Source organism: Rhizobium sp. Rhizsp82, from assembly GCF_047325115.1.
In the GTDB taxonomy this organism is placed as follows: Bacteria; Pseudomonadota; Alphaproteobacteria; order Rhizobiales; family Rhizobiaceae; genus Rhizobium.
The window spans coordinates 853685-910202 of record NZ_CP168569.1 but is presented as its reverse complement, the minus strand read 5'-3'; the positions used below and the strand labels follow the sequence as shown (position 1 = coordinate 910202).

54 protein-coding genes and 4 pseudogenes (2 of these 58 cut by a window edge) are annotated in these 56518 nt (G+C 58.3%); 39 read left to right on the top strand and 19 right to left on the bottom strand.

What is annotated here, in order from left to right:
- The 3 genes and pseudogenes from ACEN84_RS04610 to ACEN84_RS04600 all read left to right on the top strand — a co-directional run.
- Nucleotides 1-133 (top strand): annotated as a pseudogene (locus tag ACEN84_RS04610) (type II toxin-antitoxin system Phd/YefM family antitoxin); it begins 134 nt to the left of the window's first position.
- A 1097-nt stretch (nucleotides 134-1230) separates the two neighbouring features.
- Entirely contained in the window at nucleotides 1231-1668 is a 438-nt protein-coding gene (locus ACEN84_RS04605; protein WP_413708767.1) for a DUF805 domain-containing protein, read from the top strand.
- A 92-nt stretch (nucleotides 1669-1760) separates the two neighbouring features.
- Complete coding sequence (locus tag ACEN84_RS04600; protein WP_413708766.1) at nucleotides 1761-2303, top strand: RNA 2'-phosphotransferase; 543 nt, start codon at nucleotides 1761-1763, stop codon at nucleotides 2301-2303.
- Between the two features lie 704 nt (nucleotides 2304-3007).
- On the opposite strand, the gene ACEN84_RS04595 is transcribed toward ACEN84_RS04600, so the two are convergent.
- Nucleotides 3008-3256, bottom strand: a complete 249-nt coding sequence (locus tag ACEN84_RS04595) for a DUF6894 family protein (RefSeq protein WP_413708765.1) — start codon at nucleotides 3254-3256, stop codon at nucleotides 3008-3010.
- A gap of 920 nt (nucleotides 3257-4176) precedes the next feature.
- Here ACEN84_RS04595 and ACEN84_RS04590 point away from each other — a divergent pair.
- The 13 genes and pseudogenes from ACEN84_RS04590 (at nucleotide 4177) to ACEN84_RS04530 (ending at nucleotide 17749) form a co-directional block, all read left to right on the top strand.
- Nucleotides 4177-4407, top strand: coding sequence for a hypothetical protein (locus ACEN84_RS04590; protein WP_413708764.1), 231 nt, complete (start codon nucleotides 4177-4179; stop codon nucleotides 4405-4407).
- 146 nt (nucleotides 4408-4553) lie between these two features.
- Nucleotides 4554-8168 (top strand): FecR domain-containing protein, encoded by a 3615-nt coding sequence (locus tag ACEN84_RS04585; protein ID WP_413708763.1) that lies wholly within the window; start codon nucleotides 4554-4556, stop codon nucleotides 8166-8168.
- Nucleotides 8169-8503: 335 nt separating this feature from the next.
- The gene (locus ACEN84_RS04580) at nucleotides 8504-9091 is read left to right on the top strand and encodes a DUF6088 family protein (RefSeq protein WP_413708762.1); all 588 of its coding nucleotides are present in this window, start codon (nucleotides 8504-8506) and stop codon (nucleotides 9089-9091) included.
- Nucleotides 9081-9310 (top strand): annotated as a pseudogene (locus ACEN84_RS04575) (transcriptional regulator). The gene ACEN84_RS04580 and the pseudogene ACEN84_RS04575 overlap by 11 nt, the downstream one beginning before the upstream one ends.
- Before the next feature lie 409 nt (nucleotides 9311-9719).
- On the top strand, nucleotides 9720-10004 hold the full coding sequence (locus ACEN84_RS04570; protein WP_162708784.1) for a helix-turn-helix domain-containing protein: 285 nt from the start codon (nucleotides 9720-9722) through the stop codon (nucleotides 10002-10004).
- A pseudogene (locus ACEN84_RS04565) lies at nucleotides 9994-11313 on the top strand (type II toxin-antitoxin system HipA family toxin). The gene ACEN84_RS04570 and the pseudogene ACEN84_RS04565 overlap by 11 nt, the downstream one beginning before the upstream one ends.
- 142 nt (nucleotides 11314-11455) lie before the next feature.
- Nucleotides 11456-11884 (top strand): hypothetical protein, encoded by a 429-nt coding sequence (locus ACEN84_RS04560; RefSeq protein ID WP_413708761.1) that lies wholly within the window; start codon nucleotides 11456-11458, stop codon nucleotides 11882-11884.
- Nucleotides 11881-12192 carry a hypothetical protein gene (locus ACEN84_RS04555; RefSeq protein WP_413708760.1) on the top strand — a complete coding sequence of 104 codons (312 nt, stop codon included), beginning with the start codon at nucleotides 11881-11883 and terminating at the stop codon, nucleotides 12190-12192. The genes ACEN84_RS04560 and ACEN84_RS04555 overlap by 4 nt, the downstream gene beginning before the upstream one ends.
- Nucleotides 12193-12577: 385 nt before the next feature.
- Nucleotides 12578-14065 carry an alpha-amylase gene (gene amyA, locus ACEN84_RS04550; RefSeq protein ID WP_413708759.1) on the top strand — a complete coding sequence of 496 codons (1488 nt, stop codon included), beginning with the start codon at nucleotides 12578-12580 and terminating at the stop codon, nucleotides 14063-14065.
- Nucleotides 14066-14339: 274 nt separating this feature from the next.
- Nucleotides 14340-14492 (top strand): hypothetical protein, encoded by a 153-nt coding sequence (locus ACEN84_RS04545; protein WP_413708758.1) that lies wholly within the window; start codon nucleotides 14340-14342, stop codon nucleotides 14490-14492.
- Nucleotides 14493-14942: 450 nt separating this feature from the next.
- The gene (locus ACEN84_RS04540; RefSeq protein ID WP_413708757.1) at nucleotides 14943-15386 is read left to right on the top strand and encodes a DUF2231 domain-containing protein; all 444 of its coding nucleotides are present in this window, start codon (nucleotides 14943-14945) and stop codon (nucleotides 15384-15386) included.
- Between the two features lies 1 nt (nucleotide 15387).
- Nucleotides 15388-16728 carry a PQQ-dependent sugar dehydrogenase gene (locus ACEN84_RS04535; RefSeq protein WP_413708756.1) on the top strand — a complete coding sequence of 447 codons (1341 nt, stop codon included), beginning with the start codon at nucleotides 15388-15390 and terminating at the stop codon, nucleotides 16726-16728.
- Between the two features lie 889 nt (nucleotides 16729-17617).
- Nucleotides 17618-17749 (top strand): hypothetical protein, encoded by a 132-nt coding sequence (locus ACEN84_RS04530; protein ID WP_413708755.1) that lies wholly within the window; start codon nucleotides 17618-17620, stop codon nucleotides 17747-17749.
- Between the two features lie 236 nt (nucleotides 17750-17985).
- Here the strand turns inward: ACEN84_RS04530 and ACEN84_RS04525 are convergent, their stop codons facing one another.
- The gene (locus tag ACEN84_RS04525; protein ID WP_413708754.1) at nucleotides 17986-18120 is read right to left on the bottom strand and encodes a hypothetical protein; all 135 of its coding nucleotides are present in this window, start codon (nucleotides 18118-18120) and stop codon (nucleotides 17986-17988) included.
- A 790-nt stretch (nucleotides 18121-18910) separates the two neighbouring features.
- Here ACEN84_RS04525 and ACEN84_RS04520 point away from each other — a divergent pair.
- Genes ACEN84_RS04520 through ACEN84_RS04510 form a run of 3 tightly spaced genes read left to right on the top strand, consistent with a single transcriptional unit; the run spans nucleotide 18911 to nucleotide 21591 of the window.
- Complete coding sequence (locus ACEN84_RS04520) at nucleotides 18911-19912, top strand: SIS domain-containing protein (protein ID WP_413708753.1); 1002 nt, start codon at nucleotides 18911-18913, stop codon at nucleotides 19910-19912.
- Between the two features lie 30 nt (nucleotides 19913-19942).
- Nucleotides 19943-20641 carry a GntR family transcriptional regulator gene (locus tag ACEN84_RS04515; protein ID WP_413708752.1) on the top strand — a complete coding sequence of 233 codons (699 nt, stop codon included), beginning with the start codon at nucleotides 19943-19945 and terminating at the stop codon, nucleotides 20639-20641.
- A gap of 11 nt (nucleotides 20642-20652) precedes the next feature.
- On the top strand, nucleotides 20653-21591 hold the full coding sequence (locus ACEN84_RS04510) for an ornithine cyclodeaminase (RefSeq protein ID WP_413708751.1): 939 nt from the start codon (nucleotides 20653-20655) through the stop codon (nucleotides 21589-21591).
- 5 nt (nucleotides 21592-21596) lie between these two features.
- Here ACEN84_RS04510 and ACEN84_RS04505 read toward each other — a convergent pair whose 3' ends face one another.
- The 3 genes from ACEN84_RS04505 to ACEN84_RS04495 all read right to left on the bottom strand — a co-directional run bounded on the left by ACEN84_RS04505 (nucleotide 21597) and on the right by ACEN84_RS04495 (nucleotide 24219).
- Complete coding sequence (locus ACEN84_RS04505) at nucleotides 21597-22385, bottom strand: amino acid ABC transporter ATP-binding protein (RefSeq protein ID WP_413708750.1); 789 nt, start codon at nucleotides 22383-22385, stop codon at nucleotides 21597-21599.
- The gene (locus ACEN84_RS04500; RefSeq protein WP_413708749.1) at nucleotides 22385-23305 is read right to left on the bottom strand and encodes an amino acid ABC transporter permease; all 921 of its coding nucleotides are present in this window, start codon (nucleotides 23303-23305) and stop codon (nucleotides 22385-22387) included. The genes ACEN84_RS04505 and ACEN84_RS04500 overlap by 1 nt, the downstream gene beginning before the upstream one ends.
- Nucleotides 23306-23373: 68 nt before the next feature.
- Nucleotides 23374-24219: a transporter substrate-binding domain-containing protein gene (locus tag ACEN84_RS04495; protein ID WP_413708748.1), complete on the bottom strand. Its 846-nt coding sequence runs from the start codon at nucleotides 24217-24219 to the stop codon at nucleotides 23374-23376.
- 259 nt (nucleotides 24220-24478) lie between these two features.
- Between ACEN84_RS04495 and ACEN84_RS04490 the strand changes: the two genes are divergently transcribed.
- Nucleotides 24479-25564 carry a LacI family DNA-binding transcriptional regulator gene (locus ACEN84_RS04490; RefSeq protein ID WP_413708747.1) on the top strand — a complete coding sequence of 362 codons (1086 nt, stop codon included), beginning with the start codon at nucleotides 24479-24481 and terminating at the stop codon, nucleotides 25562-25564.
- Nucleotides 25565-25694: 130 nt separating this feature from the next.
- The gene (locus ACEN84_RS04485; RefSeq protein WP_413708746.1) at nucleotides 25695-26567 is read left to right on the top strand and encodes a PfkB family carbohydrate kinase; all 873 of its coding nucleotides are present in this window, start codon (nucleotides 25695-25697) and stop codon (nucleotides 26565-26567) included.
- A gap of 467 nt (nucleotides 26568-27034) precedes the next feature.
- Here the strand turns inward: ACEN84_RS04485 and ACEN84_RS04480 are convergent, their stop codons facing one another.
- The 5 genes from ACEN84_RS04480 to ACEN84_RS04460 form a co-directional block, all read right to left on the bottom strand.
- The gene (locus tag ACEN84_RS04480) at nucleotides 27035-27718 is read right to left on the bottom strand and encodes a CDP-diacylglycerol diphosphatase (RefSeq protein WP_413708745.1); all 684 of its coding nucleotides are present in this window, start codon (nucleotides 27716-27718) and stop codon (nucleotides 27035-27037) included.
- Between the two features lie 955 nt (nucleotides 27719-28673).
- Entirely contained in the window at nucleotides 28674-28961 is a 288-nt protein-coding gene (locus ACEN84_RS04475) for a hypothetical protein (RefSeq protein ID WP_413708744.1), read from the bottom strand.
- Between the two features lie 8 nt (nucleotides 28962-28969).
- A complete protein-coding gene (locus tag ACEN84_RS04470; protein WP_413708743.1) occupies nucleotides 28970-29125 on the bottom strand; it encodes a hypothetical protein in 156 nt (51 codons plus the stop codon).
- Nucleotides 29126-29254: 129 nt separating this feature from the next.
- Nucleotides 29255-29590, bottom strand: coding sequence for a hypothetical protein (locus tag ACEN84_RS04465; RefSeq protein WP_413708742.1), 336 nt, complete (start codon nucleotides 29588-29590; stop codon nucleotides 29255-29257).
- Nucleotides 29591-30882: 1292 nt separating this feature from the next.
- Complete coding sequence (locus tag ACEN84_RS04460; RefSeq protein ID WP_413708741.1) at nucleotides 30883-31053, bottom strand: hypothetical protein; 171 nt, start codon at nucleotides 31051-31053, stop codon at nucleotides 30883-30885.
- A 12-nt stretch (nucleotides 31054-31065) separates the two neighbouring features.
- On the opposite strand from ACEN84_RS04460, the gene ACEN84_RS04455 reads away from it, so the two are divergent.
- Together ACEN84_RS04455 and ACEN84_RS04450 are read left to right on the top strand one after the other, a co-directional pair.
- Nucleotides 31066-31377 carry a hypothetical protein gene (locus ACEN84_RS04455; RefSeq protein WP_413708740.1) on the top strand — a complete coding sequence of 104 codons (312 nt, stop codon included), beginning with the start codon at nucleotides 31066-31068 and terminating at the stop codon, nucleotides 31375-31377.
- Nucleotides 31378-31548: 171 nt separating this feature from the next.
- Nucleotides 31549-32004 carry a hypothetical protein gene (locus ACEN84_RS04450; protein WP_413708739.1) on the top strand — a complete coding sequence of 152 codons (456 nt, stop codon included), beginning with the start codon at nucleotides 31549-31551 and terminating at the stop codon, nucleotides 32002-32004.
- Nucleotides 32005-32681: 677 nt separating this feature from the next.
- Here the strand turns inward: ACEN84_RS04450 and ACEN84_RS04445 are convergent.
- Complete coding sequence (locus ACEN84_RS04445) at nucleotides 32682-33065, bottom strand: hypothetical protein (protein WP_413708738.1); 384 nt, start codon at nucleotides 33063-33065, stop codon at nucleotides 32682-32684.
- Nucleotides 33066-33512: 447 nt separating this feature from the next.
- Nucleotides 33513-33839, bottom strand: a complete 327-nt coding sequence (locus ACEN84_RS04440; RefSeq protein ID WP_413708737.1) for an ArsR/SmtB family transcription factor — start codon at nucleotides 33837-33839, stop codon at nucleotides 33513-33515.
- A gap of 349 nt (nucleotides 33840-34188) precedes the next feature.
- On the opposite strand from ACEN84_RS04440, the gene ACEN84_RS04435 reads away from it, so the two are divergent.
- Entirely contained in the window at nucleotides 34189-34335 is a 147-nt protein-coding gene (locus tag ACEN84_RS04435; RefSeq protein WP_413708736.1) for a hypothetical protein, read from the top strand.
- Nucleotides 34336-34393: 58 nt separating this feature from the next.
- On the top strand, nucleotides 34394-34741 hold the full coding sequence (locus tag ACEN84_RS04430; RefSeq protein WP_413708735.1) for a VanZ family protein: 348 nt from the start codon (nucleotides 34394-34396) through the stop codon (nucleotides 34739-34741).
- Here the strand turns inward: ACEN84_RS04430 and ACEN84_RS04425 are convergent.
- A complete protein-coding gene (locus ACEN84_RS04425) occupies nucleotides 34738-35184 on the bottom strand; it encodes a hypothetical protein (protein WP_413708734.1) in 447 nt (148 codons plus the stop codon). The genes ACEN84_RS04430 and ACEN84_RS04425 overlap by 4 nt on opposite strands.
- Before the next feature lie 41 nt (nucleotides 35185-35225).
- Here ACEN84_RS04425 and ACEN84_RS04420 point away from each other — a divergent pair, with 41 nt between their 5' ends.
- The 3 genes from ACEN84_RS04420 to ACEN84_RS04410 are packed head-to-tail and all read left to right on the top strand — an operon-like array spanning nucleotide 35226 to nucleotide 38628.
- On the top strand, nucleotides 35226-36800 hold the full coding sequence (locus ACEN84_RS04420) for a recombinase family protein (protein ID WP_413708733.1): 1575 nt from the start codon (nucleotides 35226-35228) through the stop codon (nucleotides 36798-36800).
- Nucleotides 36797-37684, top strand: a complete 888-nt coding sequence (locus ACEN84_RS04415) for a plasmid partitioning protein RepB C-terminal domain-containing protein (protein WP_112720086.1) — start codon at nucleotides 36797-36799, stop codon at nucleotides 37682-37684. The genes ACEN84_RS04420 and ACEN84_RS04415 overlap by 4 nt, the downstream gene beginning before the upstream one ends.
- On the top strand, nucleotides 37681-38628 hold the full coding sequence (locus ACEN84_RS04410; RefSeq protein WP_413708732.1) for a plasmid partitioning protein RepB C-terminal domain-containing protein: 948 nt from the start codon (nucleotides 37681-37683) through the stop codon (nucleotides 38626-38628). The genes ACEN84_RS04415 and ACEN84_RS04410 overlap by 4 nt, the downstream gene beginning before the upstream one ends.
- Here the strand turns inward: ACEN84_RS04410 and ACEN84_RS04405 are convergent.
- Nucleotides 38606-38905: a hypothetical protein gene (locus ACEN84_RS04405; protein WP_112720088.1), complete on the bottom strand. Its 300-nt coding sequence runs from the start codon at nucleotides 38903-38905 to the stop codon at nucleotides 38606-38608. The two genes, ACEN84_RS04410 and ACEN84_RS04405, sit on opposite strands and share 23 nt — an antisense overlap.
- Before the next feature lie 234 nt (nucleotides 38906-39139).
- On the opposite strand from ACEN84_RS04405, the gene ACEN84_RS04400 reads away from it, so the two are divergent.
- The 6 genes and pseudogenes from ACEN84_RS04400 (at nucleotide 39140) to serA (ending at nucleotide 45893) form a co-directional block, all read left to right on the top strand.
- On the top strand, nucleotides 39140-39877 hold the full coding sequence (locus ACEN84_RS04400) for a GGDEF domain-containing protein (RefSeq protein ID WP_413708731.1): 738 nt from the start codon (nucleotides 39140-39142) through the stop codon (nucleotides 39875-39877).
- 460 nt (nucleotides 39878-40337) lie between these two features.
- Nucleotides 40338-42062 carry a flagellin gene (locus tag ACEN84_RS04395; protein WP_413708730.1) on the top strand — a complete coding sequence of 575 codons (1725 nt, stop codon included), beginning with the start codon at nucleotides 40338-40340 and terminating at the stop codon, nucleotides 42060-42062.
- Nucleotides 42063-42179: 117 nt separating this feature from the next.
- Nucleotides 42180-42383 (top strand): annotated as a pseudogene (locus tag ACEN84_RS04390) (NAD(P)H-dependent oxidoreductase); the annotation flags it as partial.
- A 223-nt stretch (nucleotides 42384-42606) separates the two neighbouring features.
- Complete coding sequence (locus ACEN84_RS04385) at nucleotides 42607-43005, top strand: helix-turn-helix domain-containing protein (protein WP_413708729.1); 399 nt, start codon at nucleotides 42607-42609, stop codon at nucleotides 43003-43005.
- Entirely contained in the window at nucleotides 43002-44312 is a 1311-nt protein-coding gene (locus tag ACEN84_RS04380) for a type II toxin-antitoxin system HipA family toxin (RefSeq protein WP_112720093.1), read from the top strand. Before ACEN84_RS04385 ends, ACEN84_RS04380 begins: the two co-directional genes overlap by 4 nt.
- Nucleotides 44313-44654: 342 nt before the next feature.
- Nucleotides 44655-45893: a phosphoglycerate dehydrogenase gene (gene serA, locus ACEN84_RS04375; protein WP_413708728.1), complete on the top strand. Its 1239-nt coding sequence runs from the start codon at nucleotides 44655-44657 to the stop codon at nucleotides 45891-45893.
- Between the two features lie 303 nt (nucleotides 45894-46196).
- Here the strand turns inward: serA and ACEN84_RS04370 are convergent, their stop codons facing one another.
- From ACEN84_RS04370 to ACEN84_RS04355, 4 genes are read right to left on the bottom strand one after another with little or no spacing between them, the layout of a single operon-like run.
- Complete coding sequence (locus ACEN84_RS04370) at nucleotides 46197-47456, bottom strand: ABC transporter substrate-binding protein (RefSeq protein ID WP_413708727.1); 1260 nt, start codon at nucleotides 47454-47456, stop codon at nucleotides 46197-46199.
- Nucleotides 47453-48505 (bottom strand): aldo/keto reductase, encoded by a 1053-nt coding sequence (locus ACEN84_RS04365; RefSeq protein WP_413708726.1) that lies wholly within the window; start codon nucleotides 48503-48505, stop codon nucleotides 47453-47455. The genes ACEN84_RS04370 and ACEN84_RS04365 overlap by 4 nt, the downstream gene beginning before the upstream one ends.
- 10 nt (nucleotides 48506-48515) lie before the next feature.
- Nucleotides 48516-48866 carry a TIGR04076 family protein gene (locus ACEN84_RS04360; protein WP_130279634.1) on the bottom strand — a complete coding sequence of 117 codons (351 nt, stop codon included), beginning with the start codon at nucleotides 48864-48866 and terminating at the stop codon, nucleotides 48516-48518.
- Nucleotides 48859-49629: a GntR family transcriptional regulator gene (locus tag ACEN84_RS04355; protein WP_130279871.1), complete on the bottom strand. Its 771-nt coding sequence runs from the start codon at nucleotides 49627-49629 to the stop codon at nucleotides 48859-48861. Before ACEN84_RS04355 ends, ACEN84_RS04360 begins: the two co-directional genes overlap by 8 nt.
- 133 nt (nucleotides 49630-49762) lie before the next feature.
- Here ACEN84_RS04355 and ACEN84_RS04350 point away from each other — a divergent pair, with 133 nt between their 5' ends.
- Genes ACEN84_RS04350 through ACEN84_RS04330 form a run of 5 tightly spaced genes read left to right on the top strand, consistent with a single transcriptional unit; the run spans nucleotide 49763 to nucleotide 54614 of the window.
- Nucleotides 49763-50539, top strand: coding sequence for an ABC transporter ATP-binding protein (locus tag ACEN84_RS04350; RefSeq protein WP_246777687.1), 777 nt, complete (start codon nucleotides 49763-49765; stop codon nucleotides 50537-50539).
- A complete protein-coding gene (locus tag ACEN84_RS04345; protein WP_130279636.1) occupies nucleotides 50536-51276 on the top strand; it encodes an ABC transporter ATP-binding protein in 741 nt (246 codons plus the stop codon). Before ACEN84_RS04350 ends, ACEN84_RS04345 begins: the two co-directional genes overlap by 4 nt.
- Nucleotides 51273-52184, top strand: a complete 912-nt coding sequence (locus ACEN84_RS04340; RefSeq protein WP_130279637.1) for a branched-chain amino acid ABC transporter permease — start codon at nucleotides 51273-51275, stop codon at nucleotides 52182-52184. The genes ACEN84_RS04345 and ACEN84_RS04340 overlap by 4 nt, the downstream gene beginning before the upstream one ends.
- Nucleotides 52181-53149, top strand: coding sequence for a branched-chain amino acid ABC transporter permease (locus ACEN84_RS04335; RefSeq protein ID WP_130279638.1), 969 nt, complete (start codon nucleotides 52181-52183; stop codon nucleotides 53147-53149). Before ACEN84_RS04340 ends, ACEN84_RS04335 begins: the two co-directional genes overlap by 4 nt.
- 4 nt (nucleotides 53150-53153) lie before the next feature.
- Nucleotides 53154-54614, top strand: a complete 1461-nt coding sequence (locus tag ACEN84_RS04330) for an aldo/keto reductase (RefSeq protein ID WP_130279639.1) — start codon at nucleotides 53154-53156, stop codon at nucleotides 54612-54614.
- A gap of 286 nt (nucleotides 54615-54900) precedes the next feature.
- On the opposite strand, the gene ACEN84_RS04325 is transcribed toward ACEN84_RS04330, so the two are convergent.
- On the bottom strand, nucleotides 54901-56518 hold the 3' portion of the coding sequence (locus ACEN84_RS04325) for a putative bifunctional diguanylate cyclase/phosphodiesterase (RefSeq protein WP_413708725.1). It continues 557 nt past the right edge of the window; the window shows 1618 of its 2175 coding nt (coding positions 558-2175); the start codon falls outside the window, past its right edge; the stop codon is at nucleotides 54901-54903.

The window sequence follows — 56518 nt, the reverse complement described above, 5'->3', positions numbered from 1 at the left end:
TTCTGCAGAAGAATGGCAGAGGAAGATCACGCGCAGGGGATCGCTTGCCGAATTTCTGTTGGCATCGCCTCTGCGCAGCGCCGACCTGGATAGCGAGAGACAAAAAGACAGGCCGCGTGACTTGCGCCTTTAAGGCTTTCCTCGATACCAACGTTCCATCGGAAGTTACAAAACCGCGTCCCGATCGCCGAGTCCTGAGTTGGCTTCACGGGCTGAATGCGCTCATATCGCAAATCCCCCTTTTGCGCACGTTGCCAAGCGCCGGGCAATAAAACGGCACCTGTGTCAAAGACACGGGTCATATCGGCATCGGCACCGAAAAGCTTGATGCCGCCGGCGTGTAAATCGGAACGTTCGATGGCTTTTCAAGCGGAGAACGGGGACGCCGAGCACGGTCGCGAGCGTCGCGCCCGGGCAGTCGCGAAACCGTCATCGTGCACGGTCGGGCGGGTGCGGCAGCCACCCCTCTTCGCCACCGCCCATGACCGCCTTTCTTCGTTCTACACCCGGATACAGGGCGGTGGGGAAGGCAATCCAAAGGGATATTCTCCTTGAGTGGTAGGTTTACCGCATTGTCCTGATTGACCGACAAAAAAATGTCAGAGACAGTCGCTAAGCAAAAACTCTTCCGAGGCTAGCGATGGCGTCATTTGCATTGAGAACGCTGGGTATTGGTATCGCCTGTATCGTCTTAGGCGAGCCGGCCCTTTCGCAGCCCCGTACCCTGGAGTTCAGAGGCTTATTCATCGGAGGGCAAACCTCACCAGATCGAGTGATGCGTACGGTTGGAATTTTATGTCGCGAACAATTTGGAGAAACTTTCGTCTGTCGGGGTACGCTGTCAATCAACACAATCCCGGTGGACACTGAGTTTGTCGTGAGGCAGAGCGTTTTACAACGCATTGACATGAGGTTCTCATCTCAAGAGTTTGACAAGGTCTATAGCGCCCTCAAAGAGGGATATGGCAGTCCCGATAATGAAAGGTTGCTGCCTTTCGATAACGGCTCTGCAGCCCAGCCCAGGCAACAACAGGCCGTTTGGATGGGTCCAAATGGAACGCAGATGTACGCGGTTCGGTTCAGCTCCGATGCCTACCACTCTGCTATCAGTTACACGACAGTAAGCGAGCGCGCGTCGTTGCGAGCGATGGGCTTAGCCAGGGGGTCAGACCTCTGAAGAGTGGGGCAGCGCCGTTCCGCGTAAAGTATTTCGAGAACTCAGAGGGATCGATGGCGGATTACTTAGATGTGTGGGCGAGGAGTTTTCAGCTAGCTGGAACTCTTGACCGGAAGGGTTACTGGACCGCGTTCCTCGGTCATCTGCTGGCAGTAGCGTTTTTCAACGCACTAGATATCCTGTTTGGACTCTTTCCGGTCAGCCCGCATCTACTGCTTGGTTGGCTGGGCTTAATCTATCTGATCGCTCAAGTACCGGCGTCGGTGACGTCGACTGTCAGGCGTTTGCGTGATGCAGAATTCAGCGGCTGGTGGGTTCTGCTGTCTTTAGTTCCTTACTTGGGAACGCCGATAGTGATGGTCCTGTGTTGCTTCAAATCTTCTGCTGCATCGGGGAGTTCCGATAGGCAACGCTCCGTGGTGGTTCCGCAGTATGCAACGCTAAAGCGCGGTAGACTGGATTTGTCGAACACCTCAAAAGGCGACCAGTAGCCACGATTACCCCACCGCCCCATCATCTTGTCGCCGCTAACATAGTATTCAATTGCCAGAGAGTTGGCCGACTGAAGGGCCGGAGATCGTGAATGTCGAAAGAAATAAGCAAATTTCTTAGCCTGGTGCTCAGGCACGATCCTGGCAAAGCCGGAATTTCGCTCGATAGCAACGGCTGGACCTCCATCGCCACGCTCGTCGCCGGTGTGCAAAAAGCTGGCTTCCCTGAGTTTGATCGAGCGACGCTTGATGCTGTTGTAGAAAACAACGAAAAGAAGCGGTTCACCATATCGGAAGACGGGAACATGATCCGGGCCGCTCAGGGCCACTCGGCAGAGGTCGACCTTGCACTTCAACCGTCTACACCTCCCGACATCCTCTATCATGGAACGGCGTTCGCAAAACTTGCCTCGATCCGTGAACACGGGCTCGTGCCCGGAAAACGGCAGCAAGTCCACTTATCAAATGACTACGAAACTGCCGTGAAAGTTGGGTCGCGGCATGGCCGACCGATTGTTCTGGTAGTAGACGCCCCCCGAATGGCCGCAGAGGGTATTGTGTTTTTCCAGGCCGACAACGGGGTGTGGCTTACCGACGCCGTTCCGGCCGACTACTTGAGCACCGATCAAGCTTGAAATCGTCCTCATCCTGCCTTTCGGCCAGCGCTATTCCGATTGCCCCCACCGCTCCATCATCTTCTGCGGTGAGCCTTGTGGGCAAGCCAACCAGAGAGCAAAGCCACGACGGCGCAGCAAGGAAGCGCCCATGCCGCTCCCGACATAATTGCCACTGCATCACTGCATTGCACCGCTCCGGGACAGCCCCGGCTGCCATAATCGCCCCATGCTGCTAGACCTGCGGCTGCCGCTAAGAGCGATGCCATGATGGCAACGAAGGATACACCCACCGCAATGGTGAAAGCGCCGACCCTAGCGATCTCGTTAGCGTTAACTGACCGCCGCATCATCGACTTCTGTAATAGTGGTAAGCCGCCATGCCAATGCCGATCACACAGCAAAACGATCCGAGATGTCTTGCGGGATTTGTGGAAGGGGATGGCGTTTCGAACAGCTGCTTTATCCGCTGCCCTTCTTCGTCGTCTACGGCCATGAGGACTCTCGCCTCCAATCAGATCGTCGTTGGCTCTGCTAGGTGACAGTCTAGCATGATTGCGAAAGACGCTACACCAACCGCCCCATCATCTTCTGTGCGCAGTTTATCTTTCCGTTGACACATTATTTCGCGTTCGCAAACCGTTCCCTTTGCTGCGCGAAATCCTAATATACGACAACTTGCAAGAACAAATGTGAGACCAATTAACCGGTAAGACTGTGCCTCCCTAGGGCTTTTTATTGAGTAGCCTTTCAACTAGCGGATCGACGGTAATCACAGCGATCTCGTGGAGGTCTGCTGTGCTAATCCTGATGCCGCGTACCGCCCATTCGCTACGACGAACCAGCGCTTCAGCTGCTAATTCCTGAAGCGCAAGGTGCCCCTCGACTTTTGCGTCATCAAGGCAGTCGAAATCCTGACCTTCATCGTCGATCACGGTCACGTCCGCATAAAGTACATGGAAAAAGTAGCGCATTGTCTGCCTCCGACAGACTTGGAAAAGCGCGATTGCGGAACAAGTTCCTGAAAAGGCACCTCTATCCTTGCTGCGGATCAAAGAGTTTGCCCAGGATTTCGCTCACCACCGCAGCCGCTGCTAGGTTAGGAAGCGGTTCGTGCCTGAGCAGCGCGTGGAGGAAGTCTATCGGGTCGGCGAAGCCGAAAGCCTCCTGCATCTGATCGACACTCGCATTCTTCTTCCGGAGAATGGCGAAAGCGGTTGCCCTCCCTGAGACGGACAGACGAGGCTCGTCGCCGCTGTCTTTTCCAAAAGAGGTGGACCGGCCCTTTCGTCGCCAGGCGAGATCCGATCGAGCTGGTGGCGAACAGCATCACTGACCAGTTTGACAATGCCCTTCTCGCCGACACGCATGCGATATCGTCAGGATCGAGGTTTAGATTTGTTCTCGGGACTTTGGGCGGCGGTCTACCCATGCCCCGCAAGCTGCCGGAATTCGGCTTGCCCGAAAGTTGCACCTGATAAACTGCGCAAAGCGCCGTATCATCGATTGTTGCCGACCGCACGTGGATATCCGCAGCCGACATCATCGTGCCGATGATCTCGGGCTCACTCGGTCTCTGATGCTGGAATCTCTGGACGATAGCCACGGCGCATCAGATCGTTACCCAGGGCGCTCGGTCGACATATCCTCAATTTCAGGCGAAAGCGGCATATCTTCCTGTCCGGCCGTTCGGCATTCACAAGGTGTCACCTAGCGTCGGCAACAACCTGACGTTCGGGACTATCGGCAAAGTTCGATGGAAACGTGGCCACAGGGTGCCGCTGCGATGCTCGGCTTTGATCATTGCTGCAATGCAGCCATAGGCGGAATTAGATAGGTGCAGTCGGGGACCGTTGATCCTGCCACATCCTATCTTGGCGGCGACCGTCTTTCGTTGGCGTTCACAATAGCGAACATCGCTGCGGCGGTCTTCGCGGGGCCACGCAACGATGCAGGCGGCATTCAGGCGCAGCTTGTTGCGATCACTGCGGCTGTGGGCGTCGCGATGGATATAACTCTGGTCGCCAAGCGCTTCATCGCAGCCACGGTCACTGTGCTTCCCGAGGCAACGGCGTTGCGATTGTACGGTGTCGAACAGAGTTCAACGCTGGTAACGACGGTCTAGCCACCAGTTTGTTGCCCAGGAAACACATTCAGGAATTATGACCTGATCAGATATAACCGCATCTTACACAGTTTAGTCTGGACCTATAACGAAGGCTCTTCTTGCGGGGGCAAGTTTCAATGTCCAGGACTATTCCAAGAACGGCAATGACTGCCGTCGCGTTGCTTCTGACGGCCAGTTCTCAGGCCTTTGCCGATCCGACACCGAGAACGCCAACCATATCCGGTCAGGTAATCCAGACAAGGACCGGTGAAGATATCGCACTGGTGGAAGCGCCCTCTCCCCGTAACGTCGAGGTCCTCCAGAATGTCAAGGCTGGCGATGTCATCCGCACCAATGCATTGGGCCAGGTGGCTCTCCTGTTCGCAGACCGGACGCAAATCCGGTTGTCGCGAAATTCCGTTCTCGTCGTCAAAGAGGTGCGCGCTGACGGAGGCGTAACGCTCGACCTTAACAGCGGCGAAATGTACGGGCGCGCAGCGCGCGGAGGTTCCGGCGTAACCATCAACACACCTTCCGCCGGCGCAGCCATTCGAGGAACCGACTGGACCCTGTCGGTCTCGGCAACCAAGACCACCCTCTCTGTCATCGAAGGCCTGGTCGACCTTGCCAATGCTCAGGGTAAGGTCACCGTTGCTGAGGGCGAGTCGGCGGCCGCGACACTCGGGTCTGCCCCGTCGAAGATCATCGCAGTCGGCAGAAACATCCGCGAGCAGATGCTGTTTAACATCCGGCTGAGGTCTGCATTCGATCAATCCATCACATCAACTGCAGAGGTCCGACGCCTTGCAGAGGCAGATCGCCGACTGAACACACTTCCCCGCTCGCGGTGGCAGAGCACTGACTATGCATTAGCGGCAGAGGTGGCGTTCGCCCGAACCGGAAGAGAAGCTGCCAAGCAGGCCATCGCTGAGGCCCGCATGAGGAGGCTTTCGCGTGAGGACGATGCGCGCGTCTCCCTGATCGAGGGAAAGATCGCCGCTCACGATCATCGCTACAAAGAGGCAGCCGCACTCTTCGATCGAGCAAGGGCCGGTTTGAAGGGAGATGCACGTGTCGAGGCCAAGTACCAGGCCTATTTTGCCAGGTCCCTGGCAACGCCGACACGCTCCTTCACACCTCCTTCGCGTTCAGGTTCGCGGGCGTCGGTTTTCGGTGAGGATATGCTCACCGCCGTCCTGCAGTCGCCTCAAAAAGCGGTCGACGTTCTCAAGCGAAACGAAGATAGGTTTGGAGGCGACGTCCGTTATCAGGCGGCAATCGCAAACCGCGCCCTGCTTGCATCCGACTTCGACACCATGGCCGCAGCCATCGCCAAGGGTGAGCAAATCGATCCGAACGATGCAGCTCTGCTTGACGCCCGGGCCTCCTACCGCAGCTATGTAAAAGGCGACGTCAAAGGGGCTTTGGTCGACGCCCGTCGGGCCGCCGAACTGGAGCCGGCCGTCTCTGAATACTGGAACAACCTCGCTCTCCTGGAAAGTGCACGCGGTGCGGTCAGGGAGGCCGAAGCGGCCTACAAGCGGGCCATCGCCGCCGACCCGATGGCTCCTGAACCGCTTGCCAACTATGCCGGTCTGCTTCTTTCAAGCGGCCGGAACAAGAAAGCCAAAATCGTCATCGACCAGGCGATCGCGGCGGACCCTGCATTCGAAATCGCGCTCTTCCAGCGCGGCCGCTACAAGCTGCAAAGCGGCGACACCGCTGGAGCGACGGAGGATATGCTCAAGGCGACGACCGCCAATCCTACCTATGCCGACGGACTGCTCCGCTTGGGAGCAACCTACGCAGCAAACGGTGATCGCGATCCGGCGAGCCAGTCGTTCGAGCTGGCCGACAAGCTCGATCCACTCGATCCGGAACCCGCGCAGTTTCGCGCACTGCTCTCGGTCGATCTCTATCAGATGGACGACGCCATACGGTTTGCGCAGGAGTCCGTTCGGCGAACGGAGGCGCGCGGCGGTGACTACGCGTCGGTCGAATCCAGCGGCGATTTCGGCTCGACACTCGGTGGCGTCTATCGCTTTGCATCGCTTGACGCCTGGGGCCGGTACTGGGGCGACCGGACCTTCGACCCTTTCCAGGGAGCCAGCTATTTCGACCAAGCCCTTTCGGGAAGCGTCAGGCCGTACTTTACCGCTCCCGGAGCAGTCGCGCTCGGCGAACCGAACTCCGGCGACGATGCGGCCTATTCCGCGTACGTCCAGGGCCTCCTGCTCGACCCGCAAGCGATTGCCAGTCCGCGCATGCATGCCTCGTTCTTCCGCGTGCCTTTCCAGGAAGTCGAGGTTGGAACCGGCATCACGGCGACCAGCTCAGATGTGGGCGTCAATGGTACCGCCAGCTATCAACGCCTTGGTTACGATCCCCTGCCCTACGCGTTTACCACAAGCACGACCTATTCCTATCTTGATCCGTCTTACGCAGACCAGGACGCCCAGAACCTGAACTCGACGATGGACTTCGGAATTCAGGTGACTCCTGATGACCGTTTTGTGGGACATCTGAACTTTGTGCATGCCGAAGGCGGGATTTCCTTTCCCGGCGTCGATATCCACGGCTTCGAAATCACACGTGGAGATCGGCTCGATGCCGACGGCGTGAATAGCTTCCTCGGGTGGAGCCACACCTTCGCCTTCCACAACATCCTCAATTTCGGGGTCTTCGGCTCCTATATCGATCGCCATGGCCTGGACGCTCTGTTCGACGTTCCAGCTCCCGGGATTGGCCGGGATATCGAGACACAGGAGGATCAGTACACTCTGAAGGGTGGCGTTTCCCACACGTTTGAGCCGACCGATGACTTTGTCGTCAGATGGGGCGCGGAGACCGGACATGTAGAAACCCAGACGTCGGGAGCAATCATTGACTACCTGTTGGCCGCGCCTCGCGTCTTTATTCGCACACCAGTGACGCTGCCGACGGTCCGCGGTGACACCTCCCGCGCTTGGCTGGGAACGACGATCGACATCACCAAGGACCTGCGCTTCGAAACCACCTTGTTTGGAGAGACCTCCGAGACCAACGGTTTCGAAGAGGACACGTTTGCGCCCCGAGTTGGCCTTGCTTGGGCACCAACCGAAGGTCAGTATCTCAGAGCGGCTTTCCTGCGCGAGACACCGTTTAACAACCTCAACACGCTTGCGCCCATCGATATCGTCGGCCTTCGATCAGACGCTGTGCCTGATGGTACGCGCCTGGTCGACACGTCGATCCTGCGTTGGGACAGCGAGTGGTCGGATCGCCTTTTCACATCCGTCGAATATCAACATCAGGATATCAAAGACCTCGCGTTGTCCGTTCCGGTATATACGTTCAGCACAATCATTCCGAACGCGACGTTCGATCGCCTTTCGGTCACGGGAAACTACTGGATCGGCAATGGCCTGAGCGCATTTGCCAGTTATAGCCACGTCTGGTCAAAGGGCGATTCGCCACAAACGGAAGACCAGGTGCCCACGGTGCCTGAGAATGTCGCTCGCGTTGGACTGAACTATGTCAGCCCGCAACGCATCCGGTTCACGGTCGCCGAAACCTACCTCGGTCAGCGGCCATCATTTCCCGATCCGGCCGATCCGTTCAACTACAGTAAGATGGACGGGGTCTTCCTGACCGACCTTGCAGCGAGCTGGGAATCGGAGGATCGTCACCTGTCTGCGACGGTTGCGGTTTCCAATCTCTTCGATGCTGACGCCGACGTCGCTCCGCTCGTACCGGGCTCCCCGCGCACAATCTCCGCATCCATAAGGGGACGGTTTTGAGGCCAGCAGTTGCCGCTGCCTTGCGCCTCTCGCTTAGCTAAAGAGCCTGTCACAGTCCTCGACCGACCAATGGCGAGCGATCTCGGGCAGCTCCCGCATGCCAAGCTGTACAAAGCCTTGACACGGGCACGTGTCGCTGTCGTGCACGATCTTCCATAGGGAAAATCAGTTCCGGGTTTTCGCTATTCGAGTAGTAGAGATCATCGAGAAATTTGGCTGTATAATTCAATTACTCCAGTACTCTTAGCCGCTGATCCGTCACCGCAATTGCAGGAAATTTGAAAAAAATTGCATTCACGACCATATGTCGCTATGGTTAGTGCAGGAGCTAACTCATGACGAAGTTACAGGAATTGAAAAGGCATCTGCGGTCCGGCAAGGTCTACCGCCGGGAGGATCTCGCCCAATGGTCGTCGTCGGTCGATCGGCATCTTCAGCAGCTGCTGGCAGAGGGATACCTGACCAAGCTGTCGACCGGCGTCTATCACCGGCCGAAGCAGACCGCGTTCGGCAAAGCCCCCGCCGAGGATGACGCGCTCGTTGAGGCTTTCCTTAGGGATGACCGTTACCTCGTCACCTCGCCCAATGCATATAACAGTCTGGGTGTCGGAGCCACGCAGCTCTATAATAAGACCGTCGTCTATAACCATAAGCGCCATGGCAACTTCATGCTGGGCGGCCGAGAGTTCGAGTTCCGCAGAAAGCCAGCCTTCCCCAAAACCCTGACCAGAGAATTCCTACTGGTCGACCTGGTCAACAATCTCGACCAGCTGGCCGAGGACCGCGATCAGGTGCTGGCCCGAGTGAAGGAACGTGCCCTGCAAGGCAATCGCTCCGCCATCACTCGTGCTGCCAAGGAATACGGCATGGTGCGCACGCGGAAATTCTTCAGTACCCTCGCCGCAGATCCAAATGCCAGCTGATTTCCTCCATAGGCACAATCGGGTCCTTCACATACCACTTTCCACGTCCGGCAGGTTTCGGGCCGAATACATTCGCGCTCTGATACGGCGCGCTTAAAGAGCCGTGAAGAAGCCTGGGAAAACCTGCAGAAGCAGCTTGGTCCGGCCATGCGTGCCGATGACAGCGAATTTCTGGCCGTGACGGCAGAGGATGTGATCCGCCGTAACACGCAGCGCTGATCATGGTGACCTATCGCTTTTATCCCCGCGCAGACGCGGCCCAGGATAAGATCTGGCGCGACACTTTTGATAAATGAGGTGAGGCGCAGGCCATCACCTACATCACGGGCCTTCACGAGTATTTGAGACTGCTCTGCAGAATGCGCAGGCTTCGGCGACGGCTGCCTCAAGCGCTATACCCGACCGCGGATAGCCTGACCGCCCCCGGCACCCAATATTGTTCAAAATCCTGTTCACGAGATAGCCTTATGTCCAATCAAATGAACAATCCTTGACTGTCCACCGAGCTCATGGCACGATGTACAAAATTCTGGACGCGAGGAAGCCTCATGTCCACTCAAATGAACAAGCAGGTATAGCCGTGCCCCGTCAGAGAAGCTACTCCAGAGTCACGCACCAAGCGCTCGCCATGCTCGGCAAGCTGATCCGCGTCGGCCGGGCCGGGCGCGGCCTGACCGCGCAGGAACTGGCCGACCGCGCCGGCATCAGCCGCACGACCCTATCCAGCATCGAAAAAGGCGCTCCCGGCCCCGAGATCGGCATCGTCTTCGAGGTCGCTTCAATCGTCGGCGTGCGCTTGTTCGACTATGACGAGCGCACGCTTCAGATGCACAATGCCCGCCTTGACGAAAAACTGACCTTGCTGCCCAAGAGCGTCCGCCACGCCGTAAAGGAGGTCGATGATGACTTCTAAGGCGGACGCTACCGAAGCCTTTGTCTGGATGTGGCTTCCCAGGGCGACGGAACCAGTAGTCGCCGGCCGCCTCGACCAGGATGGCGAGCGCCTGCTCTTTACCTACGGCGCCAGCTACCGCCGCCGTAAGAGCGCCATTCCCATCTACGAGCCTGAACTGCCCCTTCAGGAGGGCGTCATTGCGCCCGTCAACGGCCTGTCGATGGCGAGCTGCATTCGCGACGGCTCGCCGGACGCGTGGGGCCGCCGCGTCATCATCAACAGGCTGACGAGTAAGAAACCTGATGTTGCCGGCGTACCCGAGATAAGCGAGCTGAACTTCCTGCTCCAGTCAGGCTCCGACCGGATTGGCGCCCTCGATGTCCAGGCGTCGGCCACGGAGTATGTCCCCCGCCTTGCCGCACAGGCATCGCTTGACGAGCTCATGGAGGGAGCCGCCCTTATCGAAAAAGGCGTCCCCCTCACCCCGGCGCTCGACCAAGCCCTCAATCACGGCACGTCGATCGGCGGCGCGCGTCCCAAGGCGCTCATCGACGACGGAACAAGGAAATTCATCGCTAAATTCTCAGCCGCCAACGACCTACAGCGTTGTGAAGGCCGAGTTCATCGCGATGAAGCTGGCAGCCGACTGCGGGCTCAACGCCGCCCCCGTGTCGATGACCCGCGCGGCCAATAAGGACGTGCTGCTGATCGAACGCTTTGACCGCACCCACACAAAGGACGGCTGGACGCGCCGCGCCATGGTCTCGGCCCTGACCATACTCGGTCTCGATGAGATGATGGCCCGCTACGCTTCCTACGAAGACTTGGCCGCACTCATCCGCCACCGCTTCAGTAACTCCAAAGACACGCTCAAGGAACTCTACGGGCGGATTTGCTTCAACGTGCTGTGCGGCAATACCGACGACCACGCCCGCAACCACGCCGCCTTCTGGGACGGCAAGATGCTCACGCTCACGCCGGCCATGACATCTGCCCGCAAGGCCGCACCGGCAGTGAAGCCACCCAAGCCATGCTCATCAAGAGCGAGGGCCGTGCCAGCACGCTCGCCACTCTGCTCGCTGCCGCGCCCGACTATCACCTGAAAGAGGCCCAAGCCGCCGCGCTCATCGAACAACAGATCATAACCATCGCCAAGCTCTGGCACGAGATCTGCGATGAAGCAGACCTCAGCCCCGTCGACCGCAAGCTGTTCGCCGGACGCCAGTTTCTCAACAGCTACGCCCTTGAAGGACTCGCCAACCACAAGGCGCTGCAGGATGCCTTCCGCACCGCCCACAACACGCTGCTCACAAGCGCAGGCGCCTGACGATGACAGCGCCAAAGCAACTCAAAACACGCACCCGGCCGGGAGCATTCCCCCGCTTCCTCGGCCATGCCTCATGGGCTGCCGAGCAGACCGCCTCCGGCATCACCTTCCTTGGCAGCCGCCGTCAGGCGCCGTTTTCATCATGGGCAGGCCCGGCGCAAATCACCGCATATTGGGGTTCACCACGATAGAGGTACCGCTGGCCGGCGGCCGAAGCGCAAGATGGCGGGCGTCACGCCGCACGATGCCGCCGGCTTTATTTCTGCGGGCCAAAGAAGCCTTCCGCACCCACTTCCTCAGGCAATTCGAAGCGGCACAAAGCGAACTCACCGCGCTGTCCGAAGTGATAGCGCGCCTTGGCCAGCCCCGCCGCTACCCCGCCGCCTGCCTTCTCTCACCCTTCCTCTCGCGAGCCCCAGCCATCATCAACGCTTTGCTAGCCACCATCCCTGACGGCGTCCTTTCAGAAGAGCAGCAACAGCTCATCGCCGTCCGCGCGTTCCAAGACATCCCGACGACGTACTCCGCGCTGCCATCGAGCGCTTCATCGATTCAGACCTCGCCGGCATGAAAGGCTTCTTCGACAAGATCGAGAAGAACCCGCTGACGCCGGAGCAGCGCCTTGCCGTCGTGACCGATGAGGAGGCAACACTCGTCCTTGCCGGCGCCGGCTCATGCAAGACATCGTCGCCAACGCCTTTCCGCGCGCCGATCAACTGTCAGGCCATCTATAATGCTTCTCGTGGGCTGTGCCTGAGCGCAGCCGGTCCTGCCTTGCTTGCGCTACGCCATGAGTTCGATCGAACGGGCGATCTTTCCGTAGTAATACCCAAGCGATACGGGCAAGCTAGTTTGCAAGCGCCACTACGCTGCAAATAGTCACAGTGTGAATGCGACCCTGCCGTGACAGCTCTGCTATATCCTCCTTATCACCGTCGTTCGGAACCAATCGCCAGGGTGGGCGTTCTTTCGGCGCATTCAGCGGGGGCCATTTGATGAGTAGTCATTTCCAAACAAAATCAATTGTGACAGATCGAGATCGGCGGATTTTCCGAGTACTCGACTTCGCTGCTCGACACGGACTGGACGAAAAGCAAGAGCGCGATCTTCTCGCATTGTTTGGACAATTTGCGACACTGCATGAACTGCTGACCAACTGCCGTCTTCCCCATCGAATCCGATAGCCCCTCTGGCACGCCGATCCTATTTTGTTCATCGCGCCTGTCATGCTCCACGAACAAAGCGCTCTTACCTCGGAAACAACATGAGCAAACGTACGCTGTTTCAATTTTTCCACTGGTACTCGCCAGGCGAAGGCATTCTTTGGAATGAGGTAGCCGAGAAAGCTGGCGAACTTTCGGCGTTGGGGATTACCGACGTCTGGTTGCCGCCAGCTTACAAAGGCGCCTCCGGCGCAAAATCGGTCGGATACGACACCTACGATCTCTTCGACCTCGGCGAATTCGACCAGAAGGGAAGCGTCGCGACAAAATACGGCGACAGAAATGCACTCGAGAAAGCTTGCAAAGCCCTAAATGACCACGGCCTGCGTCCGATCCATGACGTTGTGCTGAACCACAAGATGGGAGCGGACGAGAAGGAGCGCGTCGTCGTCCGACGCGTGAATTCCGACGACCGGACACAGATCGAAGAAGACGATATCGAGGCCCTCGCTCATACCCGGTTCACGTTTCCGGGACGATCCGGCAAGTACTCCGAGTTTATATGGGACAAGCAGTGTTTTAGCGGCGTCGACGTCATCGAAGAACCCGATGAGACCGGAGTATTCCGGCTTTTGAACGAGTATGGCGAGGGCCAATGGAACGTTGAAGTCGATGACGAGATGGGCAATTTCGACTACCTGATGGGCGCTGATGTCGAATTCCGCAACAGGGCTGTATACGAGGAGCTGAAATACTGGGGCCGTTGGTTCTCCGAACAGGTTCCTGTATCGGGGTTCCGGTTGGATGCCGCGAAACATATCCCGGCATGGTTCTTCAAAGACTGGGTCGGCCATATGCGCGATACCCTCGGATCAGACTTGTTCGTGGTTGCCGAATACTGGCACCCCGAAATGGCGACGCTTGCAAACTATCTTGACCTCGTTGACAGCCAGCTGATGCTTTTTGACGTCGCGCTTCACCACCGCTTCCATGAGGCCTCCAAAGCGGGCGCAGAGTTCGACATGCGAACGATCTTCGACGGTTCACTCGTTTCCTCCATTCCCGAGCACGCGGTGACACTGGTCGACAATCACGACACACAGCCTCTCCAGTCGCTCGAAGCGGCGGTTGAACCGTGGTTCAAGCCCCTGGCCTATGCCTTGATCCTCCTGCGCGAACAAGGCACGCCCTGCGTCTTCTATCCCGACTTATACGGTGCCAATTACAGCGATGCGGGAGACGACGGCAGCCACCAGGAGGTGCAAATGCCCCTGATCGGCTGCTTGCCGAGACTAATTGAGGCCCGAAGACGGTTTGCCAACGGCGTTCAGATCGATCGCTTCGAAAGCCCCAACGTTATCGGTTTCGTCCGCCAGGGAACTGATACCGATCCCGGTTGCGTGGTGACCATGTCTAACGGTGACGCCGGAAATCTGTTTCTTGAGCTTGGTCCGGACCAGGCAAATACGGCGTTCGTCGACTTTCTCGGTCATCACGATGCTGAAGTGACTACGGATCAACACGGTCGCGGCGATTTCCCCACAAACGGTGGAAGCGTTAGTGTCTGGGTGTGCCGGAACGTTCTTTAGGACACAAGATCAGCGCTGCCTCTTGCAAACGTCTGTTTACACGCACTCCAGAAGGTGGCGGATGCGACGGAATCATCCGCCACTGAGGGGCGACGGTGGAGCCGGCGAGGCGTGTGCCCGTTCGGCGTTAAGCTCCTCTATGAGAAAAAAGGGTCACCGACGAGCTCTTCCGCACATTCTTTGTCCTGTCGCCAGCTCTTCCCGCCCGGCGCCCGAGCTGCTCCGGCAGTCACTCAGCAATCTCGTTGACACCTGCGCCCGCGAATTCGTCGGCATGACAACCATACCCGTCACTCCCGACGATCTCATCGCAACGAGGGAACGCCTGATCGCTGACGTCGGCGCCCGCCTCGTCGCGACTGCCCAAAGGTTCCTGACGACGTTACGTGACGGCGATCCGGACATTGAAGCCATCGGCTTGCGGTAGGCGGCAGACCGTCCCGCTATGCGCTGGAAGCTGCTGAACCTGAAGAAGCTCGGTTCCGAACCTTGACACGCACAAGGCGCACAGGGAAGAGCTCGATAAGCTCCTTACCCTGAAGAAGAAGGAGAAACAGATGCCGACAATGGAGCCTTCGACAAAGGAGTGGCGCAGGGCAGAGGCGGCGACCTTATTCGCTTCGACGGGGTACTCGGCGGCGGAAACGGTGCTGGCGCGCCCGCGCGCGGTATCGCAAGGTTTTAATAGCGCCTTGCCATTGTTGGAAAGCCGTTCAGCGACAAGCGGATCGCCACCGCGCTGCAGTCGGCAGAAGACTGGCGGCGCCGGCATCCGGCCCGGGCGCCTGCGCTCTCGTCTCAATCGCGTGAACGCCGGAACAAACTGGATTCCGCAAGGTTTATCCGCAGCGGGCAAGGCCCCGCTCGGGTGAGGACCATGACATATTCAACTTCAGGCATTCCAATTCGGCGCTACAGGGCGTCGCTGCGCGCCATCCCACTGCATTTCGCCGCCGCGTGTTTCACCGGCGCTTTGATCACAGACATCGCCTATTCGCAGACAGCGGAGATGACTTGGGCGAATTTCTCGGCCTGGCTGCTGACGGCCGGTTTGCTGCTTGGCGGGCTGGCTCTGCTTGCGGGCCTTGTCGATCTCGCACGCGGCCGGTTCCGCTTTGCGGGTGGGGCGGCGTTGCTTTACGTGCTCGGCAACATTGCCGTATTCGTCGTCTCGCTCTTCAACGCCTTCATCCATAGCCGCGACGCCTGGACCTCCGTAGTCCCGACAGGTCTGGCGCTGTCGGTAGTCGCCTTCGTGCTGATGATCCTCGTCGCCGTCTGTGGATCGATCACAGAACGGCGCATAGCGGGAGGATATTGAGATGACCATACACTCTGTTGCGCGCCACGCGATTCCCGCTGCGGTCCTGCTTGCCTCCACCGCTGTGCTGCTTGCCGGATGCAGCGGCGACGAGCCTGATCCGGGCAGCGTAATTGGCCCCAATCCGAAGTTGCCGGAGCAATCGCAATATCTCATCCCGCCGATGCATGTGGCAAAGGTCGTCGGCTGGAAGGATGGCGAGACGCCGAAGGTCGCAAGCGGGCTGAAGATCCAGGCGCTCGCTTCAGGCCTCAAGCATCCCCGCTCGGTCTATACGCTTCCGAACGGCGATATCCTAGCCGTCGAATCCGTCGCACCGCCGGAGGCATCCGCCAAGCGCCCCAAAGACCTCATTATGGGCTTCGTCCAGTCATTCGCGACGGGCGGAAGCGGTGGTGGAAACGAGGCGAGCAACCGCATCACGCTCCTGAGGGACGCCGATGGCGACGGTGTCGCTGAGGTGCATGACGTTTTCCTCGATCACCTCAACTCGCCTTTCGGCGTCGTCCTTGTCGGCAACGATCTCTACGTCGCCAACACGGATGCGATCGTGCGCTATCCCTATGTGCCCGGCGAAACCAAGATCACCGATCCCGGCATAGTTCTGACCGAACTGCCCGGCGGGCCGATCGACCATCACTGGACGAAGAGCCTGACGGCCAACGACGACGGTTCTCTGCTCTATGTCGGGGTCGGCTCTAACAGCAATATCACCGAGAATGGCATTCAGGCCGAAAAGGACCGCGCTGCGATCTGGGAAGTGGACCGGCAGACCGGCCGGCATCGCATCTATGCAAGTGGCCTGCGTAATCCGAACGGGCTGAGCATCGAGCCGCAGACCAAGGCCTTGTGGACGGTGGTCAACGAGCGAGACGAACTCGGGCCGAATCTGGTGCCGGACTATATGACCTCGGTGAAAGACGGCGCGTTCTACGGATGGCCCTACAGCTACTACGGCCAGAATGTCGATCCGCGCGTCATGCCGCAGCGGCCGGATATGGTCGCCAAGGCGATCGCGCCCGACTATGCGCTGAGCTCGCATGTGGCGCCGCTCGGTATGGTTTTCAGTAAGGGTACCAGCCTGCCGCAGGACTATGCCAGCGGCGCTTTTGTCGGTGAGCATGGAAGCTGGAACCGCAGCGCCTTCAACGGCTACAAGGTGGTCTTCGTGCCGTTCAATGGCGGCAAGCCAGACGGTTCGCCCAAGGATGTGGTGACAGGTTTCCTCGATGACCAAGAGCAGGCCCGCGGCCGCCCGGTTGGCGTGGCACTCGATAATTCGGGGGCGCTGCTGGTTGCCGATGATGTCGGCAACACCGTCTGGCGCGTTTCCGCGCAATAGCAGTCTTGCCGGGCTTTGCCGCCCGGCTGCATCAGCTTCAATTGGTGTTTATGGCATCGAGATCGGCAATCAGGCCACGGCCGGATGGGTGACTGGTAAGTTGTCTCGATGCGCGGCCCGCGCCACTTCCTGGCTGGTTCATCTGCTATCCGCAACAACAGCAGATGGCACCGGCTCTTCGAGCATGGCGGACAGAGTTGGAGATTTGAACGCTGCCGGCTGAGCAGACAATTACACAATCAGTGCGGTTCGAGCCATCTCAGATGCCCCCGAAAGCGCCCATGAACTGCGCTGCTATCCGATCACCAAATGCCACGCGGAAAGCCACATCAGCGCTGAAAGCTCGAGTGAAACAATGATGGCTGCAGCAGCGTCGCTTATGCTCATGTCGATCCCTCCGCAGCGTCCTCCAACGCCATGGAAAAAGCTTAGTACACAATCAGTTTGATGCAATGGAACTGCCGTTGCGTAAAGGTAAATTTTCCACAGTTCAAGACGTCGCGGCGGTCCTGGCTCCCTGCTCTTCGGCAACGTTGCTATTTGCAGTTACCCTACTTTCTTCTCGCCGCTTGCTCAGGACGTGTTTAATCACCATCGCGCCCACCACCGCGAAGATGGCCGCTTGAAGAACAAGATATACCGTCAGAACCCACCAAAGCATGCGTTGCACTCCGTTGACGCGAAGGGAGATGGGATAGCTATTCCGTGCGCCTATCGGACTTAGGTCCGATTTAAATCGCAAACGCTACACCTCTAACCCATGACTACTGGCGACAATGGTGGGTGAGCGGTTCCGAAGCTGGCGGGATCAGGTGCGGCATACCGGCCAATATGTACCATAGCGAACCATCGGTTGCCGGCTTTCGCCCTAAGGGTAACTCTATATGGCATGACGAATCGCGCCAAGTTCCTGCTTCTGGCAACCGCGATTTCGCTCTTGATGTGGGGCGGGATCATCGGAGGAGGCATCCTGCTTCTGTCAGACGGCGTGGATCGCTCCTTCACGGCCGGCACCAGATAATCCAGCTGCAGTGCAGCCAGAAGGCTGCTCAATTAAAAACGCTGACACTGAACGATAAGGCGACGGCGCCCAGGACCAGTACCGTGAGGAAGAGCGCAAAGATCGTCAGCCTTAGGCCTTTCGGCTGATCAGAATATAAGCGAGGGCGGTGCAAAATCGAAGTATCGATACCGCGAGCACCATGCCGGTAGAGGTGATGATCAGTGCCTTCCTCATTGGTGTGAGCATCCATTCGGCTAGCCATCTTGAAGATACTCGACCTCTTGCTCGACGTTGATGAAAAACTCATCGAGCACCCACATGCCGATCAGTGTGAAAACAACGATGGCGGCCGCCCACGACAGGCGCATGTAAAGAGGCATTGCTTCCATGGCGCGAACATGCCGGTGAACCCGGTGAACCGCAATTTGCTAATAAGGACTACATCCTATGGCTACATGAGATTTTCTGGCCCGCTACATCATCGCGGCTCAACGCGATAAAGCCCGCGTCCTGCCACGGTTGCGGGCTTTAAAGCGGATGGGTCGATCCAGATGGCAGGCCGGTCTCGAGCCGCCCTGCCGGGAGCCAAGTGCCTATAGTCGTGCGGCTTTTGTGTGGCCCTACCGGTGGTCGTCAACAAAGCCACAGCCCCATAAGGAATTTCTCGTCCTTGACGCGGTTTGGCATGCGAGGAGGATTTTCTTTACAATCTCCTCTCGGTGGATATGCCGGGCTGCCTGACTGCTCAGAAAGGGTCGAAAACGGCCCGGCAGACGACTTCTCCGGCGTCAGCATCGAGCCTTCTTCGGGAAAGACTTGGAGGCCGCTTCACGCATTGACGTGGTCCGTCCGTCAGCGCCGGCGCCGCCATCGGTCGTTCCTATTAACCGATGGGCGCGACGATGAAGATCAGGCTTCGGCGGCCCGCTGGAGCAACATTGAAACCGCAGTCAACCCGCCAATGTCAGTCCCTCCTGGGTCTCCGCCCTCCGCTGGTGGGAAGTGCTGCACGCAGCAAACATCGAAGACCGTGCCAAGCGCTGGCGCGCAGCCCCTAGTCGCAGCAATGCCAATGTTGATGGAAGCGGCCACTCGCGAAGAATGCATCCCCCGCAGCCCTTGACAACAGGCCCACGTAAATAATACGTATTATGACGTCTTATATCAAAGGTAGCTTCTATGTCTCTTCCTCGGTCTTACGATGCTGGTGTTCTTTCTGCATTGGGCGCTCTCGACGCCAAGTCGATCAAGCACGTATTTTTCATCGCCTGCGGTGGTTCGCTTTCAATCATGCATCCTGCAAAATTCTTGCTTGATCAGCATTCGCCCCTTGCTTCCGACGTTTATAACGCCGCAGAATTTGTCTCACGTGCCCCACGATCTCTCGACGAAAAGTCTCTCGTCATCCTTTGCTCCATGACCGGCACAACGAAGGAAACCACGGCAGCCGCGGAATTTGCGCGCTCCAAAGGCGCAGTCACGATCGGACTGACGGTCGAGCCAGCCTCTCCCTTGGCCACAGCGGTAGATCATGTCGTTGGCTTCGAAGCGCCCTATACGACCGGCGTGCCGATCGACGCGAAGAACAGCAATTACGCTCGTATCTACCAGATCGTCATGGGGCTCGTTGCGCTCGCCGGCGGCGAAGATCTGACGCAGCCGTTGGTGGCCAGCCTCGACGCACTTCAGCCGGCAATCGACCGCGCTCAAGAAACATTTGCTCCAGCATTCGAAGACTTCGCCCCTCGATTTGCAAAACAGGATGTCATCTACACCATGGCGAGTGGGGCAAGCTATGGTGCGGCCTACTCATTTGCGATCTGCGTCCTTATGGAAATGCAGTGGATCAACAGCCAGGCGATCCATGCCAATGAGTTTTTTCATGGTCCGTTCGAAGTTCTCGACAAGGACCGCTGCTTTATTCTCCTGAAAGGCCTCGACAGCACCCGTCCACTCGAGGAGCGCGCGGATGGATTTCTTCACCGCTTCGGCTCTGCCGAAAACCTGCTTGTTCTCGACGCCGAGCGCCTCGACCTTGCTGGCATCGACCCGGTCTTCGCAGGCAATCTCGTGCCACTGATCTTCTTCGACACGCTCTGGCGTTTCGCCTATAAAGTGGCCGAGCTTCGAAAGCACGAAATGCTAGAGGCACGCCGTTACATGAAGAAGATCGCCTACTAACCGAAAGGACTGGAGCGGATGAAAGAACCTTTGCAGCTCTTGCCGCTCTACGAACAGGTGCGACGCTCCATATTGGCCGGTATCCAATCCGGCCAATATCCTGAGGGCAGCTTCCTGCCGTCAGAACCCGACCTCATGGCGCGCTACCGCGTTAGCCGCATCACGCTCAGAAGGGCGATTGGCGATCTCAGCGCGGAAGGCCGGCTGCAGCGCCAGCAGGGACGTGGCACGCTTGTCACCCCATCGAAAATCCAGCAGACCCTGGTGTCGCTGTCGGGCTTTTCCGAAACGATGGACGGCCTTGGCCGCACAGCCGGACATCGCATACTCTCCCAGGGACACGATGCGAACGCACCGCGTGTACGCGAGCGCCTGGCGGCTGAAGACCTGATTCGCTTTGATCGTCTTCTCGAGGACGGCGGCCGACCGATGACACTCGAAACCCTTTGGTTTGACGCGGCCAGGTTCCCGGACGTTATCGAGCCTGTTGCTGCCGGCGGATCATTTTATGCTGCTCTCCGTGACAAGGCTGGCGTCACGCCCGCCCATTCAGAACGCCAGATCGACGTCGGCTTTGCCTCCACCGAGGAATGCCAGGCCCTCAAGATCACCACTGCGCAGCCGGTCTACCGTATCGAAAAGACGGTCATGGACGGCGCGGGGACACCGCTTGCCTTCTCGAAACTGACGACCCCGAGCCATCTGGTCACTTACTCAATCAAGACCTGAAAGACTGTGAGATGAAATTTTTCGACGCTGCTGCCGTTCACAAAGCTCTACCTTGGACCTATTTGATCGAGGAGCTGCGCGCTGCACATCTCGGCGCCATGCCGAAAAGCGACGTGGTTGTACAGGCCGATCCGGCAGGGACCGAGGCGCAGTTTGTTACCCTGCCTGGCTGGGCGCCTGGGGGACCCATTGTCGTCAAGATGGTTGGCGTCTTTCCGCAAAATGCCGGGCTCCACCCTCCCCAGCCGGCTGTCCAGGGCCTTGTAGTCTTGTTCGACGGCGCGACGGGCGCAGCACAACTGGCCGCCGACGGCGCGGCCATGACGGCGCGCAAGACGGCGGCAGATTCCGCCCTGGGGTCGCAAATCCTGTCGCGCGAAGACGCTGAAGAACTGTTGATCGTGGGAGCTGGCGCGCTGGCTCCCCACTTCATCACAGCTCATCTTGCAGCGCGCCCCTCCCTTAAACGGACGGTCATCTGGAACCGAACCACGTCAAAGGCAGAGCTCGTCGCAGCACAGTTGCGCACAGAAGATATCGAGATTGTCGTCGGTGAGGATCTCGATGCGTGCGTTGCTCGCGCTGACGTCATCTCATGCGTTACGATGTCGGACAAGCCACTGATCAAGGGACGATTGCTGCGCCCAGGATGTCATCTGGACCTCGTTGGCGCTTATCTGCCAACCCTTCGTGAAGCAGACGACGCTGCGATTTCTGGCGCACGGATATTTGTCGACAACCGCAGCAACATGGAAAGCGGCGGCGACCTACGACAGGCCGTTCAGTCTGGTGCGATCGCCTGGAGCGATATTCGCGCCGATCTCTTCGAGCTTGTGACCGGACATATGCAAGGCAGAACGACAGGCGACGAGATCACGTTATTCAAAAATAACGGCGGCGCTCACCTGGACCTTTACACGGCAGCAGCATTGTCGAAGGCCGTCGGCTGACGCGCTCACGCGTCAGCCAGCACCCGCGCCAGGAACGATTTTGTGCGCTCATGTTGCGGGCGCGTCAAAACCTCAACGGGCACGCCCTGCTCGACGATGACCCCCCCGTCCATAAAAATCAGATGATCGGCAACGTCACGGGCAAAGCCCATTTCGTGAGTGACGACGACCATCGTCATACCGTCGTCGGCCAGCTGCCGCATCACCGCCAAAACCTCACCGACCAGTTCCGGATCAAGCGCAGACGTTGGCTCGTCGAAAAGCATGACATCGGGCTTCATGGCCAGCGAGCGCGCAATTGCAGCACGCTGCTGCTGACCTCCAGACAGTTGCGCCGGATAATAATGCGCACGCTCCTTCATGCCGACCCGCTCAAGCAGCACCATGGCTTCGCTGACCGCGATATTGCGGTCAAGTCGCTTCACCAGGACTGGTGCCTCGATGACATTTTCGAGTACGGTCTTATGAGGAAACAGATGAAACCCCTGGAACACCATGCCCATGCGCTGGCGTTGCCGCGCAAGTTCATTGAAGGTCATCTCGTAAAGCCGCTTGCCTTTCCAGCGCACGCCAACCGGCTCACCGTTCAGGAAGATCGCCCCGCCTGTCGGCTTTTCCAGATAGTTGAGGCATCGCAGAAGCGTACTTTTGCCTGATCCCGATGGTCCGACGATACAGGTAACGTCACCTCGATTGACGGCAACGTCGATGCCTTTCAAGACGTCATGGGTACCGAAACTCTTGCGCAGGCGCTCGACCTTCAGAAGCGGCGTTTCGCTGATCTGCTCGCTCATCACCTTGCCTCGTGCTGACGGGCAAACAGACGGAATAACGACGTCCGGGTTTGCGTTTTCTTGCTTGAATGATGCTCGGCCTTCAAACGGTGCTCGATAGCATGTTCGACGGCGGTCAAAATCGTCGTGAGCACCAGGTACCAGATCGTCGCGACCAGCAAGAGCGGCACGGTCTGGTATGTGCGGGCATATACCATCTGCGCGGAGTAAAGCAGATCCGGCAAAGCCAGAACCGATACCAGCGAGGTGAACTTCAGCATCGAAATCGTATCATTGCCGATTGGTGGAATGACGATGCGCAATGCTTGAGGAAGGACAATGCGCCGCAAGGTTTGCCCGCGTGTCATGCCAAGCGTGGCAGCGGCCTCCGTCTGGCCCGTGTTGACGGCTTGAATACCGGCTCGGATCATCTCCGCGGCATAAGCGCTTTCCGTGAAGGCCAAGCCCATGATTGCCGCGCTGAACGGCGTAATGACCTCATTGGTATTCCAGCTCACCAGCTTTAGACCGCCAAACGGGATGCCAATCGACAGCTCGGGAAGCAGAAGCGCCAGATTGTACCAGAAGATCATCTGGACCAGCGGCGGAACCCCGCGAAAGAACCAGATCCAGCCCCAACTCGCAAGCTGGAAAACGTGACTGCCGGATAGGCGCATGATCGCCAGGATGACGCCGATCGCAAGGCCAAGCACCATCGCAAGCGCGGTCAGAAGGAGCGTCATTCCCAAGCCAGACAGGATCGCCGGGTTGAGCATATACTGGGCAACGACACCCCACTGCATGTTGGCATTGGTGACAAGCACCTGCAGGAAAATGACCGCGAAGACCGCCAAAGCGACACCACCGATCCAATGACCGATCTTCGGTACCGCAATGGCAGTGACTTCATGGATGGACGGGTGGCTGCGGTCTTCAGACATGCGCGTCTTTCTTCAAATTGGCATTTCGTGCCGGCCCGAGACTTTACCCGGGCCGGCCACGCCTGCGCTTAGAGATCTGCGGGGTTCTCTTCAGTGATGAGCAGTGCCTTGCTCAGCACACCGGAATCGTTGAGGCCCCATTTTTCCATGATCTTCGTATAGGTACCGTCGTCAATCATCGATTGGATCGTATCGGTCAGAACCTTGCCGAGCGGATCGCCTTTTCGAACACCAATGCAGCTGTTAACTGCCGAAAGGACCAGCTGCGAAACTTTCAGGTCGCCGGTCTGCTTTGCCATGTATGCCAGCTTGACCGATCCCGCGACTGTCGCCTCCGCGCGGGCAGAGCGTACGGCGAGCTCCGCCTGGGCCTGTGTTCCGTGGGTCTGGATAGTCAGTGGGTCGTCTTTGCATTCGTTGGCATTCAGCTTCTCCACGAGACCGAGATCCCATGCGCCGTTCAGGACCGCAACCGTGATGCCGCAAGCGTCCTTCTCTGTCTTGATGTCCAATTTGCTTGTTGCCGGATAAGCGAAGGACGTGCCGATACGGCGCTGGGATACGAAGTCGAGCGTCTTCAACCGTTCCGCCGTCGTGCCAAAGGAGGCAAAACCCGCATCGAACCTTTTGGATTGCAGGCCAGGAATGACTGCATCGAAACTCGTGCCCTCGAATGTGAACGGCACACCCAGGCGCGCCTCCATTTCCTTGCCGATGTCGACGCTCCAGCCTTTTAGCTGCCCATCAGCGTCCAGAAATTCGTCAGGAGCCCAGTCATTGAAGACGGCAGCCTTGATACCCTTTTCCTTATATTGCGGCGGCAGCGCATCATGAAGCGCCGGGATGACATCGGCCAGCGCGGGCAGTGACATCGCTACAGTCATAAGGCACGTCGTCAGAATTGATTTCAGCATTGAACCCTCCGGAAGTGAGCCGCAATCGAGCTACGTTCTCGTCCCCATCTATTCTTGTTGATCACGAGAGAACGTTCTCACATATCTGACATGGAGCCGCTCTTAAGGTCAAGCGGAGAAAAGCATCAAGTCACATGCAATCTTCATTGCGAATGCACAAAAGTCGACTTACACACGTCCATAAAGCCGCGCCGTGACGGTCGCGATAATGAATATTTTCTCTTGTTTCCCTCCCGCTTTATGAGAAAGGCTCATTTTGATGTCTAAGACCAAAGCGACAATCGCGGATGTTGCACGGGCAGCAGGCGTCTCTACCGCCACGGCTGGCCGCGTCCTTGGCGGCTATGGCTACACAAGCGACGACAAGAAAGAAAACGTTCTAAAAGCTGCTCAGGCGCTCGGTTATCGGCCCAACGCTCTGGCGCGAAGCTTGATCACAGGTAAGACCCGAACATTAGGGGTTGTGGCAGGCGATATCCAGAATCCCTTTTACGCATCAGTATTGCGCGGCATCTCCAATGTGGCCGAGGCCAACGGCTTTGGTCTTCTGATCACCAACAGTGATGAACTTCAATCGAGGGAAGTGCATTCGGTCGAACTTCTGGCGCAGAAACAGGTCGATGGCCTTATCGTCACCCCGAGCGATACACGCAGGGCAAAGCATCTTCACAATCTGCGTAACATGGGCGTCCCGCTCGTTCTGATCGACCGCGCTGTTGCGGGCCTCATGGTTGACAGGGTTGCGACTGACAACATTGCTGCGGCGGAACAGGCCGTCCATCATCTTATTGCCGCTGGCCACAAACGGATCGGCATCGTTGCAGAGCTCGTCGATGAAGAACGGGGGGGTGTCGACACATTCCTTGCCCGTGTGGCCGCGGGCGAACCCATAGAAACGGAAACGCTTTATCCAAGCTGGCAGCGCCTCGTGGGCTATATCCGCGCTCACCGCATCGCCGGCATACCGATCGACCCGCAGCTTACGCGTCGTGCCGGTAGCTATTCAGCACAAGCGGCAGAAACCGTGACGGCCTCGCTTCTTGCGAGCGAAAAGCGGCCGACGGCCTTGTTCACGACCGACGGGACCATGTCGGAGGGAGCCATGCGGGCCATCACGCATTTGCAGTTTTCAATCCCATCAGATCTGTCTCTCGTCTGTTTCGATGATGTTGACTGGATGAGCTTTTTGCGGCCGGGAATCACAACCATCTCCCAGCCCCGGCTGGCCATGGGCGAAGCTGCTGCACGCATGCTCCTAGAGCGCATTCGCGGCGAGACTTATCCACCACGCACCGTTCTGATGCCCGCCGAGTTGGTCGAGCGGGGCTCGGTAGCAGCAGCTTAGCGAGCGTTCGGCCGCCTTCTGCCGCTCGCTCTCATGCCGGCGCACGATATTCGGAGTTGCTATTTCAGGCCAACGATTTTAAATGAGAACGTTCTCATTAATCTCTCAGGATGTTTTCGCATTGCCCCCCGTGAAAATTCTCAGTTTTGGCGACAACGTTGTCGATTGCTATCAGGACCAAGCATTGATGTTTCCCGGCGGAAACTGCGTTAATCACGCCGTCTTTGCCCGACGTGCCGGGGCTATCACCGCATATGCGGGCGCCGTCTGCGACGACAGTGCCGGGCGGCTCATCAGGGATGCCCTTGTCGCTGAGGGCGTGGATACAAGGTTGCTGCGCACGGAGGCCGGTCAGACTGCCTATTGCGTTATCGACCGGCAAGACGGCGATCGTGTCTTCGTCGGCGCGAATCTTGGCGTCTCAATTATCCGCCCCGAGGAAGAGGATCTTTCCTTTATTGCGAAGGTCGATGCAGTTCACACTGGCCGCTCCAGTCATATCGACGCGTGGCTGGCAAAGTTCTCACGGCTGACGAAAGTGTCCTACGACCTCGCGACAGTTCATGATCGAGACCGTATCGCGTTCATTGCACCACACTGCTTTCTCCTTGCTTTCTCCGGTGGCAACCTCTCGGAAGACGGCGCGCTCTCGCTTGCCGAGCTTGGGGGCGCCAGCGGCGCGGCATGGTGTCTTGTTACCCGTGGAGACAAGGGCGCCGTCTTGTACGGCGACGGGAAATTCTTTCGTGCGCCGATACAGCCTGTTGAACCCCTCGATACTCTTGGTGCCGGCGACACTTTCATAGCGAACGTTCTCGTCGGCCTACTAAGCGGCAACGGTCCACAGAATCTATTGGCCGCCGCCGCTGCGGCAGCGGCAGATACCTGTCTCCTTCAAGGGGCCTTCGGATATGGAGCACCAATGAATGTTGATCTCGCCACGATGCTGACGATCGACGAGGTTTACAAGACGACGGTGCCTGTCGCTGGACCTGTCAACTGAGCGGCGCGCGGCGCCTTCGGCGATATCCCCCGCGAATCATCTTAGAAAGACAGGGTCGGGCTCGTTCGACCGCGGCAACCTGCCCTCCGAGATCGAAAGTGATCGGTCACCACGTTGCCGGCCAACGGAAAGAGCGCCAGGTTCCGCCTTGAGCCCTTCAAAGCAAGCGAACGAACGGAAGTGCCTACCAAGTCCTTTCACACGCCAGGTTGCGCCAAGGGTGCCCGTGAGTTCGGCCATCTGCGGTGCAGCCTTCCATATAAGGCAAAGTGGCCTTGTAGTAGGCACGTCGGCAGACCCGAACCATTGCGCGCTGCAGGTTTCGGTATCCGAGCAATCGAGGCATTCCGTTAGCTGGATTGGCAATTCATCCCTCACCTATGCGCCGCCGATTGAACGCAGTGCAGCGAGAGCCTGTAACTGCCCTGCTCGCTCGGCGCCGTTTATCAGCAGTGCGAGTCGCCTACTTAACTGCACTTTGGGTCGACGAGATCTTCCGCGGCCGCAGGACGACGAGGCAACGATGTCATGACATTGGCCAGAATGTAGACGCCCCTTGTGCCATCGGCTAGTTCACCGCCGACAACTCCGATTGTCACACCCTTCATGTTGCGCGCCGCCCCCGGGATTTCGCTTGCGACGACTTGAAACGGATTGACCGTAGCTAGTCCGTCGCCGGGAACGAAAATTGCCCAGTAGAGCTGTCCTTCCAGCTTCAGCTTCATGCGCTCGAACCGCACGGCGCTGATGGTCGACCTGGCGAGAGCGTTTTTTACGCGTGGCTTCACACATCCGATATGAATGTGCAGATGGTCTTGTGTACGGAAGATTGCAGCATTGATTGCGAGTGCCGCGTCGTCCCAAGCCTGCCGCGTTGCGGGTACGCCAAGAGATCTCTCTTGCCACGCCATAGCGAAGTAATTGGGAGCGGCGGGATCCAAAAGCCGCGGATCCTCAATACCGCTTACCGCCGAAAGCGGTGTGAAGATTGTGCGCTCGCCAGCCGTCGGCTCACGCAGGACGGCGTATGAGGACAGCGGCACCTTCCCCTCCACTATCTTGAGACAGGGAAACGCTCCCCCCGACAGCTTGTAGCTGACCTCGCAACTCTTGAGCACGATCCCGAGTGCCGCCCGGCTCGAGAACGACATACTCCCGCCCGCGACAAGCGTCAGTGCAATTGTGAGAGGCAAAAGTCGGAACGTCATGAGGTTGCCGCGTAAGTTAGTGAAAAGACCACCAATGATCTAACGAGTTGGCCGCCTGAAGCTCTTATCGTTAGAACGGCCAATGTCCAATCTCAACTTCGTGACGTCGATCCGGATACCGGGTTTAGTAGGCGCCTCCTGCAATTGACAGCCTGACAAATTATAACTTGGTCTTTTCACATAGGAGATTGGGAACGCGAGCGCACGTTCCTATTGAGCCGCAGGAGGGGAGCTTTCGAGCGATAGGCGCGTCGTACGACCATCTTTTATAGCTGCGAGGCATGGAAGGACAAGGCAGCGTTCATAGCGCCAATCCGTGACACGCTGCGTCAGCGCGTTTGCCATCCAACGAAGATCTTCAGACCGTGAGGTCAGCAACGCTGAGTTTCACCGTAGGTGACGTCGTCGGCAAGACGGCACTTCCCAACCGAGGCTCATAACCCGCCCTTGATCGCAACGTTGCCTATTATTCACATACGGCCAAAAGGGGACGATCAGGCGGTGGCGTCGGTAGAAATTGGTAACCACTCGGATGATCGAGCCGCGCCCAGGCTGGACGATATCTCGGCATCGTAATTGAATCTGGATGGCGGCTTTCAGACCAACCGCCTCCCCTGATACCCATCAGCTTGAGACCCGCTGGCACACGCCAGTGGGTCTTTTGGTGCGATGATTGGGCGGTGGAAGCCGGTCTAGAGCCGCGGCTGAAAAGAGCCCCCTATCATCATCTGGGACGGGGCGCTGCCGCAAGGATGGGTTGTCCAACGCATCGGCGGCGTTCCTCAATCATGTCGGCTGATAGGTCTACAAGGAATCAATCTGGCTTCTCGACTTCAGCGCCGCTGAATCAGCCTTATGCAGCGTGGCTGCAGCTTTCGAGAAGAAATGATGGTGCCGATCATGGCTCATCCCCATTTGCTGACAAAGGCCCGTATTTTTTAATATGAGCCAGGTGCGGCATCTCGCGGAACCAGGCGCTATCATCCGCAGCGTCAAAGCCAGCGGAGGACAATAATTGTTGCGAATACCGCCGGACCTTGCCCTTGTCGTCCAACTTGAACTCGCCGGTTCTCTCATTGTAAACGGCAAGCCATTCAGCGTGCAGATCCGGATACGGGTGCTTTACAACGCAGCAATCGTTGTGATCGCGGTCATAAATGGATGGGACCTTAACGACGTCGGTCATGGAACCTCCTAGAGCCGAGGTTTCTTGAGATGGACGAAATGATGTTTGTGTAGGCTGCGAAGGTCGCGATCGCCGGACAGAACGCCGAGATCAATTTGCTCTATCCAGAGCTGCGAAAGCTTTATCTTATGCCGGAGCAGGGTAACTTTGGTGTCATTACTCATGTTCTCTCCATCGAACTTTCACCTGATGTTTCGAATTTTGTGCGACCTAATCGCAGAGACGGATCTGACACTACTCGGCGAGCTGCTCCATCGGCAAACTGGTGAAGCTGTGGGTCATTTTCTGTTACGTTATTTGATGGCTGTACGCTGACGAGGTTTCGTATCCTGCCGGCGAGCTGCGAGCCGCTGCAATTCTGACTCGATGGTCTTTCTGATGAATTCCGAGCGCCTGTTCGTTCCGACGGCGGCGTCGATGCGCTCCTTCTGACCGGCGAAAAGCCGAACCATAAGCTGTTCCAGATCCATTTTTGGTCTGCCACGATGCGTCATGCTCGTGAAATATTCTTGATTGTTTACCGTGTCAAAACCCCACTTCTCGCGGATCACATCTGATACGCAAGATGATGGCGGCGAGGCGCCCTTCGTTACGGCGTTGGGTCGCTCGTCATCCTCCAATGCGGCCAAGCCACGCTGCGTAAGCCCATAGTCGGCGTGGATCTAGACGGCCGAAAGCAGAGCCGCGAGCAGGAGTTTGGTTCAAGCCTGCGTTTTCCTGCGAGCATTTCCAGCATCTCTATCTCTTGATCAATCGGCCCATAACTCGTCGAGGCTGGCGAAATGTACGCCGCCTTCGAGTTCTGAGGGGACGAAGGGCTGCGGCGGGCTAGCCCAACAGATAATCGTCACGGACGCATCACGCCAGAGGCTTCACTCCCGCTATATTAGACATTCCTCATGTGTAAAGGAGGCGCATTAGAGGATTAAATGAAGCGTCCATTTGTTGATCATCTCGAAGTCTGTGCAAAGCTGGCTGCAGCGAAAGGCAGGAAGCGCACGGATGATAATGGCACGGTGGGATGCAACTTATGGGCATGGCCTTGTCAGGCGGCTTTGCATACGCCTGCTACAAAAAGCCCGTATCGCAGTTCCGTTGACGCTAATCACGCGGGAATTGGGCCCATCTGTCGCCGCGACTGTTTCGAAACATTGCAAATATCAGCAAAAGGAAACAGGAGCGCCATTCGCTCAATCGAAGGTGCGCCAATGGTCTAACGTCTCCTCAGACTGAAGTCCTATATGAGATTTCTTGTGGAACCTAAAAACCTGAAAATCATTTCATTGCGGTCTGAACACTTGAGGTAAGGCCCCATGAAAAAAATAATTCTTGCTGTCGCTGTCGCTTTTTCGTCCATTATTGCGGTCCCGGCAGCTTCTTATGCTGACACCGTCGTCATTCGTACTGATGACGGTCCGCGACTGCATCGCGGCTGGGAACGTGGCCACCACCGTGGCTGGGATAATAATCGGAGAGCACGACTGGTACGGGAAGATTATCGTCGACACCCGGCGGGTTGCTTCACGAAACGAGTTGTAACCTATCGAGACGGCGAGCGAGTTTCGCGGACGACCAAGGTTTGCCGCTAACCGAAGCCAAATTCGCCTCACGGAGCCGGGGAGTAATCCAACTCTCCGGCTCCCGTCGTTTGACGAATCGCATGTTGGGCTTGCGGGGTGGCGAACATCTTCACGGGAAGTGCTGCACCCTTGCATGTTATCCACCACGACAAGCCTCCAGTTGGCGGCGCTCGAGTTCGAAATCGGGGCGATCTTAGACCAATTTGACGGTGTCAATGCTGTCCAGGCACTTGCCGTCGGCTGATTGGGTGGCTTCCTGATGAAATGAACCGGGTATTGCTTCCGTCAGGAGGACGACCTCGCTCCCACGGGCACCGCAAGTGCAGTGGACAACGGTCATATCACTTTGTGCCGGCAGTGAATCCGTAGTCGGTTCCGTCGCTCAACATCCAGACCGCGCCGGAAATGATGCCGCCCCACATGAGGAGCGACAGGCAGATCGCCAACAACAGATATCTCAACCGTCTTGTCATGCCATGCAGGCTACCTTGGCGGGCGATTCGTATCGCCATGCAACCACGCCCATGGTCAATATACAGTTAAACGTGTCTCAACGCAGGACGCGCTCTGCGGATATAATCGAGGTAAAGCCAAAATCCTCCCAGAAATGGACGACGCCGCGAAGCTTAACATTCATCTCACTCACCGCTATTCGTGCCGCCATGGCACGCATCAAACTGACACGAAAACAACGCCTTGCGCTGATCGCCGAGTACTTGGCCGGCGCGCGGATCGATTTTCTTGCGACAAAATATGGCGTTCACCGCAGCTATCCCCGCCAGTTGTTTAAACGCCAGGCGAAAATAGCGCAGGCCCGCCTGTCCGAAGCCGCCTGAAACTCGGCCAGGCAGTCGCAGGCGGCAGGAACCCAACGTGGCGCTACAGCAGCCTGCGACAAACAGGCACTATCAAATATCAATATTAGAATATATTAGGATACGAGCCCTCGGGCGCGGAAAGTCTGCATCACCCCTCTAGGCCAGGCTTTCCGCATCGCGCTTGTCGTGATGGCCAATACCGCGCCCTCCTTTGACGAGGAAAGTCCCGCGCGGGCATTGAAAGCCGCTGCCCAGGATGATCTTGGCGCGTCGCGACAGGCAGAGGAACAGTTCCTCCCAAATCTGAAGCCTACCACTATTGGCGGCATTGCCGTGGCACGCGCTTGGCCTGAGGATTGGCCGCGCTCTCAGCCCAAGACGCGCACCAAAGCTGCAACAGGAAGGCTCGCATCTCCCAAGAGCGAGCCTTTTCCGCCTGACGAAAGGTTCGCATTGGCAGACCTCATCCCGCAACCGGTATTGGACCTGCTCGAAAGCGAGTGGGTAGCGGCGCGGCATCAGCACTCGCGTGTTCATCCTGCTGCAGCACAGTCAGACGGCCATGTTGAGGGCAAGGGAGCGAAGCTGGTGGAAACGTTGACTGTCGCGCCGGCGCAGTCTACTCGGTCCCAGCCAGACCAATGATTACAAGTCGATGATCAGCTTTCCGATCCACACCCGAAAAATTGCCAGTCTGCAATATGATCCCGAGACCCACGTCCTGTGGGCGATCTATCGCAACGGCCGGGTGCGCTCGGTCGGCCGGCTCCGACACCATGCCGTCATGGATCTCCTATGCCGGCTTCCGCTGAAAACATCCCCGTTCATCAGACCTGCAAGATGATTAATTGGCGCAGCCTTAACCTTACCTGATAAGCTTACCTGACAGATCCGGTTGCATCGGCAGTTGCGGCCTGTTTTCATGCCGGTGCGGCTCCTGGGGTTGCCGCCATTTCTTCCCGTCCGGCCATCCACTGTACCGCACACGCGCCGGGCGGGAGATTTGTCTGTCGCTGGGGGCCGCCATGGATTTAAAGATCACGCTTATTGGGATCGGTTGCTTTGTCGCAAGCCTCTGGGGCGCAATCGCGCTCGCGGTCATCCATCTGATCTGAAAGGACGTATATTGAAACTGATCCGTGAGACTGACCTTGCCGAAAATCGGCCAAATGCCTGCTGCACGGGTTGCGGCCGCAAACCGGTTGCCGGCAAGCTGCCGTTCTGGAAACAGACAGGATTCTCCTTCAAATGCGACAGCTGCTCGTAGCCTGCAGCTTATGAAGGGGATCTGACGGCTGCACAAAGCGGGCCGCCAGAGAGCTCTAGCCGTAGCGGGCGAAAACCGACAGGATCAAGCAAACGAGGCTGATAGCAAGGGTCAAGCCGGCACCCCTGGAAACCCAAGTCTGAGCTGTCCGAGTGCCTTGTCCTGCATTATCGGCACCCGAAATATTTCCGGCTTGTCCTTCAGGTCCGCGCGGCGAAGCCGTTTCGCCATCGTCCAGCGGCGTGACCGGTGCCTGCACAGCGTCCTGCGGCATTTGCCTGATGCCAGGAACGGTAACGCGTCGTGCCGCCACTCCCTCACTCTCGACCTCGAAGGCAAGGTCTGAGGCGCCGGCGATCTTGCCGGTAGCCAATCGAGCAGCGCTCGTCTCATCCTCGGCTTCGACGATCGATCGATGTGTAACGACGAAGTATCGCAACAGAGCTCCATTGTTTATCGGCGCTTTGATGCGCCTCGGCTTGGGGATGTTTGTTTTGCCGTAAGGGAATGATCGATTGACGCGAACCTCTCAAACATAGGTGCAAGCCCGCGCGATATCTAGGCTTTCTCCCTGTACTTCGCATCAACGCATGCTAGGCTGGGTACGTTATTTCTGGGGGGAAGCACAATGTTTGATATCGGCAGGTCTTACCGGTTCGTCCTGATCGAGGGTACATCTGAAGGGTGGGGCGAAACTTCGCTTATGGAGCCCGTCACGGCTATAGACGGCCCCCTACTGAAGCTAGGGAGCGGCCGGATTATTAACGCGCATTCATCGCTTTTCGTCAGCGCCACGCCTGTCTCGACGGACGCCTCAGTATCAGGCATGCCTGAACCTGAGCAGGTCGGTGCCGCAACCTGACAGACTCCCGCGCCCTCTCACTCGTCAACGGCTGTCAGATGAAGAGGCAAGAATATCGAGGATGGGTGAAATCTCATTTGCCTTTAATGAGTAGTATATCGTCTGCGCGGCTCGGCGCGTTTCAACCAATCCGGCCGCTTTCAAAATAACGAGATGCTGAGAGCCGGCACCTGGCGTGAGCCCGACGGCCGACGTCAGACTGAGCGAAGGCCACTCCTTCTCGCGCAGCAGACATATCATCTGATAGCGGCTGGGATGGGCAAGCGCAGTCAATACTTTGGTGGCGCGTTCGAGATCGAAAACCACCGCCTCCAGCGCATTGTCAGGCAGTGGTGTCTTCTTACCGCGCATGGGAGCACAATCCGCTTCTCTCTGATATCTCTCATATTTCTGATCGCTTGATAACAGTATGTCCAGCGTTTATTGCAACGCAGTAGCGGGGCATGCCATCTGCTATGTTGGCGGTCCGTCTCGTCTCCACACCATGGCGGATCGCCATCGTCGGTCGGAAAAGCCCAGCCTCCTCCTCACCCGCGGAGCTTGGCGACAACACCTCGTGAGCCGGATGCATCCCGAGCACAGAGAAACACAAACCTGTTCGATCCATGATGTTAACCATGGGTAGTTACTATAACCGATATGAGTGGTTGAATTTACTACTGCAACGTTATTATCTGCGCCGATAACAAGGGAGCATCTCATGGCCGATATCATACCGGAAAATGTTGTCCAGCGGCTTGAACGGGAATGGCGAATGATCGATCGGGATCGCGTTCCGGTTCCGCGCCGTCCCGAGCGCGACGAAATCGAACTGCCCAGACTGAAGGTCGGGCGTGTGGATGCTTGAGGTCGGTCGCCGCCATCTCACGCATTATCTCCTCGAGGGGTAAAACCAGGAAAATGAATTGATCGGCCACCTTCTGCGCCTTGGAGCATGGGCCACCTTCGGTCTCATCTTATTTGCGACACTCGCGCCGATCGGGTTGCGCCCAGCCGATGCGTTGTCAGTCGATATCGATCGCGCCCTGGCGTTCCTCGTTGCCACGGCACTTTTCGTCGGCGCCTATTCGCGTCACGCGCTCCTGTCGGGCATCCTGATGATCGCATCGAGCGGTTTCATCGAACTGCTGCAGTTCTTATCTCCGACCCGGCATGCCCATGTCGAAGACGCCCTGGTCAAGGCAAGCGGCGCGGCGGCCGGCCTTGCAATAGGATTGGCCGCTAACGCGTTGCGCCGCCGATGGGCCCTCTAAGATTGCCTTGCGGATCGGTGCCCTCGCCTTTTAGCCGACGTGCTGCCAACCCGGAACGTTGACCGGCTTTTCTCGGCCCTCTCCTGCATCATACCGGCTTCGACAGCATCAAGCGTCTTTACGGCTTGATTCAGCGCAAGCCTTAAGGCGTCGAGGTCTAGTGCGAGTTCGAATGCCGGCCGGCCGCACATCTGCAATATCGCTCGAAGGACCGCGTCTGAATGACGAGCCAGCAAGATCAGCTGCCAGCCATTCGGGCAGCGCTCGCCCGAAAGCCAGTAGCGTGCGCCTCGATTGCTAACGCCGGTCCAGCGCATCAGCGTCTTGGCGGCATTCGAACGGTTTTCGAACTCGGCCTGCAATGCCTTGGCCAGATCGGATGCGCATCGCTGCCGGCTGCCGTACCGGCGCAACTGAACAGATGTGCCCATATTAGGAATCATTGTTCATCCTCCCCGTCGTAAGATGTTCGGTGGAGGCCGCTATGGACCACTCACCGATCAAGCAAGCTGATCACGCAGGAAAGCTCTCCAGCAACGCGGGGCTTGCCGCTGCAGCCTATCTCAGAATGTCCACCGATCTTCAGGTCAACTCAACAGATAACCAGATGGACGTCATCGCCGGCTACGCGCAACGCTGCGGCTTCTCGATCGTGAAAGTCTATCGTGATGAAGGCAAGAGCGGTCTGCGTCTGGCTGGACGCCCCGCCTTGCGCCAGCTGCTGTGTGACGCATCGTCGGGCCGGGCCGGATTTTGCGCCGTCCTCGTCTGCGATATCAGCCGCTGGGGCCGCTTCCAGGATCCCGACGAGGCGGCCGAGATGGAGATGCGCTGCCGTCGGGCCGGGATTTGCGTCCACTACTGTGCCGAACCCTTCGACAATGACGGAAGCCTCAGCTCTTCAATCCTGAAGACGGTCAAGCGGGCGATGGCAGGAGAATACAGCCGCGAGCTCTCAGCGAAGGTGTGGCGGGGCCAAGCTGCGCTCGTCCGTCAGGGCTACCACCAGGGAGGCAGGCCCGGCTACGGCCTGCGCAGATTGCTCGTTGATGCCAACGGCCGACCCAAGTCCACCCTTGCGCGCGGGGAGCTGAAATCGATCGCCACGGATCGCGTTGTGCTTGTACCGGGCCCGGACAATGAGATAGCCGTCGTCACCCGGATATTCACACTGTTTGCAGAAAAAGAAATATCGACCGGCGCGATCGCGTCGATCCTGGACGGGGACGGTATATCGACCGATACTGGCACCCGGTGGAGCGCGGCCGTCATCGAACGAATCCTGACGAACGAGAAATATATCGGCAACAGCGTTTGGGGACGTACGTCTTCGACACTTCGCCAACCGCGGCGTGCGCGCTCGCTGCCGGATTGGGTGCGCTGCGATGGCGCCTTCGACGCCATTGTAACGCGAGCTTTGTTTGAGAAGGCGCAAGCGCGGCTAGCCGAACGCACCCTCGAAAGCAGCGACGATGCCATGCTCGCCCATTTGGAAACGGTCCTGAGGAGAGCCGGCAAGCTTACCGCTGGGACCATCAATGCGTATGGTTCGGGACCATCTAGCGCTGCCTATATCTACCGCTTCGGATCTCTGCGCGCTGCCTATCTGAGGATCGGCTATCAGACGGATCGCGACTACCGGTTCGTAAGGGAGCGGGAGGCGGCGCGCCCACTCGAGATCCGGCTTCGCGGCGACCTCGCAGCGCGGCTGAACGACGCTGGCCACGAGACCGTATTCGATGGCCGGATCATTCGTGTCGATCACAACTGGTCGGTCCTCGCTTCCGTACTGTGCTGTCACAAAAACCCGCGTCATCGCGAGCTGCAATGGCGTGTCAGCGCGCAGACAAGAACAAAAGCCGACTTCTATCTCGGCGCGCGGCTCGACAGCGCAAATCGATCGATCATCGACTATTTTGTCTTTCCTTTCGAGGTCTACGGATTCACCCGTCTGATCCTGACGCCGCGCAACGAGCGGTCGATAGAGGCTTACCGCTTAAAGACACTGGACGATTTCGTCCGGATGACGAAGAGCGTTAGCACGGAGGCAGTTGCGTGACAAAGAGTTCGGAAACGATCTGCCTCATTCCTATAGAGGCCGTCCGGGTCTTGAACCCGCGCGAGCGCAACCAGTCCAAGTTCAGGTCGATCGTTGAAAATATCGACAGGGTCGGGCTAAAGCGGCCAATCACGGTGGCAGCGCGTCCAACTGATCCCGACGGGCTTGTATTGTACGATTTGGTGTGTGGTCAGGGGCGCATGGAAGCGTTGGAGATGCTGGGAGAAACCCTTGTGCCGGCACGCATCATCGCCGCCGACAAACAGGATTGCATGATCTCAAGCCTCATCGAGAACTGCGCTCGCAGAAAGCTTGATCCGCTCGATCTCCTGCGCGCCATCGGCGAGATGCGCGCACGCGGTTACAGTGATCGGGAGATTGCCTCCAAGATCGGCCTGTCGCATGATTACGTTCATGCGGTCGCAAGGCTGCAGGAGAAGGGCGAAGAGCGGCTGCTAAAGGCTGCGGAAGCCGGGCAGATCCCTTTCACGGTGGCGCTCGAAATTGCCGAGGTCGAAGACAAGGATGCGCAGGCAGCGCTTCAATGCGCCTATGAGCGCGACCTCTTGCGCGGGCGCTCGCTTGCCATCGCTAAACGGCTGATTGAAGTGCGCCGCAGCAAGGGCAAAACCTTGAGGCGCGCGGCAAATGCCATTCCTCTTTCCTCGCATACACTGATCAGGGCCTTCACCAGGGAGGCTGATCGAAAGCGTGCTCTCGTTGCAAGAGCCGAAAAGATCAAGGGACAGATAGCACTTGTCGCGGGGTCGATGCGCCGTCTGCTTCAAGACGAGGTATTGCGCGAGATAATGCTGCGGGAGGATCTTATGACCATGCCCGAGGCGCTCGCCGGCCGGCTGAAGGTAAGGGAGACGGTTCAATGAGCCTGAAAAGAGCGTTTGAAGGCAGGTGCATCATCATTGAGCTTGCGGCAATCAAGCCGCTGAAAGCTGTTTCCGCCGCAGTGCTTCGGTCGCGCAAATATCAAAAGATCGTCAAATCGATCAAGGTGGCAGGCCTCGTGGAGCCGCCCGTCGTCGTTCGGGACAACCGCAGGCAGGGCCTGTTTCTTCTGCTTGACGGCCACTTGCGCGTTGAAGCCCTTAAAGCACTTGGGCAAACCGCGGTCCTATGCCTGGTCGCTACGGACGATGAAACCTTCACTTACAATAGCCAAGTATCGAGGCTTGCGGCGATACAGGAACATCGAATGATCCTGAACGCGATAGAGGCTGGCGTCAGCGAAGCCAGGATTGCGGAAGCCTTGGACGTCGACGTCAAAAATATCCGCAACAAGCGATCACTCCTGTCCGGCATCGACCCCGAGGTCGCATGCCTTCTCAACGACCGTCAGGTCCCCTTCCAGACGATCCGTGCGCTGAAAAAACTAAAGCCCGCCCGGCAGATTCAGGTGACCAAACTGATGATCGCAATGAACCGCTTTACCGTTTCTTATGCGCGGTCGCTTGTCGAGGCGACGCCCGATCATCTGCTTTCTTCAAAGCGCAGGCGCAGGCTTCGTACTGACCAGATCGCCATGATGGAAAACGAAACGGCAAACCTCGAACGGGAATTCGAGATCATCGAAAGCGACTTCGGACGCGACCACCTCGAACTTGTGCTGATCAAGGGCTACTTGCGCCGGCTTTTGGCCGGCGGTTCCGTTGTCGGCCATCTTGCCAGACATTACCCGGAGATCTTGCGGGAGTTTCAGATCCTGGTCGAGCCGCAGAACGAGCTGCCGCTCAGGCACAGGGGCTTCTCGGAGAGAGCAAACGGGTTAATTCACGAAAAGAATGCCGGCGTCATGCCGTTCGCGAAATCCTGAGCGATCTGGCGGCAGCGGCGGTATTCAGCAGATTGGCGGCAACCTGCTTCGGGCAGCATCGAAGGATGCCTAGGTCTTCCGCCGCCTCGCGCAAAATCAACGCAGCCTCTATGACAGCGGCTCGCCTGTCGCCGCTTGCTTCCTCGCAGATCTCCTCGGCCGTTCTCAAGCTCTGTTCCACAAGTATTCGTTTATCGACATCCGAGAGCCGCGCAGCACGATTTGAAGCGCCAATCAATTGGCGAATAAGTATATCTGTCTTTTCCGTTGCATTCATGGCTGTATTCCGTCTGTTCCGCCTCGCTTCAGGTAATAATACTTTTATGCCCGCGGTTTGATAGAGGTGAGGCCATATTTTCTTCAACCTATTCTGGGCGAGACTTGTAACTTTTGTACGGGTCGCCTGAGCCGCCTCGATTGGGTGGAACTCTGACAGTTTTACTGATTTTCTTAATCGCCTATAGGAAGACGGCGAATTAGTCTTCCCCACGCGCAATACGGGTGGGGACATATGGCTTTGAATATCCATTCACAGACCTTTATTCGAGCCTGTGGGACAGCGGCAGCAGGCGCGATTGCAACTGGGGCGATCGTTCTTGCCGTATCGGCCCTCGCCCGGCTGTCAGATGCAGGTCTTAATGTTCTGCTGGGCCTTTCGGCGATCCTTTCAGGCGCGCTCGTTTTTCCTGCCATTTTGATCCTCAAGCTGCGCGGCATGGAGATCGACCGCCTCAACAGGCGCCTTACCGAGCTTGCCAATCGAGATCCGGCCACGAACGCCATGAACGCTACGGCCTTTGCAAAGGCGGTGGGGCAATATGCCGAGCGGCGAAAGCGGATCGCAACCGACAATGGCGGCGTGATGATTTCGGCACTCGTTGGCTCGTTTGATGACGTTAGCAGGCGTTACGGGCCAGAGTGGGCCGAAACCGTTATGAAATCGCTCACTGCAATCATCCAGTCATCTGTGCGAAGCGGCGATCTTGTCGCCCGGTTGTCGATGAATGAACTTGGGATATTTCTCCCTGGAGCAGCAGCCGGAAACGCCCTTGATGTCGCGCAGCGCATACGCAGTCGGGTCGCAGCATCCTCGTCTTCCACCGATGGCACGGATCTCCCGCTCAGTCTGAAGCTCGGTGGTACCTTCTTCGATGGGGACGCGGAGTTTAATACCGTCCGCCAGCTCGCCTCCGAGGCAGCGTATGACGCAACTGACGACGAGACGATCGCAATCTCTCACTACCGCTAAACAGACGCCGCTTCTCGTGCGAGGGGCAACGCCATTACGAACGCCAAGCTTCGCGCAGCTCACTCTGTGTGTTGCCGTGGGCTCTACGTCGAAACAGTCGTGGAGAGCTCGTCGGGCAAACGGGCCTTGGTGTTGGGTCCATTGTCTTCCGACAAGGATCCTGACCGAGCTTTCTGCTTTGCATTACTGCACCCCAAGCATGCTCCCGTCGGCCGGGCCGCAAGCGCTTCCGGCACGCCGAAGCAATGCAGGCACAAGTCGCCATTGCCTCGCTGAAGACATCCTCTGCGCGTCTCCAATGACTTTCCAGCATCGGCTGGGTCGTTGAATATCATTTCCATTATTATTTGAAGAGAACTCGCGAGTGCTACATCTCGGGCGCGAGTTTAACGTGCAGTTAACCTCGTTTTTTCAACTTAACCTTTAGATTCGCGTTTTAATTGCCAATTCCAGGGCGGAAATGACCTCCATTCTGACAAATTCCGGCGCAACCTCAGCCCTCCGGACGCTCCGTGTTCTGGGCGCGCAACTCACGACGAGCCAGAATGAGGCATCATCGGGATTGCGTGTCGCGAAAGCGGCCGACAGCGCTGCCTATTGGTCGATCAGCACCACAATGCGTTCCGACGTCAAGGCGATATCGGCTGTCGGCGACGCGATCCAGATTGCCGCAGCCAAGACCGACACGGCCTATTCCGCGACGTCGTCGATCATCGACGTTCTGACAGAATTCAAGGCAAAGCTTGTTGCGGCAAATGAACCTGGCGTCGACAGGTCGAAAGTTCAAGACGAGCTGAGACAACTCAGCGCCCAGGCCGAAGCGATCGCCAAGTCCGCGAGTTTCAATGGACAGAATTGGCTCATTACCGATGCGCCAACTCATCTCATGGTCACGCCTGATATAAAAGCTAGCGTCGCGAGCGCCTTTGTCCGCTCCGCTGATGGATCCGTGTCGGTCGACCAGTCCGACGTTAATCTGAAGAACACGTCGATGCTCAATCTTGGCGGCGGCGGCATATTGCAGAAGGAAATCGGAGGGCTCGGCGACATCGGCGGCTTCCGAAATACAAATGCCAACTCCGTCGCACACGAAGGCCACGAGACGCATATTTTCACTGGACCGGTCACTTTTGGCGCATCCGACAGTTTGAATTTCGACTTGACCGTCGATTCTGGCATCCATTCCGCCGGCACGACCTATTCATTGACCATCGACAAGAGCGTCGTCGATGCGGCATTGGGCACGACCGACGGCGTCGTCAGGCGGGCCGACGATCTCCGCACAATCCTCAACAAACTGTTTTCCGGCAACGCGATCGGCGCATCAGCCAATGAATCACTCTTCAGTGGCGGACCCTCACCGACGTCCAACACTGTCGAGATCGGTTCGCTCGAGACATCAGGGCATCCAGGGTCGTCGATTGCGTTCTCTAACTTCAGTTCCGCAATTGCCGGCCATCCGGCCAGCTATGCCATGGGGCTGGAAAGCGCCGTCGTCGACAATGTTAGCAATCACGACAACATGTATCCAACGGCGAATATTGACTACACAAAGCCCTTTACCGTCTCCGATACGGCGGAGATTTTTTTCGATGCTCAGGTCGGATCCAGCGGGGTCCAGTCCTTCACTATTAACCGCGCCGCGGTCGATTCAGCCCTCGGAACGACAGACGGCTACGTTGGCAGCGCCGCCGATCTTGCAACGGTCATCCAGGCTGTCACGACGGCTATCGGACTTTCCGTCACCGCAGCAGGCTCAAAAATTACCTTTGCCGCAGACCAGGCAATATATCCCGACGCAGGCAATCGCGCCGCACGAGTGATGGTTGGGAATGTTCATACGACACCGAAATGGACATTGGATTTCGACCTATCCGAAGTCGATGTCACCTCCAACGATTTTACCGTGGGAGAATATCTCACGGGTGTTGAATATATGCTCCAGCGATCAATAACCAGTGGCAGCATCCTCGGATCGCTCAGCAAACGGCTGGATATGCAGGCCAGCTCCGCGTCCTCCCTGGAAGACAGTCTTACATCAGGAATTGGCCGCCTGATCGATGCAGACATGGAAACCACGTCTGCCAAGCTCGCCGCATTGCAGACCCAGAAGGCGCTAGCGACACAATCACTCAGCATAGCCAATCGCGCCCCTCAAAGCCTGCTCCAGCTTTTCGAAGCGTGACGAGGTGCGGCGTCTTTTCCAAGCTTGAGCCCGACGGTCGCGTCCTCTGCAGTGGCGCGAATCTGCGGTATCATTTAGGCCTCTGAGAGGTCCTCAAGATCACAGCGTGTCTGTGCACTATGCGGGAGCCATCGCAGGAATTCGAGCACCAGGTCGCTTCTGGAGGCAATACGTGACAGTGCTCCCGAAGGCGTTGACGTTGAAATATGCGGCCTTATGGAATTCTTACTAATTTCCAGTCCCGATCTAGAGGGCGGCGGCACACTCGACGTGGTGGAACGCTTCGCGTCAAAAAAATCGGGATGGCCGACGGCGTTATAATGGCCTGCCCGGAATTTGGTCGTGAACGACCACACGAGTGCCGGCCGGGACCGGGTTTAACGAAAATACCCGGATCCATTCTCACCGCCTGCTCGAAATAATTGTTTTCGAGGCGGAGTAACGAATCATATATGATTCTTTACGCTCATAATTTTCGATTAGAGATCATTTTTGACCCTATATGCCACATTCTCGGATCTATTCATAACGGATCATATGTGATATGATTGGCCGAATTAATAGCTATAACGGATCAAATATGATTCCTAATAAAACATTTTTGTCGGGTAACGTCGAGGCAACCATGCGCGACCTGGGCACAAGACTGGCCCGGGTGCGCCTCAGTCGCAACCTAACCCAGGCAAGATTGGCGCAGGAGGCTGGAGCCTCGCTTCCGAGCATCAAGCGGCTGGAGGCCGGCCGGAACAGCTCGCTCGATACTCTTCTGCGCGTACTGAGAGCTCTCAATTTGGGGGACCGCATTCTCGATATTCTCCCCAACCCAGATGTTCGACCGGTCGAGAGAGTCCAACATGAAGGCCGCGAGCGGCGTCGCGCACGAACTCAGAGGCAAGCTCCAAAAGCCAGCGACTGGGCGTGGGGCGAGGACGATGAGCAATGACGGATGCGACCGTCCGCCTATGGGGTAGAGATATCGGTGCCGTTAGTTGGCTCGACGAGCGAGCAATCGGCGTATTCCAATACATGCCCGAGTTCGTCCAAAGCACCATCGAGTTGGCGCCGATCATGATGCCGCTACGGCCAGACCCATACGAATTCCCCGGTCTGCCGCGTGAGGCCTTCAAGCGCCTGCCCGGAATGCTCGCCGACTCCCTCCCCGACAAATTCGGCAACGCCCTGATCGATACGTGGCTCGCGACGCAGGGGCGATCAGCCGACAGCTTTAATCCGGTCGAGCGCCTTTGCTATATTGGTACGCGCGGCATGGGCGCACTCGAGTTCCATCCCACAATCACCAAAGGGCCGCGCAAATCCCAGCGCCTCGAAATTGATGCGCTGACCAAACTTGCCAACGAGGTCCTCAACAATCGCGCGAACCTCGCGGGCGTCCTCAAGGGCGATGACGACCACGAAACCTTGCAGGAGATCCTGCGCGTCGGGACATCCGCGGGCGGTGCGCGCGCCAAAGCTATCCTTGCATGGAACGAGAGGTCAGGCGAATTCCGATCCGGTCAGGTCAAAGCCGGTGATGGCTTTACCTATTGGCTCATGAAGTTCGACGGCATCTCCAACAATCGTGACAAGGAGCTGGCCGATCCGCAGGGCTTTGGTCTTATTGAATATGGCTTCTTTCTCCTAGCCCGCGCCGCCGGTATCGACATGACCGAATGCCGCATACACCATGAAGGCGGCCGATCGCATTTCATGACGCAACGCTTCGATCGCACCGCCAGCGGTCAGAAGCTCCACATGCAGTCGCTCGCTGCTTTGCGCCACTATGATTTCAACGCGGCGGGAGCCTATTCCTACGAACAGGCGGTCGAGACGATCCGGCTCCTCGGCTTGCCCGCTTACGACATCGAGCAGCAGTTTCGCCGAGCGGTCTTCAACATTCTCGTCCGAAACCAGGATGACCACGTCAAGAACATCGCCTTCCTCATGAATCGAAAGGGCGAGTGGCGGCTGTCACCGGCGTTCGACGTCAGCTACGCTCACAATCCTGAAGGAAGTTGGACTCATCAGCACCAGATGAGCCTGAACGGTAAGCGCGATCATTTCGAGCTCTCCGATCTTATCCAGTTCGGCGTCTTCTGTGACCTCAAGCCCAAAAAATCCGAAGAGATTATCCGCGAGATGTATATGCAGGTCGAAAGGTGGCCAACCTTCGCCGAACAGGCCGGCGTAGCAGACAGGACCGCGCAAGCTATTCATCGAGCCATGCGACGAGAAATCATGGTCCCGGCTTAAGACGAAGGACCTGATCACTTACACACTAAGCAGAGACCGTCGACGAGAGGGACCCATGCTCTGGGCGCTTCATAAGATTTTAGTCGGTCTGCCGCTCGATTAGCGGGAGGACGTCGGAGGACGACATGGGTGCTGCGTGGTATGCCGGAATCGATATTATTCGACGTCTATCTCGTCATTCGTCAAAATTTGGTACCGAATTTGAAGCCCGATGACAGCTCGATACAGCAAACACCGGGCAGATGCAGAAAACCCGTTCAGGTGATACAGGTAACGTCTGTGCTGGAAAGCCCATGATGGGACTGGATTTCGACCCGGCCTGGCTAACAAAGTGAAACCCACATGACACCACACCTTTCCCTTCCGCGCGACCGAATCTCCGTCCTTCTCCTTGAGGGCATCAGCCGTAGCGCCGTGGATTATTTTTCGACCAGCGGCTACACGAACCTTGTTCATTTGCCCAAGGCACTCGACGATGCCGAGCTCAAAAGACATATCGCCGAGGCCCACATCATCGGCATCCGTTCTCGCACGCAGCTGACCGAGGAGATCTTTGACGCCGCCAAGAAGCTCATCGCCGTTGGCTGCTTTTCTGTCGGTACCAACCAGGTCGATCTTGACGCTGCTCGCCGGCGCGGGATCCCGGTATTCAACGCGCCCTATTCAAATACCCGCTCGGTCGCAGAGCTCGTCATTGGCGAAATCATCATGTTGACCCGGCAGATCTTCCCGCGTTCAGCGTCCGCGCATCAGGGCGGCTGGGAGAAATCGGCTGTCGGCAGCCGAGAGGTCCGTGGAAAGACCCTCGGCATCGTCGGCTACGGCAACATTGGTTCGCAGCTGAGCGCCCTGGCCGAGAGCATGGGAATGGTCGTACGCTATTTCGACCTTTCAGACCGGCTGCGTCGCGGAAACTCGGAATCGATGGCTTCACTCGGCGAACTGCTTGAGATCTCTGACTATGTGACGATGCATGTCCCTGAGACCGCATCGACCAACAACATGATTTCCGAACCGGAACTGCGTCGCATGAAGAAAGGCGCAATCTTCATCAATAACTCGCGGGGAACCGTGGTCGATCTCGAGGCCCTCGCAAGGGTTCTCAAGGACGGTCATCTTGCGGGTGCCGCCATCGACGTTTTTCCCAGGGAGCCGGCATCGAACAGTGAGCGTTTCGAAACACCCCTGCAGGGTCTCAGTAATGTCATTCTCACGCCGCATATCGGCGGCTCGACCGAGGAGGCCCAGGAGCGCATCGGCGGCGAAGTGTCAAGGAAGCTGGTCGAGTATTCCGACATCGGTTCGACGATGGGTGCTGTAAACTTCCCGCAGGTTCAGCTTCCCGAGCGCCCAAATGGCACCCGCTTCATGCACGTTCACGAAAATCGCCCCGGGATCCTTATCCAGCTGAATGAGATCTTTGCCTCGCGCGGGTTGAACATCGTCGCCGAGTTTCTGCAAACCCACGGTGATACCGGCTATGTCGTCATCGAAGCCGAAGGCGCTTCCAAGACGGCGGACGACATCCTCCATGCGCTGCGCGCGATACCAGGAACAATACGGACGCGACTGGTCTACTAACAGCGCAAGCGATTGCGGCCGGCTGCCCCGATGGCAGCGCCAGCGCCCTCCGTCTCAATATTCGTTATGGAGAGCCGAGCGTCTAGGTCCTGTGAAGCCCGTCATTCGGACCGCCCGGAGCGATCGTGGAAGCTGCCGGCCTGCCTGGACGATGGATGGCGGACGGATCCGGTCGTAGAGCAGGACGCTGTTTTGCAACGCAGCTTGGACCTTCCAGGCTCACGAGTATCCGGGCGTCAAGCGAAAGGCTGCGAACCCTGCAACAGGTAGCAAGGCTCGGGTTTGGGTCCCGAGCCCTTTCGCCTATTTCGCAGTCTTGATCTTGTTGACCTCTTCGGCGCTCAGCTCGCCGACGGTCGTCACTTCACCATTGCTGATCTTCCAGAGACGAAAAGGACCGGTGATATCACCGTACTGGTCGAAGCTGACTGGACCGATGACCCCCTCATACTTCACAGGCTTGCCATCCTTGATGAGCTGCAGGGCCTTGGCAAATTCTTCCTTTCCCGCATGGATCGGGGTACCGCCATCGGCCACCACTTCCGGCATCGCAGCCTTGATGGCGGCGGCATCCGCATTGCCCGCCTTGGCAATGGCGAGTGCGACGATCGCACCGGCATCGTAGGAGCGGTCGGCAGCCGGAGCAGACGGCGAGATGCCGCCGGAGAAGGCTTCATAGTTGCCGTTGAAATATTCCGTGGACGCCGTCGGACTGGTGCCGGAGGAGGTGCCATAGGCGTTCTCCAGATACTGAGCGCCGACGCTCTCGATGAAGTCCTTGGAGTTCATGCCGTCGTTTAACAGGAATGTCTGCTTGCCGCCGCCGGAAACCCAGGCGCGAGCAATGGTGGCTCCATCCACCGGCGTACTGACGAGATAGAGTGCGTCGGGGTCGCCGGCCATAGCAGCGCTGGCTTCCGAGGTGTAGCTCGATTGCTTCTCGTTATAGGGCGTAGTCGAGGTTATCGTGCCACCGAGCTTTTGATAGGCCGTGGCAAACTCCTTGACCATGTTTACGCCGAAATCGTTGTTGACGTTGATGATCGCGATCTTCTTCAAGCCCTGATCCATGGCAAACTTTGCGGCCGCCGTACCTTGCAGAGCATCCGAGGTGATGGTGCGGAAAAACACGCCGTTCGTCTTGCCGCTACGGCCGAGCTCGGTCAGCGTCGGTGAAGAGGATGCGGGCGATACCTGCACGACGCCGGCCGGCGCCGTCACCGATGTCAGGATTGGAATCGAGACCGAGGAGATGATGCCACCGATGATGACGGGAACCTTCTTGATATTGACGAGCTGTGTGGCTTGATCAACGGCAACGTTGCCCTGGCTCTGGCTGTCGCGGGTGTCCGCTAAAACCTTACAGCCATTGATGCCACCGGCATCGTTGAAGTCACGGAAAGCCATCTCGACGGACTTTGCACCCGCCTGGCCATATTCACCGGCCGGACCTGTCAGCTCCATGACCAGGCCGACGGTAATGTCGCAGTCGGCGGCAAATGTCGGCACCGTGGACGCAGCAAGCGCCGCGACCATGGCGGAAAGCAGGACTGTCGTTCTCATTTTTGTTCCCCTTTGTTGAGATTGTACTTCATGATGCTGCCGTGGCGGCCTTCCCTGTCCCGCTCCAACGCATAGACGTCGCCGTCGAGCGGCTTTGATTGGGCGAGGATCGCATCGATTTCAGCCATATCGCCTTGGCTGAGCGCGGTATCGGCTATGGCGAGATTTGAACGCAAGTGATCCCTGTTGCGAGCGCCAACGATTACGGCCGCGACCCCGGGCTTGGTCAGCATGGCGGTGCTCGCGATGGTCGCGATATCGGTGCCGTGCCGGTCGGCAATGCGCCGCAACGTTGAAAGCAGGGCCTGGAACAAGTCCCATCCCCCGAAATCATCGATGATAAGCTTGTATTTCGTGAGCGATCGGTTTTCGAGCGGGTGCTCCGGCTCGCTTTGGCCGAGCCATCGATCACCGAGGAAGCCGCCGGCCACCGTGCCATAGCAAAGCAAGGCGAAACTCTTCTCCTGAGAAAGAGCCACCATGCGCTTTTCCGGACGCCGGTCGAGCAGCGAGTATTGCAACTGAAGCGAGGTGAAGGGCACGCCAGAGCCAATAATCTCATGAACGTGTTCGGTGTCGAAGTTCGTGCCACTGATCTTGCCGATCTTGCCGGCCTCGTGCAGTTCCTTCAGCCAGCCTGCTGTTTGCAACCAGCCCTCGATATCATAGGCCCACCAGTGGAACTGAACGAGGTCGAGGCAATCGAGGTTGAGCCGTTTGCGCGACGTGTCGATGACGCCCTCGACATAAGCCTTGCTGATCCTTGGCAGCACGGCAAGATCCGGCACGAACTTGGTGTGGACGCGAATACGCGACAGCGCCTCTTGCCCGCGCAGGTTGCCATAGGTAACGCGGAAGCGGCCGATCAGCTCTTCGACACCGGTATAGATGTCGGCGCAGTCGAACGTGGTGATGCCGGCATCGGCAAAGGCGATCATGTCCTCGACGGCACTGTCGCCATCGATTGCGCCATGCCCGCCCGCCAGCTGCCAGCCGCCGCGAATGACGCGGGAGATTTCATAATCGGGGGCGATGGTGATGCGCTGCATGTCGTTGTGCCTATTCGTCGGTCAAGGGAACCGCCGTGGTGGCGGCATGGCTGAAACGGCGCAAACCCGTGCGGGTGATCCTGAGCCGTGTCGAGCAGTTGGGATCAGGGCAAGCGATGTCGGCGTCCGTCGTCATCCAGTCGTTGCGATCCGTCGCACGCTGCTTGGCCGCGAGCAGCGGCAGCACGGAAGAGAGCGAGTAGATCGATATCCCCTGCCCGTCCGGCAGGTGCAGCATCTCGCCCCTGAGCTCGAAATGATCGCCGGGCTTGGCGCCGCAATAGACGGCGCCGCCCTCCGGAATGATCACGTCGACCCTGAGATCAAAGAGGTCGAAGCCGTCGTCTTTGAGCTCAGCCATCGATGTCTCCCGACGCGGTGCCTTCAGGGTCGCCATCCAGGCGCCCGCGAATGAGATCGAAGGAACGGCCGATGTCGTTCGACAGCGACCGCATCGCCCCCTCGGTGTCGCGTTTTTCAAGCGCCTCGATCAGCGCCCAATGATGATTGGTAGCGGCAAGTCCGCCCTGTTCGTCGTGAATATGGGCGGCCTTGCGGATGATCGCACCCGATTGCAGCCAAAGGCTTTCAACGATTGGGATCAGCACCTGCGAGCGCGCCGCATGATAGATATGGAAATGAAACCGCTGGTTCAGCGCCGAGGTCACATGGCCGATATCCTTGCCGTGCTCCTCGAAAGCCAGATCGCAATCGACATTGATCTGCCTCAGGACGGCAAAATCGTTATCCGTCAACCTGGGCAGTGCCAGCGCAACCATCTGGCCCTCGATCAGGATCCGGGCGCGGGCAAGATCATCAAGACGCTCGCGCGTGATCAGCGGCACCCGTACCGATCGGTTCGGAAGCGATTCCAGCGCCTGCTCGGACACCAGCCGGCCAAGCGCCTCGCGCACCGGCATTGTGCTGGTCTGCAGGCGTTCGGCCAGATCGACGATGCGCAGAACATCGCCTGCATCGAACATGCCGTTGATCAGCGAATTGCGCAATTGTGCGTAGACCCTGTCGTGCAGCGTTTCGCGCCCAACCGGCGACAACTGATCGTCGCGATCGTGGCCACCATCGGTTGACCGGCCGGCTTGGACCCGCGCAGATGAGACTACCATCCCGCCGGCCCCAGACGACTGCGCTTTTTTGGGTTGCTTTTCATCATGCAGTAAAGTTTGATCAAACATCACCAATCAAATCAAGAGACTTCTTACTTCCATGCCTTTGCCAGTGCCAGACGCCCGATCGAAAATGGCAAAATCCGCTGAAGCGGTGATTGACGCGCGCGCTCTGATCAAGTCGTTCCAGGGCAACGTCGCCGTCTCCGGCATGTCGCTTAGGCTGGCTGAAGGCGAGATGCTCGGGCTTATCGGCCCGAATGGAGCCGGCAAGACCACGCTCTTCAATCTGATCGCCGGCAGCCTGAGGCCGACATCGGGCGAAATCTGGATCGGCGGCCGTGAGGTTTCGAAGGAAAACCCGGAACAGAGGATCGGCCGCGGCGTCGGCCGCACCTTCCAGATTCCGAAACCCTTTCCCGAGATGACCGTGCTGGAGAATGTGCTCGTCGGCGCACAGGCGCAGGACGGCGAACGGCTGTTTGCCAACTTCCTGCGCTTTGGTCATGTCAGGCGGCAGGAACGTCTGGCGGTCGACAAGGCGCGCGCGCTCTTGGAGTTCGTCACCTTGTCGGGTCTCGAAAAACAGCCGGCCAAGGTGCTGTCGGGCGGACAGCGCAAGCTGCTCGAACTCGCGCGCATCCTGATGGCCGATCCGCAGGCGATCCTGCTCGATGAACCGGCCGCCGGCGTCAACCCGGCACTCCTGGAAACGATCATCGAACGCGTGCTGGAGCTCAATGCGCAAGGCAAGTCGATCCTGCTGATCGAGCACAATATGGATATGGTATCGCGGCTGTGTTCGCGTGTCGTCGCCATGGCGCTCGGGAAGCCGCTTGCCGAGGGCACACCTGCCGCCGTCGCCTCCAACCCCGATGTCATCGAAGCCTATCTGGGAGCGGCGGCATGACCGCACCAGCACTTCAAACCCGTGCCCTGATCGCCGGGTACGAGCCTGACCTGCCGATCGTCCGCGGCGTCGATCTCTCGGTGGCGCCGGGAGAACTGCTGGTGCTGCTCGGGCCAAACGGGGCCGGCAAGTCGACCTTCGTCAAGGCGGTCGCTGGCGTGGTTCCCATCCACTCGGGAAGCGTCACACTCGGTGAGCGGGACATCACCAACGTCGCGCCCCACCGCAAGATCGGCGAAGGCCTGGCCTTCGTGCCGCAGACAGAAAACATTTTCGCGACGATGACCATTCACGAGAACCTGCAGCTTGCCGCAGCCGTCCTGGCAAAAAAGGAGCGAGCCGACAGGATAGCAGCACTCTATGGTCGCTTTCCCGATCTCGCCAGCAAACCGTCGCGCCTCGCCGGGACGTTGTCTGGCGGACAGCGGCAGATGCTGGCGGTTGCCCGCGCGCTGATTGTCGATCCTTCCGTGCTCATCCTCGATGAACCATCCGCCGGTCTTTCGCCGAAGATTGTCGGCGAGGTGTTCTCGATGCTGAAGAAGATCAACGCTGGCGGCGTTACCGTCATCCTCGTTGAGCAGAACGTCAAGGCGGCGCTGGCGATAGCCGGCCGCGCCGTCATTCTTGTCGAAGGCAGGATCAGGCATGAGGGCGAGGCCTCTTTGCTGCTCGGCGACCCGCTGATTGCAAAGCTCTATCTCGGCACCACCAACGAGGCGCCAAAAGCATCATGAACCCGCAATTTCTGATGGATGGCCTGATTGCCGGCGCCATGATCGGCCTTGGCGCCATTGGCGTGACGCTGACCTATTCAATCCTGCGCTTTGCCAACTTTGCGCATGGCGAAATGCTGTCCTGGGGCGCCTACCTGGCCCTCGCCGTCAGCGGCGGCCTCGGGCTCGTGTCGACGTCATTGACGAAGCCGATCGGACCCTTCTCCTTCGGCTGGTCGCTGCCGATCGCCGCCGCCGTCGCGATCCTGCTGACCGGGTTGCTGGCGCTTGGAGTGGATAGCGCGCTGTTCGGGCGCCTGCGCGCGCGCGGCGGTGCAATCATCATCCTGGTGATGGCCAGTTTCGGCGCCTCACTTGCGCTGCGAAGCCTCCTCGAATTCATCTTCACGTCCAAACCCGCCTATTACACCAAAACGCTGCAGATCGCCGTGAAGGTCGGCGCCGGGCTGCGGGCGACACCTGATCAGCTCTTGTCGCTCGCCCTTTCGGCGGTGGCGGTTGTCGCCGTCCACCTGCTGATGACCCGGACCGATATCGGCCGCTCGATGCGCGCCGTCAGCGAAAACCCGGCCTTGGCGGGCATCGCCGGCGTCGACGTCAGGCGCGTGATCCGCGTCGTCTGGTTCGTCGGTGCCGCCCTTGCCTGCATTGCCGGCATCATGACCGGCCTCTTGGTGCAAATCCGCCCCTATCTCGGCCACGACCTGCTGCTGCCGCTCTTTGCTGCGGCGATCCTTGGCGGCATCGGCAGCGTCCCCGGTGCAATGATCGCCGGGATGATCGTCGGCCTGTCAGAGGCAGCGGCCGTGCAGATCGTCGGCGCAGAGTGGCGAGCGGCCGTCTCTTTCGTCATTCTGGTGGCGGTTCTGCTTCTTCGCCCGCGGGGCCTATTCGGGAGGGCGGCATGAGCCTTGATCTGATCTCCTACGCCGCCTTCTTCCTCACCATGGCACTGACCTATGCCATCATGTGCCTTGGGCTCAATGTGCAGTGGGGCCAGACCGGCCTCTTCAACGTCGGTGTCGCCGCTTTCGTCGCGATCGGCGCCTACGTTTCGGCACTTTTGACAACCCCGGATGCACCCGGCCGCTTCGGCGGCTTCGGCCTCCCTATCGCCATCGGCTGGCTTGGCGGCGCTCTGTTTGCGGGAATGGCCGCTTGGCTGGTCGGCGCTTTGACCATACGGTTGCGATCCGATTATCTCGCCATTGCCACCTTCGGCGTTGCGGTCACCGCGCAGCTTTGCGTTCTCAACCTGGAGCCGCTGACCGGCGGCGCTTTCGGCATCGGCTTCATTCCGCGTCCCTTCGCAGGCCTCGCCGGCAGTCCGCTAGCATTTTCGCTTTCCAATCTAGCTCTGATGGCGGCCGTGGTGCTCGGGCTCTATATTGGCCTTCAGCATCTTGCCAACAGCCCCTGGGGTCGTGTTTTGCGCGCCATCCGCGAAGATGAAAGCGCAGCACAAGCACTTGGCAAACGACCGACCCACTTTCGCCTGCAGGCCTTTACCATCGGCGGGGCCATCATGGGGTTGGCGGGTGCCGCGCAGGGACATTTCATCGGCTTCATCGCGCCCGACAACTATCTCCCGATCCTGACATTCCAGGTCTGGGCCATGCTGATCGTCGGTGGCTCCGGCAACAATCGCGGCGCCATCCTTGGTGCGGTGGTGGTCTGGGGTTTATGGGCGTTGTCGGCAGCCGGCGTCTCAGCCTTCGTGCCGCCCGAACAGCAGGCGCGTGCGTCATCGCTGCAGATCGTCATGATCGGCGTCGGGCTTTGCCTCATCCTTCTCCTGCGCCCCCGCGGCATTCTCGGCGCCAACGCGCTGGCCTCGCTCAAGGGCAAGCGCCACCAGATCTCTAGGGAATAACAACATGTCCACCAAGCCCCCACGCATTGCCCTCACCAAGGACCTTTCCATCAGCCGCATCGTCTGCGGTCTCTGGCAGGTGGCCGACATCGAAAAGAACGGCACAGTGATAGACCCGGACAGCGGCGCCGACATATTGCAGGCCTATGCGCGCGACGGCTTTGACACGTTCGACATGGCGGACCACTACGGTTCGGCCGAGCTCATCGCCGGGCGACTGCTGTCGCGCTGTCAGATCGGGCAGCGGCCGGCCGCCTTTACCAAATGGTGCCCGGAGCCGGGACCGATGTCGGCTGAGGTCGTGCGTCGCGGCGTCGAAGAACGGCTGGCGCGGCTTGGTGTCGACAAGGTCGATCTCCTGCAATTTCATTGGTGGAGCTTCGAGCATCCGGCATGGCTCGATGCCCTGCACGAGATGCAGAGACTGCGCGAGGAAGGGTTGATCGGCGCGCTCGGCGTTACCAACTTCGACGCCGGACATCTGGCGTTGGCGCTCGCCGACGGCATCGAGATCGCCAGCAACCAAGTTTCGTTTTCGCTGGTCGACCGCCGGGCTGCGGGCGCGCTCTCGACGCTGTGTGCCGAAAGCGGCGTCAAGCTTCTCGCCTATGGGACGCTATGCGGCGGCTTCCTCTCGGAGAAGTGGCTGGGAAAGCCGGAACCGACATCGATCGCGGACTGGAGCCGCTCGAAATATAAGCGCTTCATCGATACCGCCGGCGGATGGGCCCCCTTTCAGAGCATCCTGAGCGCTGCTTCAACCATTGCGGCCAAACATGGTGTTTCGATCTCGAACGTCGCGAGCCGATGGGTTCTGGAACATCAGTCGGTTGCGGCCACCATCGTCGGCGCGCGTATCGGCGAGAACGAACACCGCGGCGACAACCTGAACGTCTTCTCCTTCGCGCTCGACGCCGAGGATCACGCTGCATTGAAGGCTGCATTTGCCAAGACGCAGCCTATTCCTGGCGACTGCGGAGATGAATATCGCAAGCCGCCCTTCCTTACCGCCTCTGGCGATCTCAGCCACCATCTCGATGCCATTCCCTCGGTCTACAGTGCTCAGCCCGTCCCCGGTCGTCCGGGCCGGCTGCGTGTCTCGTCCGGCAGCGTCTGGGAGCCGATTGCCGGCTATAGCCGCGCCGTGCGGATCGACAACCGTATTGTCGTCTCCGGCACCACCGCGACCCATGGTGCAGACCGCTGCGTCGCACCAGGCAACGCAGGTGCGCAAGCCACTTACATTCTCGACAAGATCGCGGCATCGATCTCTGCGCTTGGCGGCCGCATGGAAGACGTGATCCGCACGCGTATCTATCTGCGTGACGCAAACCAGTGGGAACCGGTATCCCGGGCCCACGGCCGCGCTTTTGCAACCGTTCTGCCCGCAAATACGCTTATCGAGGCCGGAGGCCTCATCGGAGACTATGAGGTTGAAATCGAGGCGGAAGCAATCTGCGACTGACGACAGCAACAGTGTCGCACTGGGCAACCCCTTTTTTGGATGGTTCTGTCTATTTGCGTACCGAATCTTGCTGGGAGGCCATTTGCAGGCTAAGTCTCGCACGCTGAGACCTCGTCGAACGTCGTCGCGGCGCAACCGCCAGATTGGCGGATATCTGTGGGTCGCGGCTGCCCCGCAATAGAAGAGCCGGCCGAGGGCCGACCATAGGCCCTCCGCCGGCGATTGTCTTAACTCACTGGGATCCACTTCCGCAGGCTAGTCATCACCAGAGCCGAACGAACGGTTATCAACCTGCTGCTGCTCCGCCCTCATGAACAGCGCCTGACCTTAAACGTTCGATTTCGGACGCCACAACGGGCCGTGAAAGGAAAAATCCCTGGAGTTCGTCACACCCGGCGTTGATGAGCCAAGCCTGCTGTTCAGGCGTCTCGATGCCCTCGGCCGTTGCTCTCATTCCACCAGCATGAGCTAGCTCAATCATGGCCTGGACAATACCAGCATTGCTGCCCGGCTTGCCGTATTCGCCCACGAAGCAGCGATCTATCTTGATCCGATCGACATCCAGCTTTTGAAGGCGTCCGAACGACGAGAAGCCCGTGCCAAAATCATCGAGCGCGATCTGGACACCAATCTCGCGAAGAGCCCGAATGTTTCGGCGACACGCCTCTTCATCCTCCAGGACGGCACTCTCGGTGATTTCGATTTCGAGTTGGCGCGGGTCGAAATCGAACTTGTCCAGCAAGCCGATCACCCTCAGAGCGTAGGTTTCTGATCGAAGCTCTACTGGGGAGGCATTGACGGCCACGATCAGCTCTGGCCATTTTTTTGCATCGGTCAGCGCGGTGCTCATGACAATCTCGCCTAACCTGTCGATCAGACCCGCTTCTTCCGCAATGGAAATGAATGTATCGGGTTGAACAAGACCTTTGGTAGGATGACGCCACCTTGTTAGAGCTTCCACGCCGATCAATCGGGCGTTGGAAGCGTAAATTGGCTGATAGTGAACGGCGATCTCATCACCGGTCTCCAATGCAGTTCTAAGATCGCGCTCAAGGTCTCGACGTGTCCGGATCAGGTCGTCCATGTGTTGCCCGAAAATCGCAAACTGGTTTCTGCCTGCTTCCTTGGCGTGATAGAGCGCGATATCAGCCCGACGGATAAGGTCCTGAGCATCTGAGCCGCTTGATGACACAGCAATACCGATACTTGCACCAATAAGGATTGGTTGCCCATCGATCTCGAATGGGCTGCGTATCGCAGCGACGATGTCCTCGGCCAACTTCTCGACGAGGTTCATCTTTGGGTCCGGGATTATGATCGTAAATTCGTCACCACCGATACGGGCCACCAGGACACCAGTGCCAACAGCAGAACGCAATCGGCTGCCTACCTCGGCGATTAATTTATCGCCGACGGGATGACCGAGCGTATCGTTGACATTCTTGAAGCGGTCGAGATCAACAAAAAGGATCGCCGCCTGAGACTTTACCAATGTTTCTTCCACTGCGGCATTGAAGGCAGCTCGGTTCGGCAAGCCACTCAGGACGTCGTGATGAGCCAGATGCTGCAGCCGGCTTTGGCTTTCGCGCAGCCGACTGGACCTTCCTTGAAGAAGCAAAACAAATGCCGACATGACAGCAAGCACGAGAAGCCCGCCTACGGCAAGGACGGGCTCTGTTGCCCGCAGCACTTCAGTGCCAGGCCGAAAAGGCACCCAGCTGAAGTAGCCCAAAACCTGGCCCGATCGTGAGGTCAGAGGAAATACACTTCGCCCCTCCCGCCCGTCTTTCCTCCATTCAAAGCGGAGATCGTTGAAAAGATATTCCGACGCCAACGTATTGGCGAAATCACCATCAAGATAGCGCAAAGCGATATGGACAAACTGATGTTGTTCATCGACAGCA

Coding starts and splice junctions, on each gene's coding strand:
- ACEN84_RS04455 (WP_413708740.1), top strand. CDS start 31,066: ATGGTCAATATACAGTTAAACGTGTCTCAACGCAGGACGCGCTCTGCG.
- ACEN84_RS04365 (WP_413708726.1), bottom strand. CDS start 48,505: ATGCAGCGCATCACCATCGCCCCCGATTATGAAATCTCCCGCGTCATT.
- ACEN84_RS04475 (WP_413708744.1), bottom strand. CDS start 28,961: ATGACCGACGTCGTTAAGGTCCCATCCATTTATGACCGCGATCACAAC.
- ACEN84_RS04425 (WP_413708734.1), bottom strand. CDS start 35,184: ATGATTCCTAATATGGGCACATCTGTTCAGTTGCGCCGGTACGGCAGC.
- ACEN84_RS04380 (WP_112720093.1), top strand. CDS start 43,002: ATGACGGATGCGACCGTCCGCCTATGGGGTAGAGATATCGGTGCCGTT.
- ACEN84_RS04585 (WP_413708763.1), top strand. CDS start 4,554: ATGACTGCCGTCGCGTTGCTTCTGACGGCCAGTTCTCAGGCCTTTGCC.
- ACEN84_RS04460 (WP_413708741.1), bottom strand. CDS start 31,053: ATGGCGATACGAATCGCCCGCCAAGGTAGCCTGCATGGCATGACAAGA.
- ACEN84_RS04345 (WP_130279636.1), top strand. CDS start 50,536: ATGACCGCACCAGCACTTCAAACCCGTGCCCTGATCGCCGGGTACGAG.
- ACEN84_RS04535 (WP_413708756.1), top strand. CDS start 15,388: ATGACCATACACTCTGTTGCGCGCCACGCGATTCCCGCTGCGGTCCTG.
- ACEN84_RS04570 (WP_162708784.1), top strand. CDS start 9,720: ATGCTCGGCAAGCTGATCCGCGTCGGCCGGGCCGGGCGCGGCCTGACC.
- ACEN84_RS04500 (WP_413708749.1), bottom strand. CDS start 23,305: ATGTCTGAAGACCGCAGCCACCCGTCCATCCATGAAGTCACTGCCATT.
- ACEN84_RS04385 (WP_413708729.1), top strand. CDS start 42,607: ATGATTGGCCGAATTAATAGCTATAACGGATCAAATATGATTCCTAAT.
- ACEN84_RS04580 (WP_413708762.1), top strand. CDS start 8,504: ATGACGAAGTTACAGGAATTGAAAAGGCATCTGCGGTCCGGCAAGGTC.
- ACEN84_RS04420 (WP_413708733.1), top strand. CDS start 35,226: ATGGACCACTCACCGATCAAGCAAGCTGATCACGCAGGAAAGCTCTCC.
- ACEN84_RS04540 (WP_413708757.1), top strand. CDS start 14,943: ATGACATATTCAACTTCAGGCATTCCAATTCGGCGCTACAGGGCGTCG.
- amyA (WP_413708759.1), top strand. CDS start 12,578: ATGAGCAAACGTACGCTGTTTCAATTTTTCCACTGGTACTCGCCAGGC.
- ACEN84_RS04405 (WP_112720088.1), bottom strand. CDS start 38,905: ATGAATGCAACGGAAAAGACAGATATACTTATTCGCCAATTGATTGGC.
- ACEN84_RS04510 (WP_413708751.1), top strand. CDS start 20,653: ATGAAATTTTTCGACGCTGCTGCCGTTCACAAAGCTCTACCTTGGACC.
- ACEN84_RS04335 (WP_130279638.1), top strand. CDS start 52,181: ATGAGCCTTGATCTGATCTCCTACGCCGCCTTCTTCCTCACCATGGCA.
- ACEN84_RS04340 (WP_130279637.1), top strand. CDS start 51,273: ATGAACCCGCAATTTCTGATGGATGGCCTGATTGCCGGCGCCATGATC.
- ACEN84_RS04450 (WP_413708739.1), top strand. CDS start 31,549: ATGGCCAATACCGCGCCCTCCTTTGACGAGGAAAGTCCCGCGCGGGCA.
- ACEN84_RS04605 (WP_413708767.1), top strand. CDS start 1,231: ATGGCGGATTACTTAGATGTGTGGGCGAGGAGTTTTCAGCTAGCTGGA.
- ACEN84_RS04350 (WP_246777687.1), top strand. CDS start 49,763: ATGGCAAAATCCGCTGAAGCGGTGATTGACGCGCGCGCTCTGATCAAG.
- ACEN84_RS04520 (WP_413708753.1), top strand. CDS start 18,911: ATGTCTCTTCCTCGGTCTTACGATGCTGGTGTTCTTTCTGCATTGGGC.
- ACEN84_RS04505 (WP_413708750.1), bottom strand. CDS start 22,385: ATGAGCGAGCAGATCAGCGAAACGCCGCTTCTGAAGGTCGAGCGCCTG.
- ACEN84_RS04330 (WP_130279639.1), top strand. CDS start 53,154: ATGTCCACCAAGCCCCCACGCATTGCCCTCACCAAGGACCTTTCCATC.
- ACEN84_RS04410 (WP_413708732.1), top strand. CDS start 37,681: ATGAGCCTGAAAAGAGCGTTTGAAGGCAGGTGCATCATCATTGAGCTT.
- ACEN84_RS04595 (WP_413708765.1), bottom strand. CDS start 3,256: ATGCGCTACTTTTTCCATGTACTTTATGCGGACGTGACCGTGATCGAC.
- ACEN84_RS04555 (WP_413708760.1), top strand. CDS start 11,881: ATGAAAGGCTTCTTCGACAAGATCGAGAAGAACCCGCTGACGCCGGAG.
- ACEN84_RS04545 (WP_413708758.1), top strand. CDS start 14,340: ATGACAACCATACCCGTCACTCCCGACGATCTCATCGCAACGAGGGAA.
- ACEN84_RS04525 (WP_413708754.1), bottom strand. CDS start 18,120: ATGGAAGCAATGCCTCTTTACATGCGCCTGTCGTGGGCGGCCGCCATC.
- ACEN84_RS04395 (WP_413708730.1), top strand. CDS start 40,338: ATGACCTCCATTCTGACAAATTCCGGCGCAACCTCAGCCCTCCGGACG.
- ACEN84_RS04600 (WP_413708766.1), top strand. CDS start 1,761: ATGTCGAAAGAAATAAGCAAATTTCTTAGCCTGGTGCTCAGGCACGAT.
- ACEN84_RS04370 (WP_413708727.1), bottom strand. CDS start 47,456: ATGAGAACGACAGTCCTGCTTTCCGCCATGGTCGCGGCGCTTGCTGCG.
- ACEN84_RS04490 (WP_413708747.1), top strand. CDS start 24,479: ATGTCTAAGACCAAAGCGACAATCGCGGATGTTGCACGGGCAGCAGGC.
- ACEN84_RS04530 (WP_413708755.1), top strand. CDS start 17,618: ATGACGAATCGCGCCAAGTTCCTGCTTCTGGCAACCGCGATTTCGCTC.
- ACEN84_RS04495 (WP_413708748.1), bottom strand. CDS start 24,219: ATGCTGAAATCAATTCTGACGACGTGCCTTATGACTGTAGCGATGTCA.
- ACEN84_RS04355 (WP_130279871.1), bottom strand. CDS start 49,629: ATGGTAGTCTCATCTGCGCGGGTCCAAGCCGGCCGGTCAACCGATGGT.
- ACEN84_RS04480 (WP_413708745.1), bottom strand. CDS start 27,718: ATGTCGTTCTCGAGCCGGGCGGCACTCGGGATCGTGCTCAAGAGTTGC.
- ACEN84_RS04435 (WP_413708736.1), top strand. CDS start 34,189: ATGGCCGATATCATACCGGAAAATGTTGTCCAGCGGCTTGAACGGGAA.
- ACEN84_RS04360 (WP_130279634.1), bottom strand. CDS start 48,866: ATGGCTGAGCTCAAAGACGACGGCTTCGACCTCTTTGATCTCAGGGTC.
- ACEN84_RS04440 (WP_413708737.1), bottom strand. CDS start 33,839: ATGCGCGGTAAGAAGACACCACTGCCTGACAATGCGCTGGAGGCGGTG.
- serA (WP_413708728.1), top strand. CDS start 44,655: ATGACACCACACCTTTCCCTTCCGCGCGACCGAATCTCCGTCCTTCTC.
- ACEN84_RS04400 (WP_413708731.1), top strand. CDS start 39,140: ATGGCTTTGAATATCCATTCACAGACCTTTATTCGAGCCTGTGGGACA.
- ACEN84_RS04560 (WP_413708761.1), top strand. CDS start 11,456: ATGGGCAGGCCCGGCGCAAATCACCGCATATTGGGGTTCACCACGATA.
- ACEN84_RS04470 (WP_413708743.1), bottom strand. CDS start 29,125: ATGAGTAATGACACCAAAGTTACCCTGCTCCGGCATAAGATAAAGCTT.